Annotated in this window: 52 protein-coding genes and 1 pseudogene (2 of these 53 only partly in view); 6 read left to right on the top strand and 47 right to left on the bottom strand. The window is 57.8% G+C overall.

The features are described from left to right. The 11 genes from HU754_RS00275 to HU754_RS00325 form a co-directional block, all read right to left on the bottom strand. Positions 1-727, bottom strand: partial view of a tetratricopeptide repeat protein gene (locus HU754_RS00275; RefSeq protein WP_186620176.1) — the 5' portion only. Its footprint begins 122 nt before the window's first position; only the first 727 of its 849 coding nucleotides appear in the window; it begins with the start codon at positions 725-727; the stop codon falls past the left edge of the window. A gap of 18 nt (positions 728-745) precedes the next feature. After that, a complete protein-coding gene (locus tag HU754_RS00280; protein ID WP_186620178.1) occupies positions 746-1,117 on the bottom strand; it encodes a hypothetical protein in 372 nt (123 codons plus the stop codon). Positions 1,118-1,121: 4 nt separating this feature from the next. Further along, positions 1,122-1,577, bottom strand: coding sequence for a hypothetical protein (locus HU754_RS00285; protein WP_186620427.1), 456 nt, complete (start codon positions 1,575-1,577; stop codon positions 1,122-1,124). 88 nt (positions 1,578-1,665) lie between these two features. Further along, a complete protein-coding gene (locus tag HU754_RS00290) occupies positions 1,666-2,394 on the bottom strand; it encodes a hypothetical protein (protein WP_186620180.1) in 729 nt (242 codons plus the stop codon). Further along, positions 2,391-4,841: an alpha/beta fold hydrolase gene (locus HU754_RS00295; RefSeq protein ID WP_186620182.1), complete on the bottom strand. Its 2,451-nt coding sequence runs from the start codon at positions 4,839-4,841 to the stop codon at positions 2,391-2,393. The genes HU754_RS00290 and HU754_RS00295 overlap by 4 nt, the downstream gene beginning before the upstream one ends. 9 nt (positions 4,842-4,850) lie before the next feature. After that, on the bottom strand, positions 4,851-6,245 hold the full coding sequence (locus HU754_RS00300; RefSeq protein ID WP_186620184.1) for a TIGR01777 family oxidoreductase: 1,395 nt from the start codon (positions 6,243-6,245) through the stop codon (positions 4,851-4,853). 204 nt (positions 6,246-6,449) lie between these two features. After that, a complete protein-coding gene (locus HU754_RS00305) occupies positions 6,450-7,817 on the bottom strand; it encodes a lysozyme inhibitor LprI family protein (protein WP_186620429.1) in 1,368 nt (455 codons plus the stop codon). A gap of 46 nt (positions 7,818-7,863) precedes the next feature. Continuing rightward, the gene (locus HU754_RS00310; protein ID WP_186620186.1) at positions 7,864-9,003 is read right to left on the bottom strand and encodes a lysozyme inhibitor LprI family protein; all 1,140 of its coding nucleotides are present in this window, start codon (positions 9,001-9,003) and stop codon (positions 7,864-7,866) included. Positions 9,004-9,189: 186 nt separating this feature from the next. Further along, a complete protein-coding gene (locus tag HU754_RS00315; protein WP_225919953.1) occupies positions 9,190-9,939 on the bottom strand; it encodes a lysozyme inhibitor LprI family protein in 750 nt (249 codons plus the stop codon). A 155-nt stretch (positions 9,940-10,094) separates the two neighbouring features. Beyond that, the gene (locus HU754_RS00320; RefSeq protein ID WP_186620187.1) at positions 10,095-10,706 is read right to left on the bottom strand and encodes a hypothetical protein; all 612 of its coding nucleotides are present in this window, start codon (positions 10,704-10,706) and stop codon (positions 10,095-10,097) included. Positions 10,707-10,834: 128 nt separating this feature from the next. Then, complete coding sequence (locus HU754_RS00325) at positions 10,835-11,779, bottom strand: tetratricopeptide repeat protein (RefSeq protein ID WP_186620188.1); 945 nt, start codon at positions 11,777-11,779, stop codon at positions 10,835-10,837. A gap of 120 nt (positions 11,780-11,899) precedes the next feature. Between HU754_RS00325 and HU754_RS29720 the strand changes: the two are divergent. Then, positions 11,900-12,067 (top strand): annotated as a pseudogene (locus HU754_RS29720) (DUF6124 family protein); the annotation flags it as partial. Between the two features lie 113 nt (positions 12,068-12,180). On the opposite strand, the gene HU754_RS00330 reads toward HU754_RS29720, so the two are convergent. The 29 genes from HU754_RS00330 to HU754_RS00470 all read right to left on the bottom strand — a co-directional run bounded on the left by HU754_RS00330 (position 12,181) and on the right by HU754_RS00470 (position 44,479). Further along, the gene (locus tag HU754_RS00330; protein WP_186620189.1) at positions 12,181-12,576 is read right to left on the bottom strand and encodes a lysozyme inhibitor LprI family protein; all 396 of its coding nucleotides are present in this window, start codon (positions 12,574-12,576) and stop codon (positions 12,181-12,183) included. A gap of 9 nt (positions 12,577-12,585) precedes the next feature. Continuing rightward, positions 12,586-15,279: a DUF8812 domain-containing protein gene (locus HU754_RS00335; RefSeq protein ID WP_186620190.1), complete on the bottom strand. Its 2,694-nt coding sequence runs from the start codon at positions 15,277-15,279 to the stop codon at positions 12,586-12,588. 23 nt (positions 15,280-15,302) lie between these two features. Continuing rightward, positions 15,303-15,740: a hypothetical protein gene (locus HU754_RS00340; RefSeq protein ID WP_186620191.1), complete on the bottom strand. Its 438-nt coding sequence runs from the start codon at positions 15,738-15,740 to the stop codon at positions 15,303-15,305. Between the two features lie 29 nt (positions 15,741-15,769). Continuing rightward, on the bottom strand, positions 15,770-17,806 hold the full coding sequence (locus tag HU754_RS00345; RefSeq protein WP_186620192.1) for a type VI secretion system Vgr family protein: 2,037 nt from the start codon (positions 17,804-17,806) through the stop codon (positions 15,770-15,772). A gap of 28 nt (positions 17,807-17,834) precedes the next feature. Next, positions 17,835-18,836: a serine/threonine-protein kinase gene (locus HU754_RS00350; RefSeq protein ID WP_186620193.1), complete on the bottom strand. Its 1,002-nt coding sequence runs from the start codon at positions 18,834-18,836 to the stop codon at positions 17,835-17,837. After that, a complete protein-coding gene (locus tag HU754_RS00355) occupies positions 18,833-19,561 on the bottom strand; it encodes a PP2C family protein-serine/threonine phosphatase (RefSeq protein ID WP_038359322.1) in 729 nt (242 codons plus the stop codon). Before HU754_RS00355 ends, HU754_RS00350 begins: the two co-directional genes overlap by 4 nt. After that, positions 19,561-23,100 (bottom strand): type VI secretion system membrane subunit TssM, encoded by a 3,540-nt coding sequence (gene tssM, locus HU754_RS00360; RefSeq protein WP_186620200.1) that lies wholly within the window; start codon positions 23,098-23,100, stop codon positions 19,561-19,563. Before tssM ends, HU754_RS00355 begins: the two co-directional genes overlap by 1 nt. Positions 23,101-23,113: 13 nt before the next feature. Next, positions 23,114-23,989 (bottom strand): type IVB secretion system protein IcmH/DotU, encoded by an 876-nt coding sequence (icmH, locus tag HU754_RS00365; protein ID WP_007920301.1) that lies wholly within the window; start codon positions 23,987-23,989, stop codon positions 23,114-23,116. A 5-nt stretch (positions 23,990-23,994) separates the two neighbouring features. Continuing rightward, on the bottom strand, positions 23,995-25,326 hold the full coding sequence (gene tssK / locus HU754_RS00370) for a type VI secretion system baseplate subunit TssK (RefSeq protein ID WP_007920300.1): 1,332 nt from the start codon (positions 25,324-25,326) through the stop codon (positions 23,995-23,997). A 2-nt stretch (positions 25,327-25,328) separates the two neighbouring features. Beyond that, the gene (tssJ, locus tag HU754_RS00375; protein WP_007920299.1) at positions 25,329-25,829 is read right to left on the bottom strand and encodes a type VI secretion system lipoprotein TssJ; all 501 of its coding nucleotides are present in this window, start codon (positions 25,827-25,829) and stop codon (positions 25,329-25,331) included. Positions 25,830-25,834: 5 nt separating this feature from the next. Continuing rightward, a complete protein-coding gene (gene tagH, locus HU754_RS00380; protein ID WP_034152083.1) occupies positions 25,835-27,031 on the bottom strand; it encodes a type VI secretion system-associated FHA domain protein TagH in 1,197 nt (398 codons plus the stop codon). Between the two features lie 18 nt (positions 27,032-27,049). Continuing rightward, positions 27,050-27,190: a hypothetical protein gene (locus tag HU754_RS00385; protein WP_003229566.1), complete on the bottom strand. Its 141-nt coding sequence runs from the start codon at positions 27,188-27,190 to the stop codon at positions 27,050-27,052. Between the two features lie 93 nt (positions 27,191-27,283). Continuing rightward, a complete protein-coding gene (locus tag HU754_RS00390; protein WP_116254221.1) occupies positions 27,284-28,804 on the bottom strand; it encodes a sigma-54 interaction domain-containing protein in 1,521 nt (506 codons plus the stop codon). Positions 28,805-28,814: 10 nt separating this feature from the next. Beyond that, positions 28,815-31,472, bottom strand: coding sequence for a type VI secretion system ATPase TssH (gene tssH / locus HU754_RS00395; protein WP_186620201.1), 2,658 nt, complete (start codon positions 31,470-31,472; stop codon positions 28,815-28,817). 11 nt (positions 31,473-31,483) lie between these two features. Beyond that, a complete protein-coding gene (tssG, locus tag HU754_RS00400) occupies positions 31,484-32,491 on the bottom strand; it encodes a type VI secretion system baseplate subunit TssG (protein ID WP_016985779.1) in 1,008 nt (335 codons plus the stop codon). Then, positions 32,455-34,242, bottom strand: a complete 1,788-nt coding sequence (gene tssF / locus HU754_RS00405; RefSeq protein WP_186620205.1) for a type VI secretion system baseplate subunit TssF — start codon at positions 34,240-34,242, stop codon at positions 32,455-32,457. The genes tssG and tssF overlap by 37 nt, the downstream gene beginning before the upstream one ends. 27 nt (positions 34,243-34,269) lie before the next feature. Continuing rightward, positions 34,270-34,701: a hypothetical protein gene (locus tag HU754_RS00410; protein ID WP_186620433.1), complete on the bottom strand. Its 432-nt coding sequence runs from the start codon at positions 34,699-34,701 to the stop codon at positions 34,270-34,272. A 107-nt stretch (positions 34,702-34,808) separates the two neighbouring features. Continuing rightward, positions 34,809-35,591, bottom strand: a complete 783-nt coding sequence (locus tag HU754_RS29335) for a hypothetical protein (protein WP_225919954.1) — start codon at positions 35,589-35,591, stop codon at positions 34,809-34,811. A 69-nt stretch (positions 35,592-35,660) separates the two neighbouring features. Next, entirely contained in the window at positions 35,661-36,044 is a 384-nt protein-coding gene (locus HU754_RS00420; protein ID WP_163019576.1) for a hypothetical protein, read from the bottom strand. Further along, positions 36,041-37,021, bottom strand: coding sequence for a DUF6402 family protein (locus tag HU754_RS00425; protein WP_122842178.1), 981 nt, complete (start codon positions 37,019-37,021; stop codon positions 36,041-36,043). The genes HU754_RS00420 and HU754_RS00425 overlap by 4 nt, the downstream gene beginning before the upstream one ends. Positions 37,022-37,031: 10 nt before the next feature. Beyond that, positions 37,032-37,556, bottom strand: a complete 525-nt coding sequence (locus HU754_RS00430; RefSeq protein ID WP_122842177.1) for a PAAR domain-containing protein — start codon at positions 37,554-37,556, stop codon at positions 37,032-37,034. 11 nt (positions 37,557-37,567) lie between these two features. Then, positions 37,568-38,014, bottom strand: a complete 447-nt coding sequence (locus tag HU754_RS00435) for a hypothetical protein (protein WP_052392120.1) — start codon at positions 38,012-38,014, stop codon at positions 37,568-37,570. Between the two features lie 4 nt (positions 38,015-38,018). Further along, positions 38,019-38,426 (bottom strand): type VI secretion system baseplate subunit TssE, encoded by a 408-nt coding sequence (gene tssE / locus HU754_RS00440; protein ID WP_041476611.1) that lies wholly within the window; start codon positions 38,424-38,426, stop codon positions 38,019-38,021. 9 nt (positions 38,427-38,435) lie between these two features. Further along, positions 38,436-39,911, bottom strand: coding sequence for a type VI secretion system contractile sheath large subunit (gene tssC, locus HU754_RS00445; RefSeq protein ID WP_016772499.1), 1,476 nt, complete (start codon positions 39,909-39,911; stop codon positions 38,436-38,438). 25 nt (positions 39,912-39,936) lie between these two features. After that, on the bottom strand, positions 39,937-40,440 hold the full coding sequence (gene tssB, locus HU754_RS00450) for a type VI secretion system contractile sheath small subunit (RefSeq protein ID WP_003229587.1): 504 nt from the start codon (positions 40,438-40,440) through the stop codon (positions 39,937-39,939). Positions 40,441-40,472: 32 nt separating this feature from the next. Continuing rightward, positions 40,473-42,035, bottom strand: a complete 1,563-nt coding sequence (tssA, locus tag HU754_RS00455; RefSeq protein WP_007920270.1) for a type VI secretion system protein TssA — start codon at positions 42,033-42,035, stop codon at positions 40,473-40,475. A gap of 640 nt (positions 42,036-42,675) precedes the next feature. Next, positions 42,676-42,951, bottom strand: a complete 276-nt coding sequence (locus HU754_RS00460) for an HU family DNA-binding protein (RefSeq protein ID WP_003213368.1) — start codon at positions 42,949-42,951, stop codon at positions 42,676-42,678. Between the two features lie 190 nt (positions 42,952-43,141). Then, positions 43,142-44,290: an NAD(P)/FAD-dependent oxidoreductase gene (locus HU754_RS00465; protein ID WP_186620206.1), complete on the bottom strand. Its 1,149-nt coding sequence runs from the start codon at positions 44,288-44,290 to the stop codon at positions 43,142-43,144. A 21-nt stretch (positions 44,291-44,311) separates the two neighbouring features. After that, a complete protein-coding gene (locus tag HU754_RS00470) occupies positions 44,312-44,479 on the bottom strand; it encodes a rubredoxin (RefSeq protein WP_095049651.1) in 168 nt (55 codons plus the stop codon). Between the two features lie 201 nt (positions 44,480-44,680). Here HU754_RS00470 and HU754_RS00475 point away from each other — a divergent pair, with 201 nt between their 5' ends. Both HU754_RS00475 and ubiA read left to right on the top strand, forming a co-directional pair. Continuing rightward, positions 44,681-45,241, top strand: coding sequence for a chorismate--pyruvate lyase family protein (locus HU754_RS00475; protein WP_186620207.1), 561 nt, complete (start codon positions 44,681-44,683; stop codon positions 45,239-45,241). After that, positions 45,241-46,131 (top strand): 4-hydroxybenzoate octaprenyltransferase, encoded by an 891-nt coding sequence (gene ubiA, locus HU754_RS00480; RefSeq protein ID WP_186620208.1) that lies wholly within the window; start codon positions 45,241-45,243, stop codon positions 46,129-46,131. Before HU754_RS00475 ends, ubiA begins: the two co-directional genes overlap by 1 nt. 112 nt (positions 46,132-46,243) lie before the next feature. Here the strand turns inward: ubiA and HU754_RS00485 are convergent, their stop codons facing one another. Beyond that, the gene (locus HU754_RS00485; protein WP_186620210.1) at positions 46,244-46,630 is read right to left on the bottom strand and encodes a COG4315 family predicted lipoprotein; all 387 of its coding nucleotides are present in this window, start codon (positions 46,628-46,630) and stop codon (positions 46,244-46,246) included. A 151-nt stretch (positions 46,631-46,781) separates the two neighbouring features. On the opposite strand from HU754_RS00485, the gene phoB reads away from it, so the two are divergent. From phoB to HU754_RS00500, 3 genes are all read left to right on the top strand, one after another. Continuing rightward, positions 46,782-47,471 carry a phosphate regulon transcriptional regulator PhoB gene (phoB, locus tag HU754_RS00490; protein WP_007896474.1) on the top strand — a complete coding sequence of 230 codons (690 nt, stop codon included), beginning with the start codon at positions 46,782-46,784 and terminating at the stop codon, positions 47,469-47,471. A gap of 74 nt (positions 47,472-47,545) precedes the next feature. Continuing rightward, on the top strand, positions 47,546-48,832 hold the full coding sequence (gene phoR / locus HU754_RS00495; protein WP_189661338.1) for a phosphate regulon sensor histidine kinase PhoR: 1,287 nt from the start codon (positions 47,546-47,548) through the stop codon (positions 48,830-48,832). A 122-nt stretch (positions 48,833-48,954) separates the two neighbouring features. Continuing rightward, on the top strand, positions 48,955-50,295 hold the full coding sequence (locus tag HU754_RS00500; protein WP_007920256.1) for a hemolysin family protein: 1,341 nt from the start codon (positions 48,955-48,957) through the stop codon (positions 50,293-50,295). Positions 50,296-50,423: 128 nt separating this feature from the next. Here the strand turns inward: HU754_RS00500 and HU754_RS00505 are convergent, their stop codons facing one another. From HU754_RS00505 to HU754_RS00530, 6 genes are all read right to left on the bottom strand, one after another. After that, complete coding sequence (locus HU754_RS00505; protein ID WP_186620214.1) at positions 50,424-51,320, bottom strand: peptidoglycan DD-metalloendopeptidase family protein; 897 nt, start codon at positions 51,318-51,320, stop codon at positions 50,424-50,426. A 208-nt stretch (positions 51,321-51,528) separates the two neighbouring features. Further along, a complete protein-coding gene (locus HU754_RS00510) occupies positions 51,529-52,488 on the bottom strand; it encodes a response regulator (protein WP_186620216.1) in 960 nt (319 codons plus the stop codon). Positions 52,489-52,665: 177 nt separating this feature from the next. Then, the gene (gene phoU, locus HU754_RS00515; protein ID WP_007954334.1) at positions 52,666-53,427 is read right to left on the bottom strand and encodes a phosphate signaling complex protein PhoU; all 762 of its coding nucleotides are present in this window, start codon (positions 53,425-53,427) and stop codon (positions 52,666-52,668) included. 71 nt (positions 53,428-53,498) lie between these two features. Continuing rightward, positions 53,499-54,332 (bottom strand): phosphate ABC transporter ATP-binding protein PstB, encoded by an 834-nt coding sequence (pstB, locus tag HU754_RS00520; protein ID WP_103302696.1) that lies wholly within the window; start codon positions 54,330-54,332, stop codon positions 53,499-53,501. Positions 54,333-54,475: 143 nt separating this feature from the next. After that, on the bottom strand, positions 54,476-56,146 hold the full coding sequence (gene pstA / locus HU754_RS00525) for a phosphate ABC transporter permease PstA (protein WP_093429625.1): 1,671 nt from the start codon (positions 56,144-56,146) through the stop codon (positions 54,476-54,478). 16 nt (positions 56,147-56,162) lie between these two features. Further along, positions 56,163-57,671, bottom strand: the 3' portion of a protein-coding gene (locus HU754_RS00530) for an ABC transporter permease subunit (RefSeq protein WP_175559543.1). The gene runs 525 nt beyond the window's last position; only the last 1,509 of its 2,034 coding nucleotides appear in the window; its start codon lies beyond the right edge, outside the window; its stop codon occupies positions 56,163-56,165.

Below are 57,671 nucleotides of genomic sequence, written 5' to 3' on the forward strand. Positions count from 1 at the left end.
GATCAAGTCGCCACAGCGAATCAGCCATGTTCAGCATCAGCACTGTGCGTTTGCCGACAGCTTCAACGCCTCGATAAAACTTCAGCGCCAACTCATCGTTGCCGCCCTCGGCCAAGTAGAAACCGAGGTCGTTGTAAGTCTGAACACTTTGCGCCGGGGGATGACACGCCATGTAGGATTCCGGGCTTAAAAAGCTCAGGCTCCATTCGATGGACTCTGCTCGGGACTGTACCGGCTCGATACTCGAAGCATATTTCAGCAGGTCCTTGGGTGACTTAGTCTCCAAGACAGGATTGAGCACCCCGCCCTCTTCGGAAACCCATTGCTTGCCTACCCATTTTCCCTCACAAAACCGCTCGTAACTCTCAGCAAGCACGCAACCGGTTTCCATCGAGATCACATCGCAATGCCCTTGTGATGTCGCTATTTCCTCACCGTTCTCACCTATGACTACGCCGTACTCCACCGCAGTCGCCAGTAGAAATTTTTGGTCAGGGCTGAGCCACTCAGGATAAGCCTGGGCAGCAATGCCGGCATGGAACAACGGGAACGTTTTTCCATTCGCGGTGAACCAGGCAGTGGTAGATTCCACGACGGGTGACGTCCATTTTTTAGCCCGGAACGTCACTGTGTTTCCGGCGGCTCCCACTATTGGCGGGTCAACGGCAAAGACATTGGTAGCGCTGAACAAACCGCCGATCATCAACACCCACTTAAGGCTGGTCATAGCAAATCCTTTTCGCCGTTAGCCGGCCTTTTGTTTTGTCAGGCACTTTGCATAGCCGTCCGCAAACTTGGCGTCGAATGACAACGCCACCGGTTCATCCAGCTCGGCCGAGGTGTTGAGCAATTCGTGAGTAGCCGGGGTGTATTTGATCCAGCCAATCGTGCCGGTGCCGTCGGTGTCGAAAAACAGCTGAGCGCGCACTACTTCACCGTCGTCCTCGTCGATCAGCAGGTTGACTTTGTCCTTGCCGACATAACGAAACGGAAAATCGCTGCTCCTGACAAGCTCAGTAAGGTAGCCGTAACAACTCCCTTCGCTGGCAGTCGCGGGCAGTGAATGAGATAAAAGCGAAAGCGCAATCAGCACCGACCGAATGAAAAACCGGTTCATCCACTCACTCCTCATCCATCGGCGACGATTCCACGTCGGTCATGCTCAGCAGCCGGAATTCGTTGTTCACAAATTCGTAGTAACGGTCCCGGTTACCACTTTCCAAAGCACTCCCCTGCGCATCTTCTTCGCCGTCGAGCGTGATGCCGGACACGATGATCATGCGGCTCTCGGGTTGGTAAACCATGCCGAACGTACTGCCGTCATAAGCATTGGGCAGCCCGCCAACGACTTCCCCAGTTTGAGCGTCCAGCACTTCGCCACAAATCGCGCTACCGCCACAGCCGAGCCTGTGCAGGATGTAATGGCCGGCGAAGTTGACCTTGCCTTTCAGGGCTTGCACCCGTGCCTGATCCATCATTGGGCTGCTGTTCTCTTGCGGCACCAGCTTATGGTTGGGGCCGGTGAAAACTGGCGTGACGGTGTAATCCTTGAAGGTTGGATCGGCAGCGAATGCCATGGATGCGGCAGCCAACAACAGGCTGCCGAGAAGAACCGAAAATCCTTTCACGCTGTAACTCCATCGACACAAGTCATTGTGGGTGTGTTCATTCGAAGGCAATGCCACGCACCGCTTTCTTGATTTGCTCGAACCCTTCGTTGCCGATCGCCAGCGGCGCGGATGAACCTGATTCCGCCGAGCCAATCAGGACGTCTTTGCCCCTCAGCAGGCAAAAAGCGATGCGGGTAATGTGCCGTCGTGACTTGTCGTGGAAACCGAAGATGAACCCCGAAGACTTCTCTCCACCCCATTGCTCAAAGGTGTAGGTGCTCGCACGACCGGCCAGCGATTTGGGCACCCAGCCCTGATCGGTAAGGGTCGCCGGACACCTGCGGTCGTTGTCGTCACGCAGGACTTGCACCGCAAACACATCGTCTACCGGGGGTTTCCAGTCGGTGAGAAGCGAAAAGTTCTCCGAGTTTTCACACATCAAACCAAACCACGGCAGGCTCAGGTCGCCGTGTTTCTCGAAGTGCCAATCGGCGCCACTCGACGTCTGCGCTTGCCACAAGCTGGGGGCGCTGGACGGTTTGGGCAGTTGTTTGGCTGCGATAAATACCGAATAGAAATCGTCGAACTTCAGCCATTGGTTCTGCAGCAGCGGCATGGAGAACCGACACGAACCCATGTCTACAACTGCCTCGGTCGGGCCTTGCGCAACCGGCGACTGGCCGGGTTCGTTACCGACCAATACAGGACCTGCGGCAGTCACATACTCCACCTGTAAAAACGCGACCAGACCAAAGATCAGCTCGCGGAGGTATCGTAGTTTCACTTCGCATCCTTCGAATTGATCAATTCCAAATCCCCATCCCGATACACCACCTCACACCCCACCCACGCCGGATCAACCTGCGGCATCACCGCCGACGGCTTGCGCAACTCGCGCAACAACGTCGAACCATGCGACAAGCGCCCACCCATCCGCGCAATCACCGCCCGCGCCGTTTGGTAATGCGCATGCCGCCCCGGATCGAGGGTGTCTTCGAGCAAAATATCCTTGCCCAGAATGCCCTGCACCTGCCCCGGATAAATCATGAACCCGGTGGCCTGCTCCGCACCTTCGCGACCGTCCTGCCAAAAGCTGCCATCTCGGGCGCGCACATCCGGATGCGGCGCGAACCAGTGTTCGCGGTCGGCCAACGGCATGGCGTGGTGCAGGCGGAAGAAGATGCGCATCAGGTTGTCGCGGTACCACTCGCGCACTTGCAGGTAGTAGCCGCGCAGGCCCGGCAGACCGGTCGAATGCGCGAGGCGGATCAGAGCTGGCCATTGCGGGAATGCTTGTAACGGCAGCTCACTCGACGCGGGTCGAGGGGTGGCCGGATCGGTCTCCCACGGCAATCGATGCGGACTGTTTTCAAGGTTGTCGTAAGCGGTCGGCGGGCGGCCCAGCCAATCACCGCCGCTGCTGGCCAGCGCTGTAGCGATGCAAAGATTGCCTTGCACCACGAACACGTAAAACCGGGTGAACCAGTCCGCGAGTTGTTGGCCATCGGCACTCTGGGCGACGAGTTCGGCCAGTTCCTGATCGAAGCGCTGCAAGCCATTTTCAAGGCTCAGCAAATGGCCGCGAGCCTTGCGTTGCATACGCAAAAACAGCGGAAACGAACGCAGCATCTTCAGCGGTTGCCACGGCAGATGCGGCGTCGCACCGCCGACTTCACCGGCGTAGTTAGCGGCGCTAATGCCCCAGTCGGCCAGCCGGGCGAGAAACAGATCATTGTTGATATAGGACGCGCCGCCGAACACGGCGGTGAACGGCTCGTTGTCCTGCAACACCCGCGCATCCCAACGCGCCATGATCGCCGGAATACTCGCGGCGGCTCGGCGTTGGGCGTATTCCACCAACACGCTCGGTTGCGGCGGCAGGATCTCGGCGATATTGGCGGCGGTCAGGTGGCGGCGCCAGCCGTAATCGCTGATCGGCCGGTATTGCAGCAGCCACAGTTGTGAGCCGTCCCAGGCCCACTCGACGTCGCCGGGCACGTAGTGGAACACGCGCAGCACGTCTTGCAGAAAGCGCCACAGCAAGTCTTCGGTCAAGCCGTGGGATGGCGTGAATGTGCCGCTGCGCCAGGCATCACCGAGCCGCGAAAGCGTTGCCCGTGAGGGGCTGACGTGACCGTCGGCCAGCGATTCGAGATGGCCTTCCACCCATTCCAGTTCTACCGAGAGATGGCGCACGAAAGCGATCCCGGACACTACCGGCGTGATGAAGCGCTGCACCACCACTTCCTCGACGCCCTCGGCCGTCAATTCAGCAATGCGTTTCGGCACATTGACGGTCGGCTCGCGCAGATAGGTGGTGCTCAAACCGGCATTCGCCGAATCGGCCTGATCCTCGCCATAACTGGAGGAGCGCACCGCCCAAGTCACATCAGGTTGGGCGGCGAGAAATGCCGGCAGACGCGGATCGTCGCAATCGTTGAGCGTCAGCGCCGCCGGCACCGCTTGCCGCGCCAGTTCAGCCAGGCGCAAACGACCGCCCTTGGTGTGGGCGACAAACCCACGCTCGCCCGACTCCAGCCACTGCGCGAACTGCGCGGGCGAGTCGATCCACGGGTAATGACCCCAACCGGGTTTCAGGCTGATGGTCAGATCTGCGCGGGCGAGAATCGCCGACCACGCCGCCGCTTGCTCGATGCCGAGCACCGCGTCCTGATCGCCCCAAACCAGCTCGACCGGATCGGTGATCCACTCCAGCAGCGGCAGCGCGGTGTCGGCCCGCACCAGATCCCAATGCGGCACAAACGCCCGACAGCGAGCATAGCCGGCGCCCATGCGCTGGTACTGCGCGGGCGTCCAGGTCTGGTTGGAGAACTTGCGGGCGAACAGCGTGGGTTTGTTCGACAGCAGCCAGTGGATGGTCTTGCGGATCGGCAGCGGCGACATCAGCGCCGGCAATCGACGCTGCCACAAAAACGCACCGACCGGCGCCAACAAAACACTGCGGGAAAAGTGCCCGGGTCGACGTTGCAACGCATGCAATACAAGCAAGGCATTGACCCCGACCGCCATGATCGCGCTGCCCTGCTCCGTCATCGCCAACAAGGTCTGCGCGTAGTCCGCCAGATCCTCGCAAGGCGGTTGCGGATTGGCGCCGAAACCCGGCAACTCCAGCGGCACCACGTCGTAGCGCTGGAAGTGCGGCAGTGCGTCGTCCCACCAATCGGCGGCGCTGCCGTTGCCGGCCAGCAGGTACATCAACGGCTTGCTCATGGACGATCCTCAGGTCAGATCGCGCAGAGCGGCGTCGAGGGTTGGATAACGGAATGTGTAACCGGCGTCGGTCAAACGCTGCGGCACCACGCGCTGACCGTCGAAGAACAACTGCGCCATCTCCCCCGCCATTGCACGCACTGGCGCGGCGGGAATGTGCAACCACACCGGGCGCTTGAGGACCTTGCCGGCCTGCTCGGCGAACGCTGCCTGACTGACCGTTTCGGGCGCGACCATGTTGTAGGTGCCGCGCAGAGTGTCGTCGTTGAACGCCCGCGCGATCACCTGAAGCACATCGTCGCGATGTACCCAGCTCATGATCTGCCGACCATCACCCATGCGCCCGCCGAAACCCAGGCGGAACGGCAGCAGTAACGGCGTCAACGCACCGCCCGAGCCGAACACCACGCCAAGACGCAGCACCACCTGACGCACGCCAAACTCAGTGGCCGGTTGCGCGGCGGCTTCCCAACGCGCACAGAGTTCGGCCATGAAACCATCGCCCTTGCTGGCGTGTTCAGCGAGGCTTTCGCTGGCATCGCGTACACCGTAGAAACCGATGGCCGAGGCTTGAATCCACAGTGCTGGTTTTTGCTTTGTGTTCTTCAACCAAGTCATCAACGCTTCGGTGGTGCCGACTCGGCTGGCGAGCAGTTGAGCCTGACGTTTGGGAGTCCAGCGTGGGCCGGCGACGGGGGCGCCGGCGAGATTGATCACTACGTCGAAGGTGTCGTCGTGGCTGAGTTCGCTGAGAGAATGCACGCAGCGGACGCGGCCGTTGAATAGATTGGCCGCGCTCAACGGATCGCGCGTCAGTACGCTGACCGAATGGCCCGCGTCGAGTAATTGATTGACCAAGGCTTTACCGATGAACCCAGTACCGCCGGTGATCAGCACGCGTTTGAAAGCGCCACCGGCAAACGGGTTGGATTGGCTCGGTGCCTTTACTGAAGGGGATTTTCGGCGGTCATGCCGATACAACCAGAACAGCGGCGGCAACAACACCAGCAACGCAAAACCGTCGAGCCACAGGTGCGACCAGACCTGTTGTTGCGCTGAGAGCCACATGTCCTGCGGCGCCCATAACAGGATGCCGGCGCTCAACCAGCCCCAGACTGCCGGGGCTTTCAAGCGATTGCCTAAGTGCACCAACGCGAGCATGTACAGCGAATAACTTTGCAGCGTCGCGCCGAACAGCGCGAGCCACCAGACTTGTTGTTCGTGGCCGGCGGCGGGCACCGGGTCGGTGCCCCAGAATGCGAGTTCGAGAACTTGCAGATAGCCGTCGAGTAAACCGGAATGCCCGGCCCAGGTCAGGGTGAGTCCGGCGAGGATGTGCACGATTGCGGCTGCGTATAGCCAGAGCACTAACGCGGGGCGAAGCGAGGTCGAGGGGGCTGGCATTCCATGTCCTGAGCGCATTCCTTGGGGGTGGGGAGTTTAAAGGAAAATCGCGGTCGTCAGATGCTCAAGTATTAAACGTTTAAGCGCTGCGGATTCTGGCTCAGCGCATATGAAAACGCGTTAGCCATGATGGCGGAACGCGTTTAATCACATCGAGGTGAAAAGGCGTCGGGCGCTTTAAACGCCCTTCTTCACTTAACCGCACTAAAAGCAGCTGCTGGCCACTATCGGTTCGGCCACTTCGGACTGAAGTCGCTTAATCGCATTGATGCCCGAGTCGTTACCTTTGTCGGCAGCAAGCTGATAACAGGCCAAGGCGCGAGGAGTATCTTTCTTTCCTAGATCGCCGCTTTTCCAATAATCGCCTAACGAAACGAATGCATGCGTTGATCCCATGGTGGTAGCACGAATCAACTCTTTTTCAACGTCCAGCGGGCGCTGGCAGGGTCCTGAACCGGCCAATTCATTGCCAAAACAATAGAAGCCAGCCAACGACTCAGCACCGCTCGGCGAATCAACGGCTGCTGCCTTGAAAAGAGCCTCAACTTTGCCGTATTCCAATTGCGGGGCCATACCCGACAGACTTAGCCCGGCCGCAGCCGAACTAGATATAGGATCGCCTGAAGCGGCCGCGCACAGGTAATTTTCCAAAGTCGCCTCAAAAAGTTCTCCTGTCAGTCGGTATTGCTCAAGGCCGCCCAAGCCAGCAAATCCTTGTCCGCGCTGCCAACAGAAATTCTCCGCACGACTCATTTTCCGCGTACTGGCTACAGAAAGCTCTTTATCAGGAATCGACCAGTCCTCAACCCCATCAAGCGTCCAGCATGACTTCCGCGAAAAGTTGAAAATCTTGATATTGCTGTTGCCGGCACGTTTATCCACAACGTTAACGTGGCGGTCATCCACCTTCTCGATCTCTATTCCTTCCACTTTCCCATCGGACACGGCCACCATTAAGGGAAACGCCATATCGCGTCCCACCTCCGCAGTAACGTAAGTCACAATCCGCCCTATATCCGACGTCCCCTTTAATACCAGCAGCTTCACGGCCTGCGCAGTTAGTCGCTTCTGCGATTCGGCATTAGCGGAGAATGCTGGAAGAAACTGTCCAAAGTCTTGCGTAGGGCACGAGCCACGTCCAAATGTCGGGCCACTCCCGGTATCGGACGCGATATTGTCCAAAAACACTGAACGGTCACGACTCATACTGGCGATGCAATTGTTCACCGCTGCCACATGCGCCGAAGAGCCCGGTTCCGTCTCCAACGCATCGACCTGGCAATCGGTATCGCGCAGTTTGATCCAGGCGCGCTGAGCCTCCTGAACCGTTGCCTTTTGGCTCGCCGCAAGAACTGGATCGGTCTGATATCCACCTTCGAGCCGAACCATCAGTTCTTGATAACTGGTATTCAACTGCGCATCTGCAGCTGCCTTGGCACTCACAGAGCATCTTTCACTCTGAGAGTTCGTAGTGATATCGGCACATGCATCGTCAGCAAATGCATGTCCCCCCAACAGAGATAAACCACCAATCAGCACGGCGGGCAGCACCGGAATAAGATGTTTACTCAAGGCAAATTCCAACAATATTTTACGAAAGTGTATTTTTAAGTCGTGCTTATTCTTCAAGGGAGATAGCCATTTTCAGAGTAGATCCATTCAGATAAACGACTGCTTCGCGCCCATTAATATCGACAGGGGTAGGATTTTGGATCCTTCCTTCATCACTAGCCTTCGCAATTTTTGTTAACGTCTTATCCGCAACATTGGCACGCCAAATAGTTTCATCACCATTCTTGAAATAAAACGTCGGCCGTGACTTGCTCCAAATCGGAGCATATATATTCCAACCGGCCTCGGGCCGACCAGCCTGCGCTATCGTTTCATACCCTGAGGTGTGCGAGTAGTACGCTTGCAATTTTCCATACTCACCACCCCAACCGAATGTCAAACCACTAACAGCATTTTCATCAGTATTTGGCCACTGCTGGAACAGCAAACTGCTTTCCACTGGCGGAGATTTTGAACCGAGCTTATAAACCATCCCCCGCAGCTGATTCTTGGAGAGCTGCTGTCGATAATAAAACGCCCCATCCAAGATTCCCGCGAATCTTTTCCCTTCGTCGTTTGAACCCAAACTCAGAGCACCATCAAAACCGATATCTTTCGCAATCGTGTGCAATACCGGCCTGTCGTTGCGATCAACGTACTCATATAGATTACCCCGGTACGCAATCATCGCCGCATCAAAATGCCCTTCAAACACGATGACATGCAACATGCCTGAAATTGTTTCAGCTGAGATCAAAAATCGTTCGACAGCCCCCTTTTCATTGGGAAGCCATGCTAAATCAATGACCTTCCATGAACGTTCAAACTGTGTGTACGGCTTATCACCCAACATTAGCTTAATATCTTTCTGAGTCGGCCTAGGCGCAATAGGAACCGGCGACAGAAAGCGTATCTGCCGAACATAAGAGTCCTCTAAACACTCCACTGACTCACAAGAGTTACGCTCTGACTCAAGCCATTCACTTTCGATTATTTGTAAAGCTCGCCGATTTTTTATCGGTTTGAAGACCTCACTGAGCTTTTCGTCCATTGCGGACAAAGAAGGAGAACTACAAATTTTCCTCTCTACTTCCGTCGAAGCTTTGCCACAGTCGAAACTCGCAGAAAATGCGACCGAACTGAATAGCAAAAAGGTTAACGATAAAAAGCAAGGGAGCGAATGTAAATTTTTCATTGAATCAGCCATCAAAGAAATTTTCCCACCATCGAAACGGATACGTTTACGCTCCGCCTCAAAATCAAATAATTTTGGCGCAACAAATAAATCCGTTCCCTCTCACACGTAAAGGAAATAGCGCAAAAAAGAGAAAGAAAAGTTTGTTCATGCTCATCCAAGTCGACGCTTTCGCGCGAATGCTCTGGCTTGTCCGTTTCAACGTCTGCTCTTGTCCGGTGCCAAAGCCAATTGGCGAGCACGCTCTATCGTCGCGCGAATCAGGCAGGCATCGGACCACTCACCGAAAACTGATTTATGCAATTTCGGGTCGGCCTGGCACTCCGCATCTCGAAATTTCATCCAGGCTCTTTGAGTTTCCCTCAGTGCTTTCTGACCGCTTTCGTCCAGCCGGCTCATACGATCCCGAAATACAGAATTCAACAATGCATCCGCGTCAGGAACCATCAGATCAAGAACACCATTTCCCGAGGGAAACCACTCTACGTCCGCCAATGCCTGTTCGCTCTCATTGTTCCAATTGTAGAGGCCGTTTTCTTCGATCTTCAGTGTGGCGGATCGCTGATGGTGATTCGTCGGATCGCTTTCGCTGACCTCCGAGCGATAAACAATTTCCAAATAGATAGGGTCGGTTGTGCGCTGAGGATCATTCAATAGCGTTTGCCGAACAATGGCCCGTTGCTTATCGCTCTCAGTGATCTCTATCGAAAAGCACGGATCCGGCCCAGGACGTTCTGCGGACGTCTTCCTCTCCAGGCATTGATTACGAACCGCCATTGAAGGGGTATCCGAACCACCACCCACATCAACGACTCTGACAAGCAACCGGACTTCCGGGTCCTTGGAAAAGTCGGCCTGAAGGATGGTGGCAATCATCGTGCCCTCAGCCATGACCACAGGCGACAGTATTGAAAATATAAAAATGAGGCTGAATCTGAAAATCTGCATTCCTTGGCGTCCGTAAAAAATTCAGTGATCCGTTCAATTCTGAACGGGTTTGCGACAGAAGATAGAGTCAGAACCGACAAACGGGCCAGATCTATTTAAGTTCTCAACCAAATTAAAAGCGGTCGAGCGTAACAAATAAATCCGTCCCGTTTTCCTCAAAGATTTCCTCTCATGTCCATGCACTCCTTCGCATCCGCGAGGACTTTGCGCTCACCATTATTGAGGACGCACACAGGTTTTTTGAAGGTGCCTTTCATCTTTTGACAGATAATGTTACCCACTTCCTTATAAACACATTGCTCGCCAGAAATGATCAACTCTTTACCTGGAGTCAAAGCCACAACTTTAGTGCTTTCAATACGGTAAACGTTCTCGTAAATTGAATCACCGGACTGTTGAATATCTTTATAGGTACCATCCTCCAACTCCGAAGCACTAGCAGGGATGTCTCCGATATATGCGGCCTTTCCACCTTTAGCTACAGCAAAAAAAATCATCACCTGAGCGTTTGGACCCATATCATCACTGGTTGGATAAGAGAATATAATTACTTTATTTTCGCCCCCTGCCACTTCTCTAGCAACATAATCTGACCGACATCCGCGATCAGCATTATCAAGAGCGAAGACTCCCCCTTCAAAAGAAAGAGTCAAGCTAGCTTGATCGGCATTCTGATCAGCTTCTTTACATATCAGGCTATGCTCAGTTGAAGCCGAATAAGCAGCGCAACTATAAATGGATAACAGAAACACCATTAGGCGAATCATTCAAATGACCTCAGAAAAATTTTAGAAGCTTATTTGTCATTGTTTCACGAGCCGAGAAGTTCACTGAAAAAATGGGACAGACCACGTTTTTCTGATAATTACTAAAACGTGATCTGTTCCCACCCCTACTATTGGTCATACCAACTACAGTTTTCTCGAGATTTAGCCGACTGTGGAATACGTCCACCCTTTCCGTTTTTTGTCATTTTAGCGATATATTCTTTATAAAGCGGACACGCATCGGACTTCATACCTATATCCCAATACACATCTGCCAAATTCAATATTGCAACGACTCTCTCCGGGTATTTTTTATGAATTTCCTTCAAAAGCAAAGCAGCTAAAACGCTATTTTTGTTACGATACAAATAATAGGCATAATCATTTAGGGGCCCGACATTATCATCGGACACTATCAAAGTCAGCTCATACACCAGCTCCTGGGGGATGCTCCTTCTTACTTTATTACCGCCATCATCAACCCCATAAAACAACTCTCCTTTTTCGCCCTGAGGAAGCTTACCAAGGATGTATTTAAACTCTTTCCTGACTTCTGCAAGCTGAGCCTCATCATTCAAATAGCTAAAATTAGGCCAACTTTCAGAGAACTGAGAAAACAGCATACAACACGCTATACGCTGAACATCAAACTGCTGCGGAAACAATGCTTCAATTGGTACCTTCTCACCACCCAAGGTATATTTTTCATCTCTACTAGGTTCAACCCATGTGGATTTTTTATATAGAACCCAATCTTCCTGCGCGGAGTTCCACCTAAAGCTATACTGCGTAAGATCAGTATTACGAGTATAAAAATCCAATAACAATGAGAATTCACCTGGTAGATAACCTACAGATAACCCACCGTCTCCAAGTTCAAAATCCCCCGAAACTGACTTGTCGCTTCCGCCTATATCGATAGTGATTCGCGAAACTGTGCCGTCATCCTCGAGCGGGCTAACACTATACGGATCGCAAATGCCATCCCCATTCAGGTCAGCCTCGCAGCTAGAGTTCGCACTTATCACTCTTGCCATGAGCGCGAAAACGAAAAAAGCTACTAGTCTTATCATAATGTCCTTCAGTGCAACGATGCGTGCTTCGGCGTGTTAATTAGCTAAAGGGAAGAAAAAAGGGCACAGACCACGCTTTTCGGGTAATTACTAAAACCGTGGCCTGCCCCATTTCACCCCCTGTCCATCAGCGCCATTGCGGCCAAATTAGCGGACGATGTCGAAGGCTCAAACCGATCTGTGGCACCGGCCCTTAGCCGAATTGCTGATGGAGCTCAGCTAATGGTGGAGCGTGCGCTGGATCAGCTGGAAGAGTTGCTCACGGCAAGGCAGGAAGCGAAAACGTAAGAGATACGGGTGGGGGCTGACTAGAGAATCAATCCAGCCCCATACCCTATGAACATAAGTATAGGGGAGCAAACGAACCATGAAACAACGCGCATAATACCCCCCTCGCTCCACTACAAATCGGGTAACGTTTTATCTAAATAGATGGAGCGCTCCAGACTCATTCGCGCGACACAATTGTTCACAGTCGTAAGATAGGCAGGTTGCCCAACTTCCACCTCAAATGCCTCAAGAGCGCAGTTAGTATCACGCAGTTTTAACCATGCGCGCTGAGACTCTTTCAGCTTTTGCATGTAATCACCGCGAAGTGCGGCGTCGACCTGGTATTGAGATGCAACTCTTTTAATAAGCTTCTGATAGCTACTATTAAGATTAGAATCTGCAGACTCTTTCGCTTGCTTTGCACAGATATCTACTTGTTGACTAGCAGAAATACTAGCGCAATCTGATTGCGCGGCGGCAACTGACAAAGGTACCAGAAGACCAATTAACAACAATAAATTTCTCATGTATCTCTCCTAGCGGTTTTTTCTCAAATAAGCAGCGCGCTTTCGCCCATCTTCATATTGTCTAATTGTCGGGTTATTCTCGATATAGCTTATGAGCTGATCAACATCATCCTTCATCCCGGCTTTCATCGGATTCTCCCCTTTCGTGAACCCTTGATATACAAAGTCCACCAAAATATCTTTAACGATTTGACTTAATGCGTCCCACTCTAAACGATCCGAAAAATGAGCAGTCCAATAATTATAATTGGCGATAGCTTTAGTCACGTAGCCAGGATAAATCAAATCAAATAGAGCTTCTTGCTGCTCGATTGTTATCGTGCCTATGTCAGAGCGATTCTGAGCAACAAAGTCTCTCGCGTGCGAGCCCTTATACAGCCGCCCCTTAGATATTTTTGTTGCCTGAGCATCTGCTACACCTGCAGCAATCATATGATTATATATTTCTGTTTCAGACCTAAAACCCATGTCATACCCGCGCCCTAATGTGACACCTGACAAGTCGTTTCCAGGCCAGTGGATATGACGACTAAAGAATGGTGATCCTGGAGTATCATTACCTTCAGCATCATAAGTAATTTGTCCAGCTTTCGAAGCTTCCTTTGCAAGGAAATTCCCGATCATTGCAATTGGATGGAAGTGCCAAATATTTCCATCGCCAAGCCCTTTTTCTTGAATAGCTGGATCGTCCCAAAAGACCAGTTTATCAATACGATCTTTTTCTAGCTTAAGAATCGCCGGAGACCCTTCAAGCATCTGATTGAGGCGAGTCCACTTTGCCGATTCGGATTTTTCCTTCCATTCGGTTGGATGATATGCAACCAACTTAGACCAATGATCTCGAAAATCAACATTTTTTAATGCTTCAGGAAAATCTTCCGGCGTCACCTTATTATCATGGTTACCAAGCTTATCCAATTCTTCATATAGCTCCTTAAAAAAAACTGGCATATCATCCGGATCTAAAAAACCGTCAGAACTTGAATTGTTTTCCTTTACAATGCGAAACCCTATCTTCCCCCAATCATGCTGAGTAACTATCTTTGCTTCTGCCTTTCTTATTAAACCCTTAACATCTTGACTATTTTCTTTAACCGCTACCTCATACCACTCAGCAGGATCTTTAAATATTGGAGCTTTGCTTAACTCAACACAATGATCCGTCTCGAGGGGCACACTCCCTATCTCAGGAGTTTTTTTGGTCAATATAGTACCAGCGGGTAAATGAATGTATCGCTTGCCCTTTTTCACTCCAGCCGTATTCTTCAAAAAATCATCGACTTTTGGATCAAGTGTAAAAATTTCCAAATGGACTTGCCGCTTACGAACTACCCCTCCGTTCGGCCCCTCCAAGACTTCATTGAGGCCCAAGTATCCAATGGTATCCCCCGCCTTGATCTTCGCATTCATCGGAACAACTACGTCAAAACTCGCTGGAGTTAATTCCAGCCACTCGACAACCCGATTCGGGCTGACATCCTCTACGCAAGCCCAAAAACTTGAAGGCACTGCTCCATTTTGATTTTTTAGCCCAGTAGGAGGGTTGGAGGTGCTGGGAATAAATACACACTCGGCCATTCTAAGAAGCTTGCCATTAAGCTTTAAATTCAGGATTTTCGAACTATCGAACTCAATAGTACTATTAGTACTCAGAACCATAGAGCTACCTTTTTTTGTACCGGCATTAGCTCCATCAGTCAAAGTAGAAGGTGCATTCCGTAAAATCAATCCGCTTCCCGTAACTTTCGCGCGAACCTTACCTTGCCAATATCCCGGTTTCGATCGAGCGATTGTTCCTCCTCCTGGCTCAAGAGGATAATGCTGAAATGGCAGCAAATGCATATACAGACTGTAAAATGTCAGAATGTTATTCGTATTGGGAGTTACCTGAGTATTGGGCGGAGATTTATAATCATGTCGAACCAAACAGAACGAACTCGAATATTTTAGTTCCTCTGATCCGCCCTCACCCTCAAATGTAGATTTCTCATAATCTTTATTGAGCCGGTAGGCTACGACCACGCCATCTGCCATACAGCGAATAGGTTCATCGCTAACACATTGCGGGGCGCTTGAATTACTTATATGAATCCCTCCATGCCAAAACTTATGGCTGCCTAAAAGATAATTTCCGGAAGTTTCCCCTTGCAATATAGAAAAAACCTCATCCGCATCTTTATAACGCCCGCCGCCCGACTTCCTTATTGGAAACTGAAAATTTAGAAGGCTAAACGCAACTGGTTCAGGTGCTGCTGTGCTCGGAGCGACCGCCTGTTGACCCCACCAAAGCTCTGGACTAATCAGGTTGCCGTTCGGATCCTTCATTTGGTAATGAACATGGCGGGGGTATTGGGTTATACCATTCGGCCCTTTACCTCCCATCGTGCCGATTTCATCACCCGCAGCAACAGTTGCTCCTTGGCTTACAACGTGGCTGCTCGTATGCAGAATCTCATGACTATTGCCGTCCGCATCTTTGATTTTTATCGTACCGTAATTACCACCTGTAAACGTTACGGTTCCGGCAATTGGAGCATAGACTTTTGGATTTTGTAGGTTAATACCATTCTGGCCGCCGATATAGTTAAAGTCTGTCCCTCCATGAGGGCCACTCGCACGCTGCTCGCCATAAACCCCTGTGATATGAGGTTGGTGGCCGTCAACCGGGGGCAGAACACGAAGCATCACTTCATTGAAAGACATACCAATTCCTTTTTAATTTTCCATCAAAGCGAATAGTCTTGAACTTCATCCAAAAACCAACACTTTTCAAACTTAAATACATATACAATTTGATAATCGGTATCAGGCTTTTCTATCTTTATTTTTGCAATAGCGTTCAGCTCTTCCAAAACTGTCACTTCAACGCCGTCGGCAACTCGCTTCTCTCTTCCGGGAATTACGGGGAAAACGACCTTCTGCTTATCTAATAAGACTATTTTTTGTTCCGGCTCAGGTTCAGCGTCTACCGTAACTATTTTTTTCAATGGGATGTGAGTGAACGCGGCTTGAACAGAGGGGCTTTCCAAATAAGCGGGTAGAAACTTTGAAAATGAGGTTGATGGACAAGGGGCTAAATCTGATACGCCTGCCATCACAAAACTCGAAAAAACCCCAAACACTGAGGCGATGAGTCCAAAAATAACGTGCCGTAAATAATTCATATAACAGATCCTTTTAAACGGTTGAGTCATCACTCGGAAAACACAAAAAAAGCCTTCGGCTTAACCTTCTCAGGCACCGCATTCCCCAACGCCTGATCCATCAAACTCCCCGCCTTATCCTTATCCGCCGCACCCGGCAGCACCGGCGGTTTAATCCCAATGCCAGTCCCCGATCCCGCAGAGCCACCCGCATTGATCTTGATCACCGGCCCAACCACCGTCACCCCACCGCCATCGAGCTTGATAAAGCTCCCACCCCCAAGAATGGTCAGCTCCGTCCCCGCCTCAATAACAATCTTGTCCCCAGCCTTGAGGTGTATCTCTTTCCCCACGCTGGTGAGCTGCGCAGTCCCCAGCTTCACATGTTGGTTCTGCCCAACCGTGAGGTGGTCATCCAGCTTCGCTTCAATCTTGCGATCGCTAATCGTCGTGCGGTGTTCTTCAGCTTTCAGCTCGGTGTAGGTGTTCTTAACCACCGTGTCATGACGCTCATTACCGATCCGAATCTTCTGGTCATGCTCTACGTTTTCATCCCAATCACGCTGGGCATGAATGTAGATCTGCTCCGCACCTTTTTTGTCTTCAATGCGCAGTTCGTTGTACCCACCGCCCCCCGGCGAGCTGAGTGTTTTGAACACACTGCGAGTCTTGTTCGCCGGCAGCGCATACGGCACCGGGTTTTCCTTGTGGTACAGGCAGCCGGTCACCAGCGGTTGATCGGGGTCGCCTTCGAGGAAGGTGACGAGGACTTCCATGCCGATGCGCGGGATGGAGATGGCGCCGTAGCGGTCGCCGGCCCAGGAGCTGGAGACGCGCAGCCAGCAGCTGGTTTTGTCGTCGGCCTGGCCTTCGCGGTCCCAGTGGAATTGCACTTTGATGCGGCCGTATTGGTCGCAGTGGATTTCCTCGCCTTTGGGGCCGGTGACCATGGCGGTCTGGCTGCCGAGGACGCGCGGTTTCGGGTGTTCGAGGGCCGGGCGGTAGAACACGTCCCACGGGGTGGCGAGGAAGGTGTTGCGGTAGCCTTGGTGGAAGTCGTCTTTATTGTCGGTAGTGTCGCTGGTCACGCCTTCTTCGAGGACTTGCGGCTGTTTGCCTTCGTGGAAGAGTTCGGTGAGCAGCCACAGGTCGTTCCACTCGCTGCGCGGGTGGTCGGACAGTTCCATGAAGTGGCCGCTGACCAGTTTGGTCTGGTCGCTGCGACCTTCGGCCTGCCGGTAGTCGGCGCGATGGCGTTCTAGGGCGCGTTGGCTGAGGAACTTGCCACGGGCGCGGTCGATGAAGCGGCCCGGGTAGTCGTAGTCTTCGAGATCCGGCTCAGTGCTCTCGCCTTCGGGTTTGTAGGCGGCTTCCATTTGCAGGCGCGGTTTTTCGAAGTCGTAGTCGCGGCGTGTGGTGCGGCTGGTGCGGGTTTCCAGGCGCAGTTTGAAGCCTTTGATCACCGGTTCTTCGGCGACCATGCCGCTGCCCTGCACATACGCGGTAGGCTGACCGAGTTTGCGGAACACGGTCTGGTCGTCGCCGAACACCAGCAGATGGCCTTTGTCGCTGTGCTGGAAGTGGTAGTGAATGCCTTCCTCTTCGCACAGGCGCTGGACGAAGTGCAGGTCGGTTTCGTCGTACTGCACGCAGTAGTCGCGGTCCGGGCACGGCTGGCTCAGTTGGAAGCTGTAGGCGTTGCCCTTGATCCCGTGTTCTTCGAGGATCAGCGCGATGATTTTCGGCGCTGACATCTGCTGGTAGATGCGCTGGTTGGTGCGGTGATGCAGATATTGCAGTTGCGGCACCATCGACACTTTGTAGCGGGTCAGGCGTTTGCCGGCATCGCCCTGAGCGACGCGGTAGATCTGGCCGTGGATGCCCGAGCCTTGTGGATCGAATGCAAGAAACGCCTGCTTGTGCAGCAGTTGTTCGAGGTCCAGATCCGGGTTTTCGCTGACCAGTTCGAGGTCGAAGCGATACGGCTGGCTGATGCCTTCGGTGCCGGTGAACGACAGCACTTGCAGGTCGCCGACGTAGTCTTCGACCTTGAGGCTGAAGTGGGTTTCGTTAGCTGGGTTGAACATAAAGTGCTCCCTGTTCGAATGTCATCCGTTACGCCCGAAGTCGCAGACGTTGCAGCCAGGACGAAGTGGCGCCCAAGGCGTCACGCAATTGTTGGGCAGTGATGGTGCGTTCTGCCGGGTTGAAGCTCAGCGCGGTTCGCAGCGCTGGCCAGCCGTGTTTCGGTAAGTTCGCCGGGGCTTGCAGTTCGCGCTCCAGGTGCTCATCGCGCGCCTGAGTCGAGGGCAAGCGGCGGAACGGGTGTTTGCCGCCCGCCAGTTCGTAGATCACGCAGGCCACGCCGTACATGTCCGCGCTGGCCGACAAAGGTTGGCCCTCAAGCAGTTCGGGGGCGGCGTAGCCCGGGGTCCAGGCGTTGAAGCGTTCGCGACTCAGATGCGGCAGGCCGGGCATCACACCCTCCTCTGCCTGACCGAGGCCGAAGTCAAAGAGGCGCAAGCCGTCTTCGCTGAGCATGACGTTGCTCGGTTTCATGTCACCGTGCAGCACGCCGCGACCGTGGGCGTAGGCCAGCGTGTCGAGCAGCGGCAGGACGATGTCGCGCAGTTCTTGCCACGGCAGGCCGAGGGGCCGCTCGCAGAGCAATTTGTCCAGGGTCAGGCCACGCATGTATTCCATGGTGATGAAGGCCCGCTGGCAGTCGGTGTCGACTTCAAAAGTGTGTGCACGCACGACGTTGTCGTGGCGCAGGCGTCGGGTCAGGGCGAACTCGCTGTAGAGCAAGGCACTGGCGTCCGGCGATTCGGCAAATTCTTCGCTGAGGATTTTCAGCGCAATGTAAGGATCGGGATCACCGAACTGTTCGTGCAGCAGATCCCGCGCCCGGTAAACGGCGCCCATGCCACCGGCCCCGAGCAGACGCTCGAGGTGGTAGCGACCGGCGAGTACGTCCGGCAGTGCACCGATGCTGGCCTTGGTTGGCGCCAGCAAAGGTTCTGCCTTGTTCTCCTTGGCGAAGGCGAAGTAGGTCAGGTTGTTGGCCTGTTCTTCGCTCATCAGCAAGTCATCGACTGAGGATTCGATTTCAGTCATTGGCGGATCACCACGGCTGTCAGGTTGTCGCGCGCGGCACCACGCAGGGCGCCGTCGAACAAACGTTCCAGCGCCACGTGCGGCGCGCTGAGGCTGAGGGCGTTGCCGAGGGCATCGCTGCTCAGGCCCTGATACAAACCATCGCTGCAGAGCAAAAACGCATCGCCCGGATAGACCTCGAGCTCGAGGACATCCAGGGTCAGTTGTTCGGCCGCGCCAACAGCTCGGGTCAAGGCCTGAGCCGCCGGGTGTGCTGCCGCTTGTTCGACGCTCATTTGTTGCTCGTCGATCAATTGTTGTTGCAGCGAATGATCCTTGGACAGCTGATACAACCGCTGCCCACGCCACATGTAGCAACGGCTGTCGCCGGCCCAGATGCAGGCCGCGCGATTGCCTTCCACCAGCAGCGCGACGACGGTGCTGCCCATGATGCTGTCGTGACGCCCGGCGGTGACCGTCAACTCCTGCCCCAAACGCCGGTTCAGCCAGTGCAGGCACTGGCGGATGGCTTTGAGGCGTTCGTCGAAGTCCTCGTGTTGCGGCAGTTCAGCCAGGCTGGCGACGATCAACTGGCTGGCGATGTCGCCACCCTGATGACCGCCCATGCCGTCCGCGACCACCCACAGCCCCTGCTGTGGCGAGTCGAGGAAAGCATCTTCGTTGCGCGCCCGCACCTTGCCCGGGTCGGTACGCGCCGCGCTGCGCCAGGCACTGGCCACCAGCATCAGAGCTGCACCGGCATACGGAAGGTGCGCAGTACGCCCATGTCGAACGGGTTCGGCGTGCGCTGGCTGGTCAGCAGGTAGTTGGCGCGCAGGCCACCTACGTCGGCTTTCAGCACCAGCACGTCGCGACCGCTCAGGTACTCGGTCTGCATCAGGTCGAACAGACGGAACAGCGACCATGGGCCGGAGTTCTTCTCGATGCCGATCGGGCGCCCGGCCATTTTGTCCATGACCAGACTGGTACGACCGTCTTCAGCATCGGTCGGCCATTTGAACGACATTGGCAGGATCGGACCGTGGCGGTACTCCATGGTCTTGTCGCCGAACTTGAACTCGGAACGGCTGACCGCCGGGTCGAGGGTGTACGGCTCCAGTTTGAACTGCACGGTCGGCTCGGCCGGGTTGATCGAGAAGAAGCTCTGACGAATCGTCAGCGCCGCCGCCATCTGGTCCAGATACATTTTCGACACCGGCAGGCTGTGGCCGTCGACGCTGCGCATGCGGTAGTTGCCCGGATCGCCGCTGACGAACGGACGCAGGTAGCTGTCGAAGAAGCGGTCGACGGTACCTTGAGCCCGGAAGAACTCGCGGAAGTCGCTGATCGCTACGTCGCTGGTGCTGCTGGCGCTGAACGGATAACGCTTGCTGATGGTTTTGCCATACACGCTGTACAGCTCGTTCTGATAACGGCCGTTCAGGTATTGGTAAGCATCGTTAAGCACCAGACGCCACGAGTCTTCGGCCAGCACGTTGAACCACACGCTGAGCGGACGCGGCAGACGGCCGGAGGCATTGCGCAGGTTGGTCAGCGCATCACGCTGGCCGCTCATGCGGGTTTTCGCCATTTCGAACGCGGCTTGTTCAGGTGTGCTGGAACGGGCCAGACCGGCGAGTTGCAGTTGCAGGTCGTTGAGCGCGCTCAGCGCAGGCGTCAGATCCGCCGCCGGGCCGTTGTTGTCATCGAGCAAACGATGCAGCGGTTCGAAGCGGCGTTGCAGCGACTTCTTCGCGGTGTCCGGCAGGGTCTTCGCCACGTTCAGGGCCGAAGCCTTGTCCGCGACAGCCGAGGCCAGTTTACCGACTTTACCCAGTTTGCCTTTCTGCCCGGCCAGTGCATCAGCAGCGTCGCCAGCTTCTTCGACAGGATCTGCAGCGGCCTGGAAGCGCGTGTTCTCACGCACTTCAGTGAGCAATGCCAGCACCGGCGAGTTGGCCGAAGTCAGGCCCGCCAGTTGTTCGGCGCCTTCACCGGCGTCGCTGATTGGCGGCAGGGCAACCTGGCCAACGGCTTCGCTCCAGTAATTGGCGTAGTCGCGGAAATACAACTGCTCCAGCTCGACCATCAGACGACGCAAGTCCATGTCGCTGATGCCGGCGCCTTCACCCAGCACCCAGTTGTCACGCAGGATGTCGGTGACCAGCGCCGAACCCTGTACCGAGAAGTACTGCTGATAACCGGTTTGCGTGTAGAAACCCGGGATCACGTATTCGGTGCCGATAAACAGCGAGCCTTGTGGGCCGAGGTGTTGGCTGAAACGATAGTCCGGCAGGTTGCGCGCCTGCTCGCGGAGCATGCGGTAAACCACGGTGGCCAGCGATTCGCTGCGCAATACCTGACGCGCCTGAGTGACCAATTGGTCGTTCAGCGGGTAGATAAACGGCTGCTTCAGCAGGCGATCGAGGTGCGCACTCAAACCGTTCTGTACGGCGGTGTTGCCGGTATAGCGCGTCGACCAGTCAGTAGCGACCCAGTCCTTGAGCCACGCGGCATCGCGACGATCCTTCATGTTCAACATCAGGTACGCGCGCAGGCTGTTGAGCAGGCGGTCGCGGTCCTTCATGTTGGCGCGGATCTGCCCTTCGAGCATGGTCGCCACCCGTGGCAGCAGTTGCTTTTCAAGCTCGCGCTCGTAAGCCTCTTTGACCACTGGATTGACGTCTTCACCTTGATACAGCCCGCCACGTTCGTGATACGAAACGTCGCCCTTTTTCGGAAAGACCTGGGTTGCGGCGTAGCTGGTGTCGAGGGTTTTCAGCACGCCCATGGCGTCATCACGCGGCGACAAAGCTGTGCGCTGTTGCGTCCAGTTCTGCGCCAGATTGCGCAGGTTTTCCAGGCGCTCGTAGTTGGCCGAAAAGCCGCCCGCCCAAAGCATACCGAACAGTGCCAACGACGCCAGTGCACCAACGTACAGGGCACGCTGGCCCCAATGGATGCGGCTGCGTTCGCGCTTGTCCAGACCGGCCAGATCGGCCTCTGGGAAAATCACCTGGCTGAACAAGTGATGGATGAAACGCGAACGGCCGCTGCGCAGGGTCGGCAGCACGCCGGCGCTCATGCCGAGACTGGCGCCGATGCCGGCGGTGGTGGCATCCATCTCTTGGGTCAGGTGCGGCGCGCTGGTCAGGTAGAAACCGCGCAGTTGCGTGGCACGCTGATAACGGTTGCCGGTGAACGCCATGTCGACGAACAGGCACAGGCGCTCGCCGATCTGCCCGAGTTGATGCGGGAAGTCGAGGATGCGACCACGGCGCTGAGTGTCGCGCTCGGAGTGCATGCGCATGATCACTTGGCTGTTGAGGCGACGCAGCAGTTCTTCGAACTCGTTGCGCAGCACAGCGACGTCGGTGCCGACCTGATCCTTGCGGAAACTGGTGCCGAGCACTTGATCGCTTTCTTCGCGAGTCAGTTGATCGAAGAACTCGTCGAAGCCGAGCAGCTTGTCAGCCTTGCTCAGGACCAGGTACACCGGCACGTCGACGTGCAGTTTCTGATGCACGTCTTGCAGACGGCCGCGAACCTGGCGTGCGAGGGTATCGATGTCCTGCTCACTGCCGCCAAGCAGGGTTTCCACCGGAATGGTCACCAGCACGCCGTTCAACGGACGCCCGCGACGGCGCTTGCGCAGCAGCTCCAGCAAGGTGGTCCAGGCGCTGCCGTCGACTTCCGCGTCAGGCTGGGTCATGTAGCGCCCGGCGGTGTCGATCAGCACACCGTGGTCGGCGAAGTACCAGTCGCAATGACGGGTGCCGAGGGTGTCGCGGGTCAGCTTGCGGTCGATCTTGTTGATCGGGAATTCCAGACCGGAAAAGTCCAGCAGGCTGGTCTTGCCGGAAGCCTGCGGACCGATCAGCAGGTACCACGGCAAGTCACTGCGCCAGCGCTCGCTGCGGCCGCGATACAGGCTGGAAGTCTTCAGGGTTTTCAGCGCGTCTTTGAAGCGCGCCTTCAACTCCTTCTGTTCTTCGTCGATCAGCTCTTCGCGGCGAATGCGGTCCTGGCCGTCCTCGCTTTCTTCCTCGGCTTTCTTGCGGATACCCGCGCGCCAGCTGACGAAGACCATGGTCAGGCCCCAGATCAGGAACAGCACGGCAATGGTCAGCAAGCGAGAGGTCGAGCTCTCCCAGAACTTGTAGTCATCAACCGCCAACAACGGGCCGACGAACCACACCAGCAGCGCCACAAACAGCACCAGCAGCAAGGTCCAGACCCAGGTCTGGCGCAGGAAGGCGCCGACTTTCTTGAAAAACTTTTTCATCACACGTCCCTGTTTACGGCTGCGACTGCGGTTGCACCGCGGCCGGATCAAGCGGCTGATAAGGTTGCAGAACGGTGTCGCGCTGCTCGCCCAAGACCCAGGCGAAGCCCGAATACATCACCACCAGGCAGACCAAAGTGAACAACACCACCATCCACGCCGGCACGATGCGCACCAGGTTGCGACGCTGATCGTTCAAGCCTTCCCAGTGCGGCGACAACTCGCGCGGCACGTCGCCACGCAACTGACGAATCTGCCGGTACAGAGCATCGCGGATGCCTTCAAGTTCGAGCATGCCGCGTGCCTGAACGCGGTACTTGCCCTCGAAACCGAGGGACAGGCACAGGTACATCAGCTCGAGCATCGGCAGGTGCTTGACCGGGTTTTTCGACAGGCGATCGAGCAGCTGGAAGAACTTCTCGCCACCGAAGGTTTCGTTGTGGAAGCTGCTCAGCAGGCTCATCTGCGACCATTCGCTTTCGTTGCCCCACGGCGTCGTCACGACGGCTTCGTCGACCACGGTGCAGAGCACGTAACGCGCGGCCATCACCTGGCTGCTTTCGGCGCCGTTGTGCAGGGCGCGTACTTCAAACAATTTCAGCCCGGCAGTCAGACGCTCGTTGAGTGCGTACAAGTCTTCGCGGGTTTCGCTGTGCTTGAGGCGCACCACTTCCGAAAGCAGCTCGGACGAAGCAGCGACCAGCGAATTGAGGCTGATGTTGAACGCTTCCGCCGGGCGCAGGCGCGCGGCGTAGATCATGCGTTCTTCCAGTTGCTCGAAACGCGGCGGCGCGGCGAAGTCGGTCAGCGGACTCGATGCCGGTCCGTGGCCCTGACGATCGAGCAGGACGGTTTTGTCGTCCTGGTTGTAATCCGTTTCCTTGATCATGTCGGTCAGTTCCTGATGGCCCAGAATTTCAGTTCAAGCTCGGCGAATTCGCCGGACACATGGAACGCGAAACCGCCGGAGCGCTCGAGTTGTGCCAGGTCTTCGGAACTGAGTTCGAGGATGAAATAGGTTTTGTTCGAATGGAACGCGATCTGCCGCGGGGCCACCGGCAACGGTTTGACCTTGATCCCCGGCAAGTGCAGGTTGACCAGTTGGCGGATACGCTCCACCGGGCCGACCTTGAGGTGCGCCGGCAAGCGGTGGCGCAGTTCTTCGGAGTCGCAGTTGGCACTCGCTGCCAGCACGAACGACGCCGAGCCGAGCAGTTTGTGGTCGTGCAACGGCGAGACGATGATGCCGTACTGACGTGCTTGCAGGATCAGTTCGATGGCGTGCTGCTCGAGCACCATCGACAGCACCTGGCGAATCGCTTCCATCAGTTTGCGGAAGCTCCCACCCTGATCGGCGTGGGAGTAGCGGCTGTCCAGGCGCGGGCGTTTGCTCTCGCCGGAAAAGGTCGCCAGATCGCCGAGCATGGTCAGCAGCGTGCGGTACAACTCTTCCGGGTGTACCTGCTCCAGACCGAGGTAATGACGCAGCAGCAGTTCGGTGCGGTTGATCAGTTGCAGCATCATGAAGTCGCCGACCTCCGCGCCGCCGACCTTGCCGTTTGAGCGAATCCGCTCGGCAATCGTGTCGCCACGGTGGTTGAGCATGCTGATGACTTCTTTCAGGCACGACAGCAGATAGCTGGAGGCGTGGGCCTGAATGTAGGTCGGCACGAAATCCGGGTCGAGGCTGATCACGCCGTCCGGCGTGGTGTCGAGCACGTCGCAGATCTTCAGCTTGACGTAGGCCTGATCGCTCTGCTGCTCGCCGAGCAACAGTTTGAAGTCCGGGCGACCGCAGCTGACCTGGCTGGCGGAATCGTCGCCGGCGTTGGAGTCGGCCACTTCGGCGTCGTACGCGGTGTAACGCGCGAGCACGTCGGATTGCTCCGGACGGCGCGACTCGATGTGGTTGCCGGTGACCAGCGGCAGCGCCAGATAAATCGGCGTGTTGCCGGTGTTCGGCGGTACGTCCAGCGCCAGCGGCTCGGTGTTGCCACCGAGTTCGAACAGGCTGCCGTCCGGCAGAATCCCCGAGGCTTCACTGATCACCAGTTTGCCCATGTTGAGGAACTGCAAGTCGATCTCCAGATTGAGGAAACCCCAGGTGTAGCCACCCAGCAATTGGGTGCGGGTTTTCATCTGGTGATCGTAATAGCGATCGTTGTGCTGGAAGTGCTGCGGCCGCAGCAGCATGCCTTCCTGCCAAATGACTTTATGGGTATTCATGATCAGTCATCCGCCTTGGCGAGCACTTGATTGGTGTTACGGATGCCGGTCTGGTCCAGAGTCAGATCGACTTCGGTGACTTCCAGCGGAGTGATCTGAACGGTGTGGCGCCATTGGGTGTCGGGCAAGTCGCGGTAAGCGGCGAGGACGCCCACATAAAGGCTGCCCTCTTCCACCTTGAGCTTCATCTCCACGGTTTCACCCGGGCGCAGCTCGAGTTCTTCGCTGGCCACCAGATCCGGGTTGAGGGATTCCTTGGCGCGTTCGTACAGGCTGAAGAAGTCAGCGTTCTCGAAGGTCACCGGGTGCTTGAGTTCGAACAGGCGCACGACGATCGGCGACGGCCGACCGTTGAGGTCCGGGTTGAGCTGATCGCTGCCGGTCAGCTTCAGGTTGATCTTGGTCACTTTCGAGTACGGCGACAGCGACGAGCAACCGGCGAGCAGCACCAGCACGGTGAGCGCAGTCAGCGTCTTGAAAAAAGCGGTCGAGCGGCGAGACATGCGCATCATCCTTGGTGGTCGGTGTGGAGGGTGGAGATCAGGCGGATCTGTTCTTCGTAGGCCTGGGCGAAGTCGCGGGCCAGCAGACGCTCGCTCCAGTCATCGTCCTGACGCAGCGCCTGGTGATAGCGGCCGAACGCTCTCCAGCGCCCGCCCGATGTCGCGATCAACGGCTTGTTGTCACGCTCGAAACGCAGGGTCAGTTGCTCCGGCGAGAAATGCTCCAGCGTGCCGCGCACGGCGGCGCGGCTGGCGGTCAGCAGGGCCACTTGATGCGCCTGCAGATCGCGGAACGCACGGGAGATCGCTTGCTCGGCCGGCAGATGGCCGGGCTTGCTTGGCTGCAACAGAATCTGCAGGGCTTCGCTCGGATCGACGGCGAATTTCAGCGGATTCTTGTTGGTGCCTTGCACGGTGGTCTGGGCCAGACGCAATTCGTTTTTCAGCTCCGAGCGGGTGCGCAGGCTCTGCTGCAATCCGCCGATGCTTTGGCGCAGCAAGCGCGCCGCGTTCAACGCCAGGGCTTCGCGTTCGTCGTGGCTGAGACCTTTGACGTCGACACCCAGCGCCGCACCGAAATGATCCCAGAAACCTTCGCTCTGGCGCTCGACGGCTTTCGGTGCCGGAGCGGGCTCAGGTTCGACCGGAGCGGCAATCAGCTCCGGCACCATCAGGCTTTCCATGTCGATACGTGCGTAGTCGGCACGCTGACGGGAATCCTCAGGCTTGGTGTTCGGCGCCAGCAGTTCGTCGATTTCCGAGTACACACGCTCTTGCTGCTCGAGAGCATTGAGCGGGTCGAGATCGAGGAAGGCATCATCGGGAATGATGCTGCCAGCGGCGCGTGGGCGGCCGACTTCGCCATCGAAGGTCGCCGGGTCACGGACCAAGCGCGCGCGAATCTCGAAGTCACCCAGCACGTAGGTGCTGCCGTGTTCGATGCGCACTGGCTCACCTTTGTGCAGGCGTGCGCCGCTCTCGCCGTCCTGGACACCGTTGCTGCTGGTGTCGGTGAGGAAGAACGTGCCCTCGCGATAGCTGACAATCGCGTGGTGATTGGACAGATGACGCTTGCGGTCAGGGATGATCCAGTCGCAGTCCTCGCCTCGCCCGATTACGCCGCCGGCCTGTTTAAAGGTCTTCTGGCACAACTCGGTGGGCACGAACTGCTTGGTGTTCAGCATTTCGAAAACCAATTCCATGTTTGATGCTCCTTGCGGTCACTTGCCGCGATTGACCGCTTGCGGATCACCCAACGGGCGATAGTCGTTGTCGTTGAATTTGTAATTGCCGCTACAGCCGCCAAGGCCGCATAGAACGACGAGGGTCAGCAGGACAGCGTGCCAGTGACGAACAGACATCAGAGGGTCTCCAGGTGTAGACAAAGCACAAAGCGCCGACCCTTGCGGGCGGCGCTGAAATTGGTTTTTGCGAGGATTTCGATGACGTTTTGCCTACCCATCGAAATCTCCCAGATTGATGTTCAGACGGCCGAGCCGATACAGCAGCGTGCGTCGCGGCAAGCCCAGTTCACGGGCGGCAAGGGTCTGGTTGCCGTCGTTTTTGCGCAGGCAATCGAGCAATAACGTGCGTTCGACCTGCTCGAGGCGTTCACGCAAATTCAGGTGGCTGTTGTCTTCCGGCATTGCCTCCATGCGCAGGGAGAAATGCTCGGCGAGCAACTCGCCGCCCTCGCACAACAGCACCGCACGTTCGACCAAGGCCTTGAGTTCACGCACGTTGCCGGGGAAGTTGTAGCCGGACAGGTGTTCCAGCGCCGCGCTCGACCAACGCACCGGATCGCGTTGCAAATACGTGCAGGTCTTCTCGGCGAAGTGCTGGGCCAGTTCGAGGATGTCGCCTTCACGCTGACGCAGCGCCGGCAGCTCGATCGGGAATTGCGCGAGGCGGTAGTACAAGTCCTCGCGGAATTTGCCTTCGCTGACCAGCGTCGACAGATCGCGGTGGGTCGCGGCGATGATGCGTACGTCGATTTTGTGGGTGTCGTTGGAACCCAGCGGACGAATCTCGCCTTCCTGCAACACGCGCAGAATCTTCGCTTGCAACGACAGCGGCATATCGCCGATCTCGTCGAGCAACAGCGTGCCGCCATTGGCCGCATCGAACAGCCCCGCACGGTCGCGGTCGGCACCGGTGAAGGCGCCTTTGCGATAGCCGAACAGCTCGCTTTCCAGCAGGTTTTCCGGAACCGCCGCGCAGTTCTGCACGATGAACGCCTGAGAACGGCGCGGGCCGCAATCGTGAATCGCCCGCGCAACGACTTCCTTGCCGGTACCGGTTTCACCACGCAACAACACGGTGTACGGGCTGTGCAGAACTTTGCTGATCAGCGAATGGGTCTGACGCATCGCCGCGCTTTTGCCGATCAGGCCATAGCCACTGATGCTCGGCACGCTGCGCGCCACCGTGGCCGATTCCGCCAGTGGCTGGCGCAGGCGTTGCAGCAAATGCAACTGGCCCAGCACGAACGAGCCGAGCTGGCCGAGGGAATCGGCGAAGCCTTGCAGGTTGGTACGACGACGGCTGGCGCACAGCAGCAGACCTTCGACAGCCTTGTGCTGATTGACCAGCGGCACGCACAGCAGCGACTGCCACGGCGAGGTCGCCGCCGGCAGGAAACTGGTTTCGTGCAAGCTGCCGCTCAAGTCGTCGAGGCACACCACGCGGTTCTGGCACAGGGCAAACTGCAGCAGTTGTTCACCGTTGTAATCCGCCGGCAGGCTCGCCGCTTCACGCGGTTGCAAGGCGCCGTCGAGGCATTCGGCGTTCATCCCCAGGCACGTGTGGGTGGCGTCGAGCAGATACAGCTGCGTCAATTCGCAACCGCTCAACTCGGCCAGCCCACGCACGAAGTCACCCAGCAACGCAGCACCGTCCGCCGCCCGCGACAGACTGGCGAACTGCGCCAGCAACGCTTCGGCATAGACCAGTGGCTGCGGCACCTGAGTGAACATCACACCCACCTCAGGCGAACTCGCACGTCACGCTGGACTCGCCGTCGAGCGTGGCATGCACACGCTTGAGGCTTTCACCGGTGGCCATGGCGTCGAGCAGACGATCCGCAACCAGCGGCAAAACGTGCTGGTCGAGCAAATGGTCGATCAGGCGCGCACCGCTGTCGCTTTGCGTGCAACGCTCGGACAGGTGATCGACAAGGTTCTGGCACCAGCTGAAATCCAGCTGACGACGATTCAGGCGCTCGCCGAGGCGACCGAGTTTGATCTCGATCAGCTCGCGCAATACCGGGCCGCCGACCGGGTAGTACGGCACTACTTTCATCCGCGCCAGCAGCGCCGGTTTGAAGTGTTTGCTGAGCACCGGGCGAATGGTTTCTTCGAGCACTTCGGCGGTTGGCCGCGCGCCGTTTTCACAGAGGTCGCTGATGCGGTCGCTACCGAGGTTCGAGGTCATCAGGATCAACGTGTTGCGGAAGTCGATCTCGCGACCTTCGCCGTCGTTGGCCACGCCTTTGTCGAAGATTTGGTAGAACAGATTGAGCACGTCCGGGTCAGCCTTCTCGACTTCATCGAGCAGCACTACCGAGTACGGCTTTTGGCGCACGGCTTCGGTGAGCATGCCGCCCTCGCCGTAACCGACGTAGCCCGGTGGCGCACCGATCAGACGCGAAACGGTGTGCTTCTCCTGGAACTCGGACATGTTGATGGTGGTGATGAAACGATCACCGCCGTACAGCAAGTCAGCGAGGGCCAGTGCGGTTTCGGTTTTACCGACGCCGCTTGGGCCGACCAGCAGGAACACGCCCACTGGTGCGTCAGGTTTGTTCAGACCGGCAGCGGTGGCGCGCATCGAGCGATCCAGGGCGTGCACGGCTTGTTCCTGACCACGGATGCGCGTGCGCAGGTCGGTGGCGAAACTGGCGACTTTGGCGTTGTGTTCGCGAGCCAGTTGCGCCAATGGCACGCCGGTCCAGGCACTGATTACTTCGGCAACCAGGCGCGGGCACACTTCAAAGCTGACCAGACGCTCCTTGACCTGCGCGGCGGTCAAGGCGCTGTGGGTTTCGTTGAGCTGAGCTTCCAGCGCTTTGACGCTTTGGCCTTCTTCAACTTCAGCGGCGATGGTTTCGATCACCGTGCCTTCAGCGTCTTCTTCAACGTTGACGGTCGGCTCAACGGCGGCGGCTTCGCGGGCCTTGGCCAGTTGCTGACGCAGTTCCAGCAGGCGCTCGGCCAGTTGTTTCTGTTCAGTCCACAGGGTTTCCAGCGCGACCATTTCGTCTTCGGCTTCGTCGAGACGCGCTTCCAGTGCGTCCAGCGCTTCGTGGTCGATCAGCAGACCGGCCTCGGCATCGCGGCGCAGGGCCTGACGCTGACGGCCACCTTCAGCCAGTTCGCCACGCAGGTGCTCAAGGCTTTCCGGGGCAGCGGCGAGGCTGATGCGCACGCGGGCGCAAGCGGTGTCGAGGACGTCGACGGCTTTATCCGGCAGTTGCCGACCGGCCAGATAACGTGCGGACAGTTCAGCCGCCGAGACCACCGCGTCATCACGCAGATAGATGCCGTGGCTCTTCTCGTAAACCTGGGCCAGACCACGGAGGATGGTCACCGCTTCACTGACAGTCGGTTCGTGCAGTTGCACCGGTTGGAAACGACGGGCCAGCGCCGGGTCTTTCTCGAAGTATTTCTTGTACTCGGCCCAAGTGGTCGCGGCGATGGTGCGCAACTCGCCACGGGCCAGTGCCGGTTTCAGCAGGTTGGCCGCATCGGAACCGCCGGCGTTTCCGCCCGCGCCGATGAGGGTGTGGGCTTCGTCGATGAACAAAATGATCGGTTTCGGCGAAGCTTTGACTTCGTCGATCACGCCTTTGAGGCGACGTTCGAATTCACCTTTGACGCTGGCGCCAGCCTGCAGCAGGCCCATGTCCAGCGACAGCAGTTCAACGCCTTTGAGCACTTGCGGCACTTCACCGGCGGCGATGCGCGAAGCCAATCCTTCGACGATGGCGGTCTTGCCGACACCGGCCTCACCGACGACGATCGGGTTGTTCTTGCGGCGACGGGCGAGGATGTCGACCATTTGGCGAATCGCGCCGTCACGGCACAGCACCGGGTCGAGTTTGCCGTCGCGGGCCTGTTGGGTCAGGTTGTGGGTGAAGCGCTGCAGCAGCGATTCGCCCTGTGCGGCCGGTTTGCCATTGGCCGCTGGTTGCTCCTGTTGCGACAGGGCAAATTCCTTCAGGCGATCGATGTTCAGCTTGGCGAGCAGCGGCTGATAACGGCTGCCGGCGTAGCGCATCGGATTGCGCAGCAGCGCGAGGATCAGCGCCGCGTCTTCGACCTGGGTCTGGCCCAGTTCGAGGTTGGCCACCAGCAGCGCGTCTTGCAGCCACTGCACCAGTTCCGGGGCGAACACCGGATTGCGCGATGCACTGTGTTCGACGCGCGATTGCAGCGCGGCGCTCAGTTCACCGGCGTCGACGTCTGCATCCTGCAGTGCGCGCGACAGCAAGCCGTTCGGGCGCTCGAGCAGGCCAAGCATCAAATCTTCGACGAGGATCTTGCTGCCGCCACGGGCCACGCAACGCTCGGCGGAACGTTCCAGATCACGACGGGTTTCGGCGTCCAGCGCCTGGATGAGTTGTTGCAGGTCTACGTTGATCATGGCTCACGTCCTTAATGAATTTTGCTGCCCAGGGTTACCACGCCGTCCGCTTTTTCGCGGCCCAGCCAACTGGTCCAACCGAGGCGACAGGCGTTCTGCTCACCGATGCGCAGTTCGCGGATTTCTTCCTGGCGCAGGACCAGGCGAATGTCGTAATCGAGCGGGTCACGCAAGGTGAACCGCACCAGCGCGCAGAGCGGCTGGTAACCGAAACCGATCGGCAGGAATTCATGGAATCGCTGCCAGTCGAGTTCGGTGATGTGAATGCGGAATTTACCGCTGCGGTCGCGCACATGTTCGCCGAGCACCAGGTCTTCACCGAGCAGGCTGTTGGCGCGGCCCAAACGATTGCGCTGCTCTTCGAGAATTTCTACGCGGCGCTCGATGCACTGCTCGATGACCAGGTCTTCGTGCTTGAAGTAGTAACGCAGTACGGCTTCGATCAGCGCCGCCGAGTGCGCCCGCAAGCTGAGCAGGCCGAGGTACGGCAGCAGGCGTTTCCAGTTGAGTTCCTTGGCCTTGCGGATCTCTTCGCCACCGAGGCCGATCAGGGCGAACAGCTGCGAGGAGAACGGGTCGATCGCGCCACTCTGGAAGCTCGCGCGATAGCGATACTTGCGCCAGATCGGCAGCATCAGCCGTTGCAGGCGATGGTGAAAGAGGTCGAGGAAATTGCGCGTCGGGTTACCGTCCTCGCTGTCGCCCAAGGCTTGTTCGCCGTAGAACGCCGGCAATGGCGAACCGGAACCGACCAGGCCGATCAGGTTGAAACGCATACGCGCGCGCATCTGCCCGTGTTCTTCGAAAAACTCCACACGATCGACGTCGCTGCGCGGAAAGCCCAGGCTCGGGTTGGCCTGGAACTCCACGTGGTCGTACAGATCGTCTTCGCTCAGGTGCGGGTGTGCCTCGCGCAGCCGGTCGATCACCAGCAGCACGGCCTGAAACAGCGAGTACTCGCGTATTACCTTGGTCAGCCCGCTTAAAGCAGGGGCTGCAGGCCCATACGTGGTGTCCATTGGTACACCTCTCCCTGTGTGCTTTTTACGCGCAGCTCATGGAATGAATTGAGACTGGCGTAAAGCGCGAAAAACTCGTTAAGAACCGAAGCGAAAACGAACAGGTCGCCTTCGCCGATGTACCCTTCCGGGTCGATGGTCAGTTCGGTGCGCAAACCGCGCACCGGCAACCCACGGTGCAAGCGGTCGACGTGGTGATGCTTGATGTGCTTGAGGCCGCCGAGCAGGCGTTTGCTGACCTTCTCCGCGTGCTGGTCGTAGTAGCGCGGCAGGTCATAGGTTTCGAGAATCACCTTCAACGCATTGACGTCGGCCAGCGACAGATAGTTAAGCGACATGTTGCTGATCAGCTTCCACAGGAAGTCACGGTTCAGCGGTGGCGCGAAGCTGGAAGTGGCCGGGGTAATGTTGCGGAAGCTCAAGAACTCCGGCGTCTCTTCACTGGCCATGCAGATGTCGCCAAGCTTGAGCTTGCGCGGCAGGTTCTGGTTGGTGCAGATCAGCTCGATCGACAGGGTTTCATGGGCTTCGGTGTGACGGATGCCGAAGCTCAGGTAAGTGTCGAGGCCGTCGTGCAGCAAGGACGAACGCTGGCGGATGCTGTAATGCGGACGGCTGTTGGGCACGTCGAAACTCGGGTCGTGCTCGAAGGATTCGAACGGCACGTACTCCTGATAACCGAGGCCGCCGGGCTTCCAGCCGGTCACGGTTTCCACCGAGAACACACCGCAGTTTTCCAGATCGTATTCCGCCGGCAGCAACAGGTATTCATCCTGTTTGCCGTCGAGGCGAATCGGCAGCGCGTCGTGGGCGAAGAGGTTGGCAATCGGCGTGCAGAACAGCTTCACATTATCCAGGGTCGGCCGCATGCGCATGATGCCGCTCTTGCGAATATCGAAGCGCAATTCGAGGCCGCGCATCTGCTTGAGGGTGTCCTCCGGCAGTGCGTTGATGATGTCCAGACCATTCACATCGACGAACAGGAACTTGTCCTGGAAGGCGAAGTATTCCTGCAGGTAGCGATAGCCGCGGAAGGTATTCAGCGGATACGGGATCAACGCCTCTTCTTCGGCAAAGCCCACCGGTTTGACCCGATCACCGGGAATCTTGAACGCCATCGGCTTGCCGCTGACGCCATCAATCGGTTTGCCGGCGCCGTCGAGCGGGATCAGTTCGATGCCTTCAAGGTTGCGCAACAGGCTCAGGTAGAGCATCTGGCTGATGTAGCGCTCGCCGGCAAAGTGCAGACGCAGTTTGCTCAGTTCCAACTCACCGAGGTGACCGTCGGCACTCATTTCCAGACGCAGGCTGAGCAGCGAGCCGTCGCCCTTCACCGAGTAGTTCAGCGCGGCCAGATCCAGCGGCAGCACGTCAGTCGGGTAACAAGTACGGAAGCGGCAACGCACGTCTTCGATCGGTTTGCTTTCGATCGGCGTATCACGCTCGACGCGCAACGCCGGCCCGGAACGCTTGAGCGGATCGAACTGCAAAATGCTGAACGCCGGCAGCGGGCGCATGTAGTTCGGCCACAGCAATTGCATCAGCGAATGGCTGAGTTCCGGCAGCTCGTCATCGAGCTTCTGGCGCAGACGCCCAGTCAGAAACGCAAAGCCTTCGAGCAACCGCTCCACGTCCGGATCCCGCCCGGCCTGGCCCAGATACGGCGCCAACGCCGGACTACGCTCGGCGAAACGGCGACCGAGTTGGCGCAGTGCGGTGAGTTCGCTTTGGTAGTAGTGGTTAAACGACACGGGTTACCTGCCTGGTAGTGGAACGCATCAAAAAAATATCCTGTAGAGCGCGACTGTCAGACCGGCACAGAAGTAACCGGCGATCAGGAGGTAGGGCACGAGCAGGATCCATCCGTAGGCCATGAAAGCATTGTCGAATGGCCCGGCGACCAGGCTGCACAAGCCATAAAGCATCCAGGGCACCGCGTAGAAAGGGATGATTTTCAACGGCGCCAGCCAGACCATTCGCAGCGCCTGCTGCTCATTGCGGCTCTTCGCGGCCCGCGAGCCCCATAGCGCAAACAACAGCAACCCGGGCATGCCGAACCACAACAGATACACCCAGTGGGTCTCGGACGAGTCGAATGTCGAATACTCGCCAATCCACAGGCCATAGGATGAAAACGCCAGCATAGCCAAGAATGGCGTCCACAAGGCTCCCATGAAGAAACTGAGTTGCGCGCGACTGAGCAGGGCCATCTCGTTCGATACACCTATCACGGGCAAGCCTCCATCCTCGAAAACACACGCATCCATTGCGTCATGCTGCATACCGTGTGTTTTCTGCATGAGAGAGCTTCTGGCGATCAGGCGCATTCCGGCACCCACCAGTCTTCGTAGCCTTGCGTGCCGGGATACAGCACTGTCGAGCCGTTGAATTCGGGAGCAACTGCAAAAATTTCAGTCACCCGGAAATTCCATTCCGAGGATTCGAGCAACGCGCCGTCCTTGGTGTACCCCCGAAAAAAGTACCCGCTGCTGAACATCCCAAACACTTGCCCGATCAATCCCAGCTTGGGATAACCGGGTGCGTATGTGATGAGGTAGCACTCGCCCGACTCGCTCCAGTGTCGCGCCAAGGCCTGCGCCGTTAAGCCACCGAAAATCTTCAACCCCAGCAAGACGGTGCATATGGACACACCGGTCAGCGCCGGAGCCAGCAACAGTCGCGGCAATGCTCGACGTTTCTGAGCCTCCAGCGGTTGCAGTGCCGCGTGCTTGCGCCAGCGGGTATAAGCCGTGTGGATGACGTTGGTCAGCAGGATGGCGCAAACCGTCAAACCACCTGTAAGCGCGCAATAGGCCAAGCCACGAATGGGGTACTGCGGCAGCAGATAAAACAGAATCGTCAACATCATCAAAACTACCAGGCCAAACTGGATGGCTTGACGCTGGATGAAGACCAAAATCAAATTCATGAAAACGAAAAAATAGAAAATCAGATACATCGCCATGCCGATGGCGACACCGTGCGAGGTCAATCCACCGACCAGTTGTTTATAGGCAGGAACCGCATAGCCATTCATAACGATATAAATCACACAGGCTAGCGAGTGCACAGCCAGACCGATGGCGTGACGGCTATTCATGTGCAACTCCGGTCATGGCTTTATCGGCACTCTGGAATGAGGACGTGCCTTCAGCCCCAAAAAAACCTATTACCGACATTCTGGAATTATCCAACTTTCCCAGCCTTCAGAACCCGGATACAAGATCATCTCGCCATGAAATTCCGGGGCAGCCCCTGGATCTCCCTCTCGCATCCATAGATACCACTCAGATGTTTTTAGAAGTTCCCCATCCATTGAATAGACCCGATAGAAGGATTGACTGCTGAAAAGTTCTAACAAACTTCCTGCGATTCCCAAAAATCCATAATCAGCTGCATATCTGGCGATGTAGCATTTACCAGATTCACTCACATAAGTTTTTAATGGCTTTGCAACCAGAGAACTGTGAACTTTTAGCGCGAGAAGCATCGCCAGAAGCAATGACACAGCCAGCAGCAGATAAACGCCTCGTTTTCTGTTAGCACTGATCATGACGCTACCATCGGCTTTGCCCTCGCCACGAACTCACCGAAATCGGCACTCATGAAACGAAAGTCAATGGATGTTGGCAATTTCTTCACGGTTGAATAAACAAACAAATCGCCACCTTTACCATGTAGAGCACGGTACTGATTGAAGCTATCGTTAGTTACCTTGTGATACAACTGGCCATCGGCCTCAAATGTATCTCGACCCAACGCACTAAATCCTTTCACGCCACTTTCAAAGCTCCAGTATCCAAGCGGCTGATTATTACTGCTGTCATTCAAAAACTCATACGTATCACGTATGTAGCAACCAATTTCTTCGATATGCAAAGTGGCCGGTGTTTTTTTGGTTTTCGAAACCGTTGAAAATTTGGTAACAGCAAACTTTACGGAAAACCCACCCAAAGTTCCGTAAACATCATCCAGTGGATCAGTAATTCTTGCCCACTTATCAGTTCCGATAGACCTGCGATTGTACTGCGATGTTACTTCCAACTCTTGGGCGCTCATAGAACTGAAATCATATTCGCCTGTTTTCAGATCCATGCTTGCCTGATCAAGAATCCCGAGATCTCTCAGACGCGTCATAAACTGTAAAAGACCAGGCGCCAGTTGATTCAATCCTTTGGCACGCCCGATCAGCTCGTTGTACTGACTGGCATACGCTGCTTTTTCGAGCAACGCTTTTACATCTTCACCTGTGTGCGGTGACGCACTGTTCAACCAATCGAACTCCAGATCATCAAACAGTTTTTCTGGAGTGAGTTGTTTAACGTCAAGACGCCCTTCTTTTTCGTCGATAGTCATTTCGTAAGGCTTGCCATCGAACCAGCGCTGCATCAGTCGAGCGGCCTGCACCCAGCCCATTTTTCTCATCGCGCCAGGAATATCTGTGATCTGGAATTCGTCCACGGGCACTTCTACTGGCGTCTTGTCAGAAGAAGGCGTGAGCTGGGTCGTGAGTGGTGCCGGTGCGGTCATGTCATAAACCCTATGCAATCACGAGCGAAGACTGCGGTTCGAAGGTAAGCGTGACGCTTTCAGCCAAATTGGAAGCAATCGGCGCCGTTTTACCCTGTGCATCAGTAACGCCCTTGATTTCTTTGCCAGAGGCCGTTCTCAGGGTGTAGGCACGGTTTGCGACCGGAGCACCGGTTCTCGGATTGCGTGCGACGAAGTGCTGGGTAAAAGGCCAACTGAGTTCCACCGGCAACGGCGGCACAAACGGCGCTGGTGAATGCGAATTGCCGATAATCACCGTCCCGGAACCGGCGGTGACTTTGTTGCCGTGGGAGCCTATGGAATCAACAGTGACAGCAGACTTGCCGTTGATTTTTACCGTCGTGGCCAAGCCGCCGACCATCGCACCACCACACGCGGAGGCATCACCTTCGCGGGCGGCCGCGAGGCCGTCGAAGAACACGTCGCCGGAACCGGCGGCGATCGGATTGGTGCCGTGGCCGGGGAGCGGGCAAGCGGTGGGGTCGGATACACGTGCTGCGGGTTTGCCAGACATCGGGGTTCTCCTTAGTTGACCTTGGCTTGAGGACTGTTCATTTCTTGACCACACGCTGGAATATTCCAGCCTTCGTAACCCGTAACTGTCGGGTAGATCGCGTGACCGTATACCCATTGCGAGCGTTCATCGGTGGTGAACTCGTTCTGCCAGAGCAGCCATTCGGACGACTTCAGCAACGTGCCGTCTTTTGCGTAGACCCGGAAAAAGGCTTCGCTGGCAAACAGCTTGAAAATCATTCCCGGTATGCCGAGGGCCGAATACTGCGGAATGTAGGAGCGGATGAAGCACGTACCCGCATCGTTCCAGTCGGTGGAGTACTCGTGAGCCAGCCGTGCCGCCGTCGTTTTCACGTAACAGGCAGCTGAAACCAGGGCAGCAGCCGTCAGGGCGAGAAATAGCAACACGCCACGCCCCCACTTCGCCAACGCACCCGGATTCACGGCGCTCCCTCGCATGGTCCTAATTCACCTTCACTTGTCCGCTGCCATCCAGGCGCGCGGAAAAACTGACCTGACGCTTGAACCCTTCAACTTCCAGCAGGCCTTCGATGCTGAAGGCCAGGCGAAGCTGATCGTGGTCACGCGGCAGGGAAATGACACGCACGTTGCTCAGGCGCGGCTCGTAGGCTTCGATGAAGTTTTCGATGGCCAGACGGGCCTGACTCAGGGAGTCGTGCAGGCTCAGACGCATGTCATTGAGATCGGGCAACCCGTAGTCGGCCAGCGTTTGCACGCTGCCGGCCCGGGTGCTGAGCATTTTGGCCAGATGGGCAGCCACTGACGCCATGGCACAAGCCTCAAGGCTGTTGCCCTTGCGTAGTTGCGCGTCGCCGTTAAGGCGTTCGAACAGGCTGCCGTATCCGTCCATGAGTCGCTCTTACTCTTTGTCCAGCTTGCCAACCAGCGACAGGGTGAAATCGGCACCCATGTACTTGAAGTGCGGACGCACGTTCAAGCTCACGCGGTACCAGCCCGGCTCGCCTTCAACGTCGCTGACGATCACTTGCGCAGCGCGCAGCGGACGACGGCCACGCACTTCGGCGCTCGGGTTTTCCTGGTCGGCAACGTACTGACGGATCCACTTGTTCAGTTCCAGCTCGAGGTCGGTACGCTCTTTCCACGAACCGAGTTGCTCGCGCTGCAGCACTTTCAAGTAGTGAGCCAGGCGGTTGACGATCATCATGTACGGCAGTTGGGTGCCGAGCTTGTAGTTCAGCTCTGCGGCCTTGCCTTCTGCGCTGATGCCGAAGAACTTCGGCTTCTGCACCGAGCTGGCGGAGAAGAACGCCGCGTTGTCGGAGCCTTTACGCATGGTCAGGGAGATGAAGCCTTCCTCGGCCAGTTCGTATTCACGACGGTCGGAAACCAGAACCTCGGTAGGGATCTTGGTTTCGATTTCGCCCATGCTTTCGAAATGGTGCAACGGCAGGTCTTCAACCGCGCCACCGCTTTGTGGGCCGATGATGTTCGGGCACCAGCGGAATTTGGCGAAGCTGTCGGTCAGCTTGGTGCCGAACGCGTAAGCAGTGTTGCCCCACAGGTAGTGCTCGTGGCTGTTGGCAACGGTTTCCTTGTACACGAACGATTTGACCGGGTTTTCTTCCGGATCGTACGGGTTACGCAGCAGGAAACGCGGCACGGTCAGGCCAACATAACGGGAGTCTTCCGAAGTACGGAAGCTCTGCCATTTGGCGAATTGCGGGCCTTCGAAGTGGTCTTTCAGATCTTTCAGATCCGGCAGGCCAGTGAAGCTTTCCAGACCGAAGAATTTCGGGCCGGCGGCAGCGATGAACGGCGCGTGCGACATGCACGAAACGCTGGCGACGTACTGCATCAGCTTCACGTCTGGCGAGCTTGGCGACATGTAGTAGTTAGCGATGATCGCGCCCACAGGCTGACCACCGAACTGGCCGTATTCAGCGGTGTAGATGTGCTTGTACAGGCCCGACTGCATGACTTCCGGCGAATCTTCGAAATCGTCCAGCAGGTCTTCTTTGGAGACGTTGAGGATTTCGATCTTGATGTTTTCGCGGAAGTTGGTGCGGTCAACCAGCAACTGCAGACCACGCCACGACGATTCCAGAGCCTGGAAGTCCGGGTGGTGCAGGATCTCGTCCATCTGACGGCTGAGCTTGGCATCGATCTCGGCGATCATGCGGTCAACCATGGCCTTCTTGACCGGCTCACCGTTGTTCTGCGGCTTGAGCAGTTCTTCGATGAAGGCCGACACACCGCGCTTGGCGATGTCGTAGGCTTCGTCGTCCGGAGTCAGACGGGTTTCGGCGATGATGCTGTCGAGAATGCTGTATTCGCCGCTGGCGGCGCTCTTCTCTTGTGCTGCGCTAGTGCTCATTGTGTTGGCTTCCTTGGCTGGAGTCTCAGGCGTCCGGGGCTGCGGCGTTCAGGCCCAGCTCACCGAGTACGCGACCGCGGGATTCGTCGTCGGCGAGCACGCCTTCGATCGCTTTACGGAACGCAGGTGCGTTACCCAGCGGGCCTTTGAGGGCCACCAGCGCATCGCGCAGTTCCATCAGTTTTTTCAGCTCAGGCACTTGCTCGACCAGGCTGGCCGGGTTGAAGTCCTTCATCGAATTGACGCGCAGTTGCACAGCCAGCTCGTCGGCCTCGCCATCTTCCTGCAGACGGTTCGGCACGCTCAGCGTCAGACCCAGCTCTTGCTTGGCCAACACTTCGTCGAAGGTCATCTTGTCGATGCTGATCGGCTTGCGATCTTCGATTTTGCGATCGTCCTTGCGGTGGGTGTAGTCACCGATTGCCAGCAGCTTCAGCGGCAGTTCAATCTCTTCCTGAGCACCGCCGGTGGCGGGTTTGAAGGTGACGTTGATGCGTTCCTTGGGGGCTACCGAGCCTTCTTTGGCCATGGCTTTTCTCCTTGCGGTTGTGGCCCTGGGGCCTATTCGAGTACCACTTCGAGGTCGAGGTGGCACAGCCTGCGATAAATCTCTTCCTTGCGTTCACGTACGGCATGGTTCTGCGGCAACAACTCGCAGCAGCTATGCAGTAAATGCAGCACTTCCAATGCAAGATCGGGCTCCCAGGCGTGCAGGCCTGAGTCCTGTAATGTCTGATCGAGGGTTTCCAGCTGGTTCTTGGCCAGTTCGTATTTCTTGGCCATGAAGCACAGGCGCGCGAGGGCGAACTGCCAGAAGAAGCGTTCGCGGCCGCCGTGGGCGGATTGCAAACCCTGTTTGAGCGTCTGCACGGCAGGCTTCAGGCCTTCCTTGCGCAGCAGCGGCAGGACTTCCTCAAGGGCCTTTTCCCAGGCCGGCTGGGTTTCGACGTTTTCGCTTTCGACCTTGCGCGGCGCACTGGCGCTTTGCAGGTGCGGCATGACGTTGGCGGCGATCCACGCCCGGGTGGACGGATCGGCAAACGGCGCGCCGTCATGGAAGCGCAACTCGACAATGCCGGGCAGCCGTTGAACCAAAAGCGCGAAGTGGATTTCCACTTCGCGCATTGCCAGCTCGGCGTTGAGGTTCTGGAGACATTCCCAGACCATCCTCTGGCCATCGAACCAGAACGGCGCCTTCGCCAGGCTCGCCTCCAGTTCCACCAGCAGGTCGGCGTATTTGCCCTGATCGAAACGGTCCTGATAGAGCTTGAGTTTTTCCAGCGGCAAACCGCGCAGCACGGTGATCTGCTCGGCGTTGCGCTCGGGCACCGCGTCGATGGTCATCCACAGCAGTGTGCGATTGAGGCGCAGGGCGCGCAGGTCGGTGGCCTTCTGCTTGAGCCACCAGGCACACAATGGGCGGGCGCTTTCCTGTTGCGCGCGCAGGGCTTTGTGCGCATCTCGTTCGTTGTCGATCGGTGCGCCGGGGGTGAGCAACTGGCTCGCGGCCTGTTTGACCTGCGCCACCGCCGCACCGACCACACCGGGGGCCGGCTGATTGTCGGCCGCGCGCTGGATCATGGTTTTCAGGCGACGGGAGATCGGCAGCAGCAACGGCGAATCATCGCCCAGATGCTCGGCACACGCGGCTTCAAGGCCGGACAGGTGCTCGGAGAGCTGCCGGAACATCGGCAACTGCTCTTTGATCGCAATGTTTTCGGTGATGACTTGCTCGAGACGCGGCACCAGCCAGCCGATGGCGGCGGCACGGGTGCGGGGTTTGAGCGGGTGAACGTCGGCCCAGTTGTTTTCCGACAGATGGTGTAGCAGACCGAGGCCGGCCAGCAGCCCGGGGAAGGATTCGCGCTGGTACAGCGACCAGGTCAGCCAGGCGCCGACACGCAAATCCTTGGATTGGGTACGCAGCAGGTTTTCGCTGTTTTCGCGAATTTTCAGCCAGTCGATCTGCCCGCTTTCGTGCATCGACGAGGCTTTGGCCAGCTCACTTTCCAAGGCCTCGAATTCGCTCGAAAAACGAACGTCTTCGCCCGCGAAATTCTCTTTGGAAACAGAGACTTTAGCGAGTTCGAGGTAATGGGCGGAAAGTTTGCTTGAGTAGGACATCCATGGCCTTTATTAAGGATTACAGTCAGGCGCCTATTGGAGTTACCGCGGCGCGGGACAGTATCGAAGAGCGGTGAAGCGACTCATCCAATTGAGATGTGCTCTTTCAAGTGGGCGCATCGTAATCACTATGATGGCCACTAGCAAGCATCTGATTAAACAACAAGACGAACTGTTCTTTGTTTGTTGTAGGAGGTTTCCCTATATTTAGTCAGGGAATCCCCGATGCCGTCTTCATATATACGCAGCTGCACGAAACACCTGAAAACCTTGATTTAGAGCGATCGTTCCAATCTGCGGTGATCACCGAAGACCGGGGCCGACGACAATGGCGCGGAGCATGACGGGTTTTGAAAAAAACGGATGTAGGATGATTCCGAAAGATTTCAGTGTTGTTTCAACAATCCACAGCGAGACAACCAACAATGGCAAAAGTGCCATCACTATGATGGCTTTTATATATAGGGTATTGATTTAAGTGTGAGGCAGATCGATAGCCAACCAATGCAATTGATTACGTGGCTTTTATTATTGCTGCAGGGCATAACAAATAGGCAGGCATAAAAAATGGGCACCCGACCGCAATCGGTGTGCCCATTTTTTCAGCGGTTCTCCCCGTTATTCGAGGAGTTCGCCGCAATTAAGGATTTACGCTGTCTTTCAACGATTTGCCTGGCTTGAACGCAACAGTGTTGCTGGCCTTGATTTTAACCGGCTCGCCGGTCTGCGGGTTTTTGCCGGTGCGGGCGCCGCGGTGGCGTTGCAGGAAGGTGCCGAAGCCGACCAGCGTCACGCTGTCCTTGCGGTGCAGAGCGCCGGTGATTTCTTCGAGAACGGCGTTGAGTACGCGGTTGGCCTGTTCTTTGGTCAGATCTGCTTTTTCAGCGATTGCAGCGGCGAGTTCTGGTTTACGCATTAGTGAAGCCCCTTTGACGGTTTTTTGTTGTTATGTCCGTGCTGTTCTCGTTGGAACAGCGCCCAAGGCGCCGCAGGCTCTACTCTGCGGCAGACGGGAGTGAGAATGGCACGCGGATACCGGCGGCGCCAGTCTCCCCGCGACCTTTGTAGGGGCAAAAGCGGGGTGATTCCGACAGAACGACCGGTATTTACGCCAGCAGCGCCGGAAGCTGTTTGTTCAGGGCGAGTTTTTCCATCACCGCCGCACCCGTCAGCGCATAACCGAGCAACTGCCCATCGGCACTGTGGCACAGCGCCTTGATGTCGGCGCCCTGACCTTCGACGGTCCAGACACCTTCGCTACCCCGTGGTGGTGGCGAAACCACCAGCGGGCACACCGGGGTTTTTACGGTGATCGGCATCGGGCCGTAGCTCACGGCAGTAGGGTTTCCAGCGAGGGTTTGCGCCAGCGCGCGCGCGCAACTCATCAGGGGCATCACGTACAGCAGATTCAATCCGTCGACCTCGGCGCAGTCGCCCAGGGCGTAAATATTGGCGTGGGAGGTTTTCAGGTGCCGGTCGACCACGACGCCGCGATTGACCTGCACGCCGGCAGCCGCCGCCAGATCGATACGCGGGCGCAGGCCGATGGCCGAAACCACCACGTCGCAAGGAATGACCTGGCCGTCGGACAGGTGCGCTTCCAGGCCGTCGGCGACTTTTTGCAGGCGGGTCAGTACCGGGCCGAGGTGGAATTTCGCACCAAGGCTTTCCAGCCCGGCCTGCACCGCCGCCGCAGCGGCCGGGTGCAGCAGCATCGGCATGACTTGTTCGCACGGCGCCACCAGTTGCACTTCGTAGCCGCCAACTATCAGGTCGTTGGCAAACTCACAGCCGATCAGTCCAGCGCCGAGCAATAGCACCCGACGCTTGCCCGCCGCAGCGGCGCGGAAACGCGCATAGTCTTCGAGATCATTGATCGGGAACACCAGATCGCTGCCATCGCCTTCAATCGGCACACGCACGGTTTCCGCGCCCCAGGCGAGAATCAGGTCGCGATAGCTGACCGCCTCCTCGCCAATCCACAGGCGCTTGTGGCCAGCGTCGATGCCGCTGATGCGCGTGTGCGTGCGCACTTCGGCCTTCAACTGCTCGGCCATGGTGCCCGGCTCGGCCATGCTCAGGCCGTCGGCGTCCTTGTTCTTGCCGAAACCGGTGGAGAGCATCGGCTTGGAGTAAGAGCGGCCGTCATCAGCGGTGATCAGCAGCAGCGGGGTTTCGCTGTCGAGCTTGCGAAACTCGCGGGCCAGGTTGTAGCCCGCCAGGCCAGTGCCAACGATGACGACAGGTGCGCTCATGCCTTACTCCTTTCGATTTGCTTAGTTGATTTCGATCATTTCGAAGTCCGTCTTGCCGACGCCGCAGTCCGGGCACAGCCAGTCTGCCGGTACATCCTGCCAAGCGGTGCCCGGCGCAATGCCGTCATCCGGCCAACCCTCGGCTTCGTTGTAGATCAGGCCACAGACGATGCATTGCCACTTTTTCATTCAGGTACTTCCTCAGGGTTCAGGCGTGGTGCCGGCGCGGACGGTCGATGGTTATTGCGCTGCCATCCGGCTCAGGGCGTTTTGTACTGATGGAGCCGGGCAGATGCAAGCCTGTTCGGCGCAACGGCGACCCGGATCAATCAATCTCGCAGCTCGCCATGGTAAGCTCGCCGCCTCATTTGCGGCCAATAATGACTCATTGTGCAACATTCAAATGCCTGCCCGGCCCCGCTCTGGCTGACCCAAAGCCGACTGACGCCCCTCCCCGATTCGGTGACCCTCGACTGGCTGTTCGACGAAGGCTCCCTCACCCGCCGACTGACCCGGCTGTCCGATGATGGCTTCAGCGTCACGCCGTTGTTCGAAGGCTGGGACACTCTGCGCGCCGACGAATGCGCGGCGCTGGAGCTGGCCGAAGGCAGCGAAGGCTGGGTGCGCGAGGTGTATTTGCGCGGTCACGGCGAGGCTTGGGTATTTGCCCGCAGCGTGGCGTCGCGCGCCGCCTTGCAAGGCGACGGCTTGCACATGGATGAATTGGGTAGCCGTTCGCTGGGCGAATTGCTGTTTTGCGATCAGGCGTTCCAGCGTCGCGCCCTCGAAGTTTGTCACTACCCTGAACAATGGTTGCCGCCAGACGTGAAGGCGCCTGAGCTGTGGGGTCGGCGTTCGCGTTTCGACCGTGGCGCGCTGAGCGTCCTGGTCGCAGAAATCTTCCTGCCGAGCCTGTGGCGGGCCGCCCGCGCCCATCCGGAGAACTGCTGATGTATCAGAGCCTGCTCAAGTCGCTGAACCGCTTGAACCCGCGCGCGTGGGACTTCATTCAGTTGACCCGGATGGACAAGCCGATCGGCATTTATCTGCTGCTCTGGCCAACCCTTTGGGCTCTGTGGATTGCCGGCAAAGGCTCGCCGTCGCTGGCCAACGTGGTGATTTTCGTCCTCGGCGTGGTACTGACCCGCGCCGGCGGTTGCGTGATCAACGACTGGGCCGACCGCAAGGTCGACGGCCACGTCAAACGCACCGCGCAACGACCGCTGGCCAGCGGCAAGATCAGTTCGAAAGAAGCGTTGGTGTTCTTTGCGCTGTTGATGGGCGTGAGTTTTCTGCTGGTGCTGTGCACCAATGCACCGACGATCTGGCTGTCGCTCGGTGGTCTGGCGTTGGCCTTCACTTATCCGTTCATGAAGCGCTACACCTATTACCCGCAAGTGGTGCTGGGCGCGGCGTTTTCGTGGGGCATGCCGATGGCGTTCACTGCCGAGACCGGCGAGTTGCCGGCGGCGGCGTGGCTGCTGTGGATCGCCAATCTGCTGTGGACGGTGGGTTACGACACCTATTACGCGATGACCGACCGTGACGACGACCTGAAGATTGGCGTGAAATCCACGGCGATTCTGTTCGGCGAAGCTGACCGGGTGGTCATCCTGAGCTTGCAGGGACTGTCGCTGGGCTGCTTGTTGCTGGCGGGGTCGAAGTTCGAGCTGGGGGTATGGTTCCATCTTGGCTTGCTGATGGCTGCCGGGTGTTATGCGTGGGAGTTCTGGTACACCCGCGATCGCGACCGCATGCGTTGTTTCAAGGCGTTCTTGCATAACCATTGGGCCGGGTTGGCGATTTTCGTCGGGATCGTGCTGGATTACGCATTGCGCTAAACGCAAATCAATGCAGGAGTGAGCCTGCTCGCGATAGCGGTGTATCAGCTAGCGAAAATGCCGACTGATACACCGCTATCGCGAGCAGGCTCACTCCTACAGGGTGGCCAGATTATTTCTGCGATTCGTGGACGACGTGCCAGACGTCTTTCATACCATCGCCCTTCATTTCTCCAGGCTTCTCATCCTTCATGAAGGTGTACAGCGGTTTGCCGTCATAGGCGTACTGCATCATGCCGTCATCGCGCTTGATGACGGTCCATTTGCCTTCAGCCTTGGCCCCCGCCGGCGCCATCATTGGCGGCCAGTTTTTCGCGCAATCGCCGTTGCACATCGACTTGCCGCCAGCGTCCTTGTCGAACGTGTAAACGGTCATGCCTTTGTGGTCGACCATCATGCCGTCCTTCATCATGGCCGGCTCGGCGGCCATGGTAAATCCAGGCAGCGTCAGGGCAGCAGCCATCAGCAGGGCTTTGAAAGAAACAGTCATTTGAGTCATGGAAACCTTCTTTTGTGGTTGTCAGGATTCGGACTTAGAGCTTAGTTGAGGATTTGCACAATCGCCGCCGGACTAAAATACTGTCACACGACTGCAATAATTCCGTTATCTAATGCGGCGCAAGACAGTTAAATGACAAGAGGATTAAGGCATGGTTGGCAGGAGCATTCTGATCGTCGACGACGAAGCGCCCATTCGCGAAATGATCGCCGTTGCGTTGGAAATGGCCGGCTATGACTGCCTCGAGGCCGAGAACTCGCAGCAGGCCCACGCCATCATCGTCGACCGCAAGCCGGACCTGATCCTGCTCGACTGGATGCTGCCCGGCACCTCCGGCATCGAACTGGCCCGTCGTCTGAAGCGTGACGAGCTGACCGGGGACATCCCGATCATCATGCTCACCGCCAAGGGCGAAGAGGACAACAAGATCCAGGGTCTGGAAGTCGGCGCCGACGACTACATCACCAAACCGTTTTCCCCGCGCGAACTGGTCGCCCGCCTCAAAGCCGTGCTGCGCCGCGCCGGCCCGACCGACGGCGAAGCGCCGATCGAAGTCGGCGGCCTGCTGCTCGATCCGATCAGCCACCGCGTGACCATCGACGGCAAACCGGCCGAGATGGGCCCGACCGAATACCGTCTGCTGCAATTCTTCATGACCCACCAGGAACGCGCCTACACCCGTGGCCAGTTGCTGGATCAGGTCTGGGGCGGCAACGTTTATGTTGAAGAGCGCACCGTCGACGTGCACATCCGGCGCTTGCGCAAGGCCCTCGGCGACGCCTACGAAAATCTGGTACAAACCGTGCGCGGCACCGGCTACCGGTTCTCCACCAAGGCCTGATCCGACCGCCAGACTCGCTGACAAGGACCGTATTTTCCGTGAATCAAAACTGGCATGGCACCCTGATTCGCCACATGCTGCTGTTGGTCACCGCCTGTCTGGTGATCGGCCTGATCACCGGCTATTACGGCTGGAGCCTTGCGGCGGGTCTGGGGATTTATCTGGCCTGGACACTCAAGCAATTGCTGCGTCTGCACGAGTGGCTGCGCCAGCACCAACCCGACGAAGCACCGCCCGATGGCTATGGCCTGTGGGGTGAAGTGTTCGACAGCATCTACCACCTGCAACGCCGCGACCAACGCGTGCGCGGGCGTCTGCAAGCGGTGATCGACCGGGTGCAGGAATCCACCGCCGCACTGAAAGACGCGGTGATCATGCTCGACAGCGACGGCAACCTGGAATGGTGGAACCGCGCCGCCGAAACCTTGCTTGGCCTCAAGACCCCGCAGGACAGCGGCCAACCGGTGACCAACCTGGTGCGCCATCCGCGCTTCAAGGAATACTTCGAGCAGGACAGCTACGCCGAGCCGCTGGAAATCCCCTCGCCGACCAACGATCGCGTGCGTATTCAGCTGTACCTGACCCGCTACGGCAACAACGAACACTTGATGCTGGTGCGCGACGTCACGCGCATCCATCAGCTGGAACAGATGCGCAAAGATTTCATTGCCAACGTCTCCCACGAGTTGCGTACGCCGCTGACGGTGATCTGCGGCTACCTGGAAACCCTGCTCGACAACGTCGAGGAAGTGAATCCGCGCTGGAGTCGCGCGCTGCAGCAGATGCAACAACAGGGCGGGCGCATGCAGACGCTGCTCAACGATTTGTTGTTGCTGGCGAAACTGGAGGCCACCGATTACCCGTCGGACAATCATCCGGTGCAGATCGACACCCTGCTGCAATCGATCAAGAGCGATGCGCAGCAATTGTCCGGCGCGAAGAACCAGCGCATCAGCCTCGAAGCCGATGCCGGCCTGTTGCTCAAGGGCAGCGAGGCGGAGTTGCGCAGTGCGTTTTCCAATCTGGTGTTCAACGCGGTGAAGTACACCCCGGCCGAGGGCAACATCCGCATTCGCTGGTGGGGTGACGATCAAGGCGCACACCTGAGCGTGCAGGATTCCGGCATCGGCATCGACAGCAAACACCTGCCGCGCCTGACCGAGCGTTTCTACCGCGTCGACTCCAGCCGCAACTCCAACACCGGCGGCACCGGGCTCGGTCTGGCCATCGTCAAACACGTGTTGCTGCGCCACCGCGCACGCATGGAGATCAGCAGCGTGCCCGGTCACGGGAGCACGTTCACCTGCCATTTCGCCCCGGCTCAGGTGGCTCAGGCGCGAGCCATCAGCGCCGCCGAGTAAGACCGACCGGCACTCGCCACTAGGCAATCGCCATGTCAGCCGCTACATTGGCTGACTTGTGCCTGCCTTTCAGGCGCGACTTTTCTCTCTCTTGAATCACACGGAACCCGCAAAACTCCATCATGGACCCTTCCCCTGGCTTGTCCCTCGCTACAATTTTCGCCGATTTCGGCATGATCCTTTTTGCTCTGATCCTGGTTTTGCTCAACGGCTTTTTCGTTGCGGCGGAATTTGCCATGGTCAAACTGCGCTCGACCCGGGTCGAGGCCATCGCCGATCAGAACGGCTGGCGCGGGCACATCCTGCGCACCGTGCACAGTCAGCTCGATGCATACCTCTCGGCCTGTCAGCTCGGTATCACGCTCGCCTCCCTTGGCCTTGGCTGGGTCGGTGAGCCGGCGTTCGCACACATCCTCGAACCGCTGCTGAGCGCGGTCGGCGTGCAGTCGCCGGAGATCGTCAAAGGTGTTTCGTTCTTCACCGCGTTCTTCATCATTTCGTACTTGCACATCGTGGTTGGTGAGCTGGCCCCGAAATCCTGGGCGATCCGCAAACCCGAGTTGCTGTCGCTATGGACGGCGGTGCCGCTGTACCTGTTCTACTGGGCGATGTACCCGGCGATTTACCTGCTCAACGCCAGCGCCAACGCGATTCTGCGTATCGCAGGGCAAGGCGAACCCGGTCCGCACCATGAACACCATTACAGCCGCGAAGAACTGAAACTGATCCTGCACTCCAGCCGTGGCCAGGATCCGAGCGATCAGGGCATGCGCGTTCTGGCCTCGGCGGTGGAAATGGGCGAGCTGGAAGTGGTCGACTGGGCCAACTCCCGCGAAGACCTGATCACCCTCGAATTCAACGCGCCGCTGAAAGAAATCCTCGCGATGTTCCGTCGCCACAAGTTCAGCCGTTATCCGGTGTACGACAGCGAGCGCCAGGAGTTCGTCGGCCTGCTGCACATCAAGGATCTACTGCTGGAACTGGCGGCGCTGGACCACATTCCCGAGTCGTTCAACCTGGCTGAGCTGACCCGTCCCCTAGAGCGCGTGTCGCGGCACATGCCGCTGTCGCAGTTGCTGGAGCAGTTCCGCAAGGGCGGCTCGCACTTCGCCGTGGTCGAGGAGGCTGACGGCAACATCATCGGCTACCTGACCATGGAAGACGTGCTGGAAGTGCTGGTCGGCGACATTCAGGACGAACATCGCAAGGCTGAGCGCGGGATCCTCGCCTATCAGCCGGGCAAGCTCTTGGTGCGTGGCGACACGCCGCTGTTCAAGGTGGAACGCCTGCTGGGCATCGACCTCGACCACATCGAAGCGGAAACCCTCGCCGGGCTGGTCTACGAAACCCTGAAACGGGTGCCGGAAGAGGAAGAAGTGCTGGAAGTCGAAGGCCTGCGGATCATCATCAAGAAGATGAAAGGGCCGAAGATTGTGCTGGCGAAGGTGTTGATGCTGGATTGATGGGCTGCTCCAGCACCGCGTCGCTCCCTTCGTCGGAACGCCGCCCGGAGCCGGCACGCTCCCACAGTTGAAATGCATTCCAAGGTGGGAGCGAGCCTGCTCGCGAAGGGGCCCGCAGGTGCAGCAGATCATTGCTTGCCCAACGCAAAGTTGGGCAACGCCCCCAGCGGCTGGATGAACTGATACGGAATCGACACCAGCCCCTCGCCGGTATTGCGCTGCACCACAAAGTGCAGGTGCGGACCGCTGCTGTTGCCGGTGTTGCCTGACAACGCCAGCGGACTACCCACGGTCACCCTTTGCCCTTCGCGCACGCTTACCGAACCTTGCTTGAGGTGCAGGTACACGCCCATGGTGCCGTCGTCATGCAGTACCCGCACGAAATTGCCGGACGCATCCGAACCGCGCCCGCTCTGGGAATTCTCGGTCTTCACCACCACCCCGGCCCGCGCGGCAATGATCGGCGTGCCAACCGGCATGGCGATGTCCATCGCATAGCGATTCTTCGGCCCATAGTGACTGTACTGACCGTTGGCGCCCTGACTCAGACGAAACGGCCCGCCACGCCACGGCAGCGGATAGCGATAGCCCTGCGCGATACCAGTGGGGTCACCGAGGGAATAGTAGAACTGCGGCGTATACACCAGCGGCTGCTTGCCGGATATCGCCGTCAGCAACGCCAACCGCGTGTTGCTGCGCGCCGGCAGCACCCGGTGGATGGTTTGCGCCGGCGCACCGCGCACATTGCTCAGCCCGGTGAATGCCAAGGCAATTTTGACCGGCGCATACAAATCGTTGCGCACGAAGACCACGTCAGTGCCCTTCTGCTTCTTGATATCGAGGTAAACCTGCCGTTCCAGGCGCTCGACCATGCGGTCCTGAAACACGAACACCTGCGAGCCTTTGCTCGGCCGGTCGCTGTACGACACCACGCCGTTGGCATCAGTGGATTTGTAGATGGTCATGGCCACAGCCGAAGTGGATGCCATGAAAAGACCATAGAAAAACAGCAGGCGCGCGAGCATGGGCAAAAGTCTGTCGAAGTGAGGCCTGGGAATGAGCCTAGCAGGTGAAGCAGACCAGGCTAGTCGACAGATGTTTCAAATTGGCCAGTCTGGGAGATTGGTGGTGCAAGTGATGGCCCCTTCGCGAGCAGGCTCGCTCCCACATTTGGAATGCATTCCAGGGTGGGAGCGAGCCTGCTCGCAAAGGCGTACTGTCAGGCGACGAAGATTACGCGCCGGGAACGAAGTGCTTCTGCGCCGTGCCGCGGGCGATCAGGCGCGAGATGTAGTCGAGTTTCTGCGCGTCCTGATCGACGAAACGGAAGGTCAGTTGCAACCAGTCGCTGTCCGGTTTTTGTTCAAAGGCAACGACGGCGTGCAGGTAGCCGTTGAGGCGGGCAATCTCGGCGTTGTCGCCCTGCTCCAGATCGAGCACAGCGCTGTCGAGGATCTGCGGCAGGGTCTCGGTGCGCTTAACCACCAGCAACGCTTCCTTGATGCTCAGGGCCTTGATTACGCATTGCTGAGTACCGCTTGGCAGGCGCAACTGACCCTGACCACGACCACTGGCCGGAGCCGACGCGGCGGCTGGAGCCTTGACCGGTGGGCTGTTGAGCAAACCACGCGATGGCGCAGCGGCGGGCGCTGGCGCGGCAGCAGCCGGTTTGGCAAACGGATTGACCGCAGCAGCGGCTGCCGGAGCACCACCGACCACGGCAGGCTTGCCGCCAGTCAAGGCGCTCAGGGAATCGTTGCCGAACGCCGAGTTCATCTTGGTCGGCGCGCTGTTCATCAGGGTGTCGAGCTTGCCGACCTTGTTCAGCGCCTGTTTGACCTTGGTCAGCAGTTGCTCGTTGGTGAACGGTTTGCTGACGTAGCCGGAAACGCCGGCCTGAATCGCCTGCACGACGTTTTCCTTGTCGCCACGGCTGGTGACCATGACGAACGGCATGGTCTTGAGGTTGTCTTGCTCGCGGCACCAGGTCAGCAGCTCGAGACCGGACATTTCCGGCATTTCCCAGTCGCACAGAACCAGGTCGAACGCTTCCCTGGCCAGCATGGCCTGAGCCTTTTTGCCGTTGACGGCGTCCTCGGTGCGGATCCCCGGGAAGTAATTACGCAGGCACTTTTTCACCAGGTCACGAATGAACGAAGCATCGTCCACGACCAACACACTGATCTTGCTCATCCAACACCCCTATTAAAATCCCGGCAAGCATAACGCTGGCTGATGGCACATTGCCAAAACTCTTCAGTCACGCCGGGACTTTTCGTTCGCGGGTGCTGCTTTTTAATTCGGTTCTGCCCATGAAAAGCACAAACAAAAACGCCCGGCCAAAGGGCCGGGCGCTTTTCTCAGGCAATCTTACTTATCGTCAGCATCGCCCGGAACATTAGCGGTTTCGCCGCTTGTGCCTTCAACTTCTTCTTTCATGCGTTTGAGGCCCATGTGGCGCACGTCGGTGCCGCGCACCAGGTAAATGACCAATTCGGAGATGTTGCGTGCGTGGTCGCCGATGCGTTCCAGCGAACGCAGCACCCAGATAATGCTCAATACCCGCGAGATAGAGCGCGGGTCTTCCATCATGTAGGTCGCCAGCTCGCGCAGCGCGGTCTTGTATTCGCGGTCGATGATCTTGTCGTATTGCGCCACCGACAACGCCAGATCGGCGTCGAAACGGGCAAACGCGTCCAGCGCATCGCGGACCATGTTGCGCACCTGGTCGCCGATGTGGCGAACCTCGACGTAACCGCGTGGTGCTTCGCCTTCTTCGCACAGCTGAATCGCTCGACGAGCGATCTTGGTCGCTTCGTCACCGATGCGCTCCAGGTCGATCACCGACTTGGAAATGCTGATGATCAAACGCAAATCGGAGGCCGCCGGCTGACGACGGGCGAGAATGCGCAGGCATTCTTCGTCGATGTTGCGTTCCATCTGGTTGATCTGGTCATCAATCTCACGCACCTGCTGAGCCAGGCCGGAGTCGGCTTCGATCAGCGCGGTGACCGCGTCGTTGACCTGTTTCTCGACCAGCCCGCCCATGGCCAGGAGGTGGCTGCGCACTTCCTCGAGCTCAGCGTTGAACTGCGCGGAGATGTGGTGGGTAAGGCCTTCTTTACTAATCATGTTGGCGTCCTTGGAGCGTCCGGTAAGGTGCGGTGGGCCGCAGCGTCAATTCTGTGAATAACCCGCAACTGTCAGCCATAACGACCGGTGATGTAGTCTTCGGTCTGCTTCTTCGCCGGATTGGTGAACAGGGTATCGGTGTCGCCAAATTCCACCAGTTTGCCCATGTACATGAACGCCGTGTAGTCGGACACCCGCGCGGCCTGTTGCATGTTGTGCGTAACGATAACGATGGTGAACTTGGACTTCAGCTCGTAGATCAGCTCTTCGACTTTCAGCGTCGAGATCGGGTCGAGGGCCGAGCACGGTTCGTCGAGCAGCAGCACTTCCGGCTCAACCGCGATGGTGCGGGCGATGACCAGACGCTGTTGCTGACCGCCAGACAGGCCGAGTGCCGAGTCATGCAGACGGTCTTTGACTTCGTCCCACAACGCCGCGCCTTTCAACGCCCACTCGACCGCTTCGTCGAGGATGCGCTTCTTGTTAATGCCCTGGATGCGCAGACCGTAAACAACGTTTTCGTAGATGGTCTTCGGGAACGGGTTGGGCTTCTGGAACACCATGCCGACGCGACGACGCAGCTCCGCAACGTCTTCGCCCTTGCGATAGATGTTATTGCCGTAGAGGTTGATCGCGCCTTCTACGCGGCAGCCGTCAACCAGGTCGTTCATGCGGTTGAAGGTGCGCAGCAGCGTGGATTTACCGCAGCCGGACGGGCCGATGAACGCGGTCACGCGCTGTTTCGGGATGTTCATGCTGACGTCGAACAGCGCTTGTTTCTCGCCGTAGTACAGGCTCAGGCCGGGTACTTCGATGGCCACGGTTTCCTGCGCCAGATTGAGGCTTTGCTTGTCGCGGCCCAGGGCGGACATGTTGATGCCGTGGGTATGTGTTTCGTGCTGCATGGGAGGCTCCCTGTGCTAACAAATTCGGTTCGGTTTTTGTGAGAGCCAGCCTGCTGGCGATTCAGGCACTGCGGTTTGTCTATGAAACCGCGGTGATGCCTTCGCGAGCAGGCTCGCTCCCACATAGAAATCAGTGCTGCAAATCAGCTATCCAGTGCTTTGTATTTTTCGCGCAGGTGGTTGCGGATATACACCGCCGACAGGTTCAACGTCGCGATCACCAGTACCAGCAACAGCGCCGTGGCATACACCAGCGGACGCGCCGCTTCGACGTTCGGGCTCTGGAAGCCGACGTCATAAATGTGGAAGCCCAAGTGCATGATCTTCTGATCCAGGTGCAGGTACGGGTAGTTGCCGTCCACCGGCAGCGACGGCGCCAGTTTCACCACACCCACCAGCATCAGCGGCGCCACTTCACCGGCGGCGCGGGCCACGGCGAGGATCATGCCGGTCATCATTGCCGGGCTGGCCATCGGGATGACGATCTTCCACAAGGTTTCAGCCTTGGTCGCGCCCAGTGCCAGCGAACCTTCACGCACGGTGCGCGGAATACGTGCCAGACCTTCCTCGGTCGCCACAATCACCACCGGCACCGCCAGCAGTGCCAGTGTCAGCGAGGCCCAGAGCAGACCCGGTGTACCGAAGGTCGGTGCTGGCAGTGCTTCGGGGAAGAACAAGCGGTCGACCGAACCACCGAGTACGTAAACGAAGAAGCCCAGACCGAACACGCCGTAAACGATCGCCGGAACGCCGGCGAGGTTGTTCACCGCGATACGGATGATCCGCGTCAGGGTGTTCTGCTTGGCGTATTCACGCAGGTACACCGCCGCCAGCACACCAAACGGGGTGACGATCATCGCCATGATCAGGGTCATCATCACGGTGCCGAAGATCGCCGGGAAGATCCCGCCTTCAGTGTTCGCTTCACGCGGGTCGTCCGAAAGGAATTCCCAGATCTTGCTGAAGTAGAAACCGAGCTTGGTGAAGGTGCTCATCGCGTTCGGCTGGTAGGCGTGAACCACTTTGCCCAGACCGATTTCAATCTCTTTGCCGTTGGCGTCACGTGCGGTCAAGGCATCGCGGTTGAACTGCGCATGCAGATCGGCCAGACGCGCTTCGATGTCCTGATAACGCGCATTCAGCTCGGCACGCTCGGACTCCATGTCCGCCTGCGCGGTGGCGTCGAGCTTGCCTTCAAGTTCCAGTTTGCGACCGTGCAGACGGATGCGTTCAAGCCCTGCGTTGATTGCACCGATGTCGGTCTTTTCCAGCGACTTCAGTTGCGCCGCCAGACCGTTCACACGGTTGATCCGCGCTTGCAACTCTGGCCATGCCGCCTCGCCTTCGGCAATGACTTTGCCGTCCTGTTTGACGTTGACCAGGTAGCCGTAGAAGTTGCCCCACTCACGACGTTCGATCGCCATCAACTCGGGAGGCGTTGTCTGGTTGGTCAGCCACTCACCGACGATCCAGGTGAAGTCGTTGCCGTTCAGGTCACGGTTGCCGACCTTGATCAGCTCACGGGTCATGAATTCCGGACCTGCATCAGGCACCGGCAAACCGGCGCTCTTCAGACGGGCACGGGGCACTTCTTCTTTCTGCACCACTTCACCGACGACCAGGTGATTGGCCTGACCCGGTACGTCGTAATTGGCGTGGACCAGGTCCGCCGGCCAAAAGTGACCCAGACCGCGCACGGCAATCACCGCCAGCAGGCCAATGGTCATGATGACCGCGATGGACACCGCGCCACCGCTGATCCAGACGCCCGGGGCGCCGCTCTTGAACCATCCTTTCAGGGAGTTCTGTTTCACAGACTTCTACCTTTGCTTAAAGCGACGAGTATTTCTTGCGCAGACGCTGACGAATCAGTTCTGCCAGGGTGTTCATGACGAAGGTGAACAACAGCAGCACCAGCGCCGAGAGGAACAGCACGCGGTAGTGGCTGCCGCCGACTTCCGACTCGGGCATTTCCACCGCGACGTTGGCGGCCAGGGTGCGCAGGCCTTCGAACAGGTTCATTTCCATGACCGGGGTGTTACCGGTGGCCATCAACACGATCATGGTTTCGCCGACCGCACGGCCCATGCCAATCATCAGCGCCGAGAAGATCCCCGGGCTGGCAGTCAGGATCACCACGCGGGTCATGGTCTGCCACGGCGTGGCACCCAGCGCCAGCGAGCCGAGGGTCAGGCCGCGCGGCACACTGAACACGGCGTCTTCAGCGATCGAGTAAATGTTCGGAATCACCGCGAAACCCATGGCCAGACCGACCACCAGAGCGTTGCGCTGGTCGTAGGTGATGCCCAGGTCGTGGGAGATCCACATGCGCATGTCACCGCCGAAGAACCAGTTTTCCATGAACGGGCTCATGTACAGCGACAACCAACCCACAAACAGGATCACCGGAATCAGCAGCGCACTTTCCCAACCGTCCGGGACTTTCAGGCGGATCGATTCAGGCAGGCGGCTGAAGGTGAAACCGGCGACCAGAATGCCGATCGGCAGCAACATCAACAGGCTGAAGATGCCCGGCAGATGCCCTTCGACATATGGCGCGAGGAACAGCCCGGCGAAGAAACCGAGGATCACCGTCGGCATCGCTTCCATCAGCTCGATCACCGGTTTGACCTTGCGGCGCATGCCCGGGGCCATGAAGTACGCGGTGTAGATCGCAGCGGCAACGGCCAGTGGAGCGGCGAGCAGCATGGCGTAGAACGCAGCTTTCAGAGTGCCGAAGGTCAGTGGCGACAGGCTCAGTTTCGGTTCGAAATCGGTGTTGGCCGCGGTCGATTGCCAGACGTATTTAGGCTCGTCGTAGTTCTCGTACCAGACCTTGCTCCACAGCGCGCTCCAGGAAACTTCCGGGTGCGGGTTGTCGAGCAGTAATGGTTGCAGCTTGCCGCCGGCTTCGACGATCACGCGGTTGGCACGCGGCGACAGACCGAACAGGCCCTGGCCTTCTACCACTTGATCGACCAGCAAGGTGCGATGCGCGGTACTGTGGAACACGCCAAGCTTGCCGCTAGCATCCAGAGCAAGGAAGCCCTTGCGACGCTCTTCGGCAGTGATTTCAACGATCGGCGTGGTGCCCATCTGGAAAGTTCGAATCTGCTTCAGGCGCAGCTCACCATCGGTGTCACGGGCCATGAACCACTGGGCCAGACCACCCTTGGAGTCGCCGACGATCAGCGAGATACCACCGACCAGTTGCGTGGTCGCAGTGACTTCGGCGTCAGCGTTTTCCAGCAGTTTGTAGCGACCGTTGAGGCTCTTGTCGCGCAGGCTGAACACATCGGCCTGAGCGCGACCGTTGACCACGTACAGCCACTGCTGGCG

The organism is Pseudomonas zeae (genome assembly GCF_014268485.2).
In the GTDB taxonomy this organism is placed as follows: domain Bacteria; phylum Pseudomonadota; class Gammaproteobacteria; order Pseudomonadales; family Pseudomonadaceae; genus Aquipseudomonas; species Aquipseudomonas neuropathica.

Coding starts and splice junctions, on each gene's coding strand:
- HU754_RS00280 (WP_186620178.1), bottom strand. CDS start 1,117: ATGAACCGGTTTTTCATTCGGTCGGTGCTGATTGCGCTTTCGCTTTTA.
- HU754_RS00285 (WP_186620427.1), bottom strand. CDS start 1,577: ATGGCATTCGCTGCCGATCCAACCTTCAAGGATTACACCGTCACGCCA.
- HU754_RS00295 (WP_186620182.1), bottom strand. CDS start 4,841: ATGAGCAAGCCGTTGATGTACCTGCTGGCCGGCAACGGCAGCGCCGCC.
- HU754_RS00300 (WP_186620184.1), bottom strand. CDS start 6,245: ATGCCAGCCCCCTCGACCTCGCTTCGCCCCGCGTTAGTGCTCTGGCTA.
- HU754_RS00310 (WP_186620186.1), bottom strand. CDS start 9,003: ATGGCTGATTCAATGAAAAATTTACATTCGCTCCCTTGCTTTTTATCG.
- HU754_RS00315 (WP_225919953.1), bottom strand. CDS start 9,939: ATGCAGATTTTCAGATTCAGCCTCATTTTTATATTTTCAATACTGTCG.
- HU754_RS00320 (WP_186620187.1), bottom strand. CDS start 10,706: ATGATTCGCCTAATGGTGTTTCTGTTATCCATTTATAGTTGCGCTGCT.
- HU754_RS00325 (WP_186620188.1), bottom strand. CDS start 11,779: ATGATAAGACTAGTAGCTTTTTTCGTTTTCGCGCTCATGGCAAGAGTG.
- HU754_RS00330 (WP_186620189.1), bottom strand. CDS start 12,576: ATGAGAAATTTATTGTTGTTAATTGGTCTTCTGGTACCTTTGTCAGTT.
- HU754_RS00335 (WP_186620190.1), bottom strand. CDS start 15,279: ATGTCTTTCAATGAAGTGATGCTTCGTGTTCTGCCCCCGGTTGACGGC.
- HU754_RS00340 (WP_186620191.1), bottom strand. CDS start 15,740: ATGAATTATTTACGGCACGTTATTTTTGGACTCATCGCCTCAGTGTTT.
- HU754_RS00345 (WP_186620192.1), bottom strand. CDS start 17,806: ATGTTCAACCCAGCTAACGAAACCCACTTCAGCCTCAAGGTCGAAGAC.
- HU754_RS00350 (WP_186620193.1), bottom strand. CDS start 18,836: ATGACTGAAATCGAATCCTCAGTCGATGACTTGCTGATGAGCGAAGAA.
- HU754_RS00355 (WP_038359322.1), bottom strand. CDS start 19,561: ATGCTGGTGGCCAGTGCCTGGCGCAGCGCGGCGCGTACCGACCCGGGC.
- tssM (WP_186620200.1), bottom strand. CDS start 23,100: ATGAAAAAGTTTTTCAAGAAAGTCGGCGCCTTCCTGCGCCAGACCTGG.
- icmH (WP_007920301.1), bottom strand. CDS start 23,989: ATGATCAAGGAAACGGATTACAACCAGGACGACAAAACCGTCCTGCTC.
- tssK (WP_007920300.1), bottom strand. CDS start 25,326: ATGAATACCCATAAAGTCATTTGGCAGGAAGGCATGCTGCTGCGGCCG.
- tssJ (WP_007920299.1), bottom strand. CDS start 25,829: ATGTCTCGCCGCTCGACCGCTTTTTTCAAGACGCTGACTGCGCTCACC.
- tagH (WP_034152083.1), bottom strand. CDS start 27,031: ATGGAATTGGTTTTCGAAATGCTGAACACCAAGCAGTTCGTGCCCACC.
- HU754_RS00385 (WP_003229566.1), bottom strand. CDS start 27,190: ATGTCTGTTCGTCACTGGCACGCTGTCCTGCTGACCCTCGTCGTTCTA.
- HU754_RS00390 (WP_116254221.1), bottom strand. CDS start 28,804: ATGTTCACTCAGGTGCCGCAGCCACTGGTCTATGCCGAAGCGTTGCTG.
- tssH (WP_186620201.1), bottom strand. CDS start 31,472: ATGATCAACGTAGACCTGCAACAACTCATCCAGGCGCTGGACGCCGAA.
- tssG (WP_016985779.1), bottom strand. CDS start 32,491: ATGGACACCACGTATGGGCCTGCAGCCCCTGCTTTAAGCGGGCTGACC.
- HU754_RS00410 (WP_186620433.1), bottom strand. CDS start 34,701: ATGGCCCTGCTCAGTCGCGCGCAACTCAGTTTCTTCATGGGAGCCTTG.
- HU754_RS29335 (WP_225919954.1), bottom strand. CDS start 35,591: ATGAATAGCCGTCACGCCATCGGTCTGGCTGTGCACTCGCTAGCCTGT.
- HU754_RS00420 (WP_163019576.1), bottom strand. CDS start 36,044: ATGATCAGTGCTAACAGAAAACGAGGCGTTTATCTGCTGCTGGCTGTG.
- HU754_RS00425 (WP_122842178.1), bottom strand. CDS start 37,021: ATGACCGCACCGGCACCACTCACGACCCAGCTCACGCCTTCTTCTGAC.
- HU754_RS00430 (WP_122842177.1), bottom strand. CDS start 37,556: ATGTCTGGCAAACCCGCAGCACGTGTATCCGACCCCACCGCTTGCCCG.
- HU754_RS00435 (WP_052392120.1), bottom strand. CDS start 38,014: ATGCGAGGGAGCGCCGTGAATCCGGGTGCGTTGGCGAAGTGGGGGCGT.
- tssE (WP_041476611.1), bottom strand. CDS start 38,426: ATGGACGGATACGGCAGCCTGTTCGAACGCCTTAACGGCGACGCGCAA.
- tssC (WP_016772499.1), bottom strand. CDS start 39,911: ATGAGCACTAGCGCAGCACAAGAGAAGAGCGCCGCCAGCGGCGAATAC.
- tssB (WP_003229587.1), bottom strand. CDS start 40,440: ATGGCCAAAGAAGGCTCGGTAGCCCCCAAGGAACGCATCAACGTCACC.
- tssA (WP_007920270.1), bottom strand. CDS start 42,035: ATGTCCTACTCAAGCAAACTTTCCGCCCATTACCTCGAACTCGCTAAA.
- HU754_RS00460 (WP_003213368.1), bottom strand. CDS start 42,951: ATGCGTAAACCAGAACTCGCCGCTGCAATCGCTGAAAAAGCAGATCTG.
- HU754_RS00465 (WP_186620206.1), bottom strand. CDS start 44,290: ATGAGCGCACCTGTCGTCATCGTTGGCACTGGCCTGGCGGGCTACAAC.
- HU754_RS00470 (WP_095049651.1), bottom strand. CDS start 44,479: ATGAAAAAGTGGCAATGCATCGTCTGTGGCCTGATCTACAACGAAGCC.
- ubiA (WP_186620208.1), top strand. CDS start 45,241: ATGTATCAGAGCCTGCTCAAGTCGCTGAACCGCTTGAACCCGCGCGCG.
- HU754_RS00485 (WP_186620210.1), bottom strand. CDS start 46,630: ATGACTCAAATGACTGTTTCTTTCAAAGCCCTGCTGATGGCTGCTGCC.
- phoB (WP_007896474.1), top strand. CDS start 46,782: ATGGTTGGCAGGAGCATTCTGATCGTCGACGACGAAGCGCCCATTCGC.
- phoR (WP_189661338.1), top strand. CDS start 47,546: ATGCTGCTGTTGGTCACCGCCTGTCTGGTGATCGGCCTGATCACCGGC.
- HU754_RS00500 (WP_007920256.1), top strand. CDS start 48,955: ATGGACCCTTCCCCTGGCTTGTCCCTCGCTACAATTTTCGCCGATTTC.
- HU754_RS00505 (WP_186620214.1), bottom strand. CDS start 51,320: ATGCTCGCGCGCCTGCTGTTTTTCTATGGTCTTTTCATGGCATCCACT.
- HU754_RS00510 (WP_186620216.1), bottom strand. CDS start 52,488: ATGAGCAAGATCAGTGTGTTGGTCGTGGACGATGCTTCGTTCATTCGT.
- phoU (WP_007954334.1), bottom strand. CDS start 53,427: ATGATTAGTAAAGAAGGCCTTACCCACCACATCTCCGCGCAGTTCAAC.
- pstB (WP_103302696.1), bottom strand. CDS start 54,332: ATGCAGCACGAAACACATACCCACGGCATCAACATGTCCGCCCTGGGC.